This window comes from Clostridium sp. AF12-41 (genome assembly GCF_003461685.1).
In the GTDB taxonomy this organism is placed as follows: Bacteria; Bacillota; Clostridia; order Lachnospirales; family Lachnospiraceae; genus Otoolea; species Otoolea fessa.
This window is the reverse complement of sequence record NZ_QTXO01000001.1, coordinates 753,500-809,804: the sequence shown is the minus strand read 5'-3', so window position 1 is coordinate 809,804 and position 56,305 is coordinate 753,500. Positions and strand designations below refer to the sequence as shown.

The window sequence follows — 56,305 nt, the reverse complement described above, 5'->3', positions numbered from 1 at the left end:
CCGCCAGATTTCAGATGCTCTGGTAACTTAGTTACCGAGTAGTTCACACGCAGCGGATTTATAACCGGCTGGATGGTATGATTTTTAGCGCCCTTTCTAAAATCGGAAAAGCAAGTGGTGCACTGGAAAAGCCACCGAAGCATAAACTATCAGTAAGTAAGCTTCAGGGTGGCTTTTTCTTTGCATACATTTCCAAAGCCTTTGACACCTGGAGAGGAACGGTCCTGTCTGGAACGCATGAAAGAGGGAGACCATGAGGCACGCAATACTCTGATAGAGCGAAATTTACGGCTGGTGGCGCATGTGACCAGAAAATATCAGGGTACAGATTATGAAATGGAAGATCTCCTGTCGATCGGCACCATCGGGCTCATTAAAGCGGTCAATACGTTTCATCCGGAGCGGGGATCGCGGTTGGCGACGTATGCGGCGAAATGTATCGAGAATGAGATTCTGATGACCTTCCGTGCTGGTAAAAAATATGCAAAGGATATCTCGTTATATGACCCGATCGGGGTAGATAAAGACGGAGAAACCGTCAGCCGGATGGATGTGCTGGAGGCAGAAGGAAAAGAAGTTCTGGAAACCATTATTTTAAAGCAGGAAATTGAACAGCTTTACCGCGCCTATGAAGCGTGTTTAAAAGAAACAGAGAAAATCGTCTTACGCAGCCGGTACGGGCTGTTTGGCGGAAAGGAACAGACGCAGCGGGAGATTGCCGCCAGACTTGGGATTTCGCGTTCTTATGTGAGCCGGATCGAGAAGCGGGCGCTGGAAAAAATGCGGCGGGGATTTGCGGAACACAAATAAAGAACAGAAAAAGCGGCTGGCAGATGTTAGGATGGACATCTGTCAGCCGCTTTTGTCATGTAATAGGAAATTTTCTGGAATTCCCTATTACACAAAAAGGCACTAACGTGCCAATGATGCGCACTCGCGCGAAGCAGAAACATGTCGCAAGCGACCGCGCTCGGCGCGAGAATGTGCCAAGCACATTCTTTTTCATCTCTTAGTCCTCAGCGTCCCGATATCCGTTCGGGTTCATCGACTGCCATTTCCAGGAGTCAGCGCACATCTCCTCAATGCCGTACTGAGCTTCCCAGCCGAGTTCATTTTTCGCTTTGGTAGCATCGGAGTAGCAGGTTGCGATATCGCCGGCGCGGCGTGGCTTGATTTCATAAGGAATTGTTTTGCCGCAGGCTTTTTCGTAAGCCTTGACAACATCGAGTACGCTGTAGCCTTTGCCGGTGCCGAGGTTGTAGATATATACGTCTGGCTTATCGTTAAATTTTTGGAGTGCTTTTACATGACCGACTGCAAGGTCAACTACGTGGATGTAATCGCGCACACCGGTTCCGTCCGGAGTCGGGTAATCATTGCCGAAGACACCGAGGCATTTCAGCTTGCCGACAGCAACCTGTGCGATATAAGGAACCAGGTTGTTCGGGATTCCCTTCGGATCCTCGCCGATCAGACCGCTCTTGTGTGCACCGATTGGGTTGAAGTAGCGGAGCAGAACGACATTCCATTCCGGATCTGCCACGTGCAGGTCAGTTAAAATCTGCTCAAGCATTCCCTTTGTCTGACCGTAAGGGTTTGTGATTTTGCCTTTCGGGCATTCTTCGGTGATCGGGACGAATGCCGGATCTCCGTATACGGTAGCGGAGGAACTGAAAATGATTTTCTTGACGCCATGATTGCGCATTACGTCGCAGAGAATCAAGGTTCCGGTGATATTGTTGTGGTAATATTCCAGTGGCTTCGCAACGGATTCTCCGACTGCCTTTAAGCCTGCAAAATGAATGACCGAATCGATGGATTCTTTCTCAAAAATCTCATTGACTGCCTCGCGATCCAGCATATCTGCCTTGTAAAAGGTTACATGCTTGCCGGTGATTTTCTCCACGCGGCGCAGCGCTTCCTCACTGGCATTGTAAAGGTTGTCCATGACAACGACCTCATATCCGGCGTTTAAAAGTTCGATGCAGGTATGACTGCCGATGTAACCGGCGCCTCCAGTAACTAAAATAGCCATTGTAAACTCCTCCTTCATCCTACCTATAAGAATAATTCATTTTATACCTTCAATCTTTCTTTATTATAAACGCGGCTTGCGAGGAAAACAATCGGAAATATTGTCATGTGTTATCGAAATTATATTTTAAGAGGAAGTTTAACAACGCTTTGCGTAGAATTGGAAAGACTCGGATACAGTGTGCGTGATGATAGAATGTGCGTTCGAAAAACAGCTTGCATTTAAAAAGAGGGTGTGATATGATAAATACAGAACGGATGTTCGAGAAACGGGAGGAGGCAGAACCTCATGCTGATACAGGAAAATCTTTCAATCGAAGAAAAGTTAAGTATTTTATCGGATGCGGCGAAGTATGACGCCGCCTGCACATCCAGCGGCGTGGGTAGAAAGGGAAAGGAAGGCTTTCTTGGAAACAGCCGGGTGGACGGCATCTGCCACAGTTTTGCCTCGGATGGGCGCTGTATCTCCCTGCTGAAAATTTTATTTACGAACCAGTGCATCTATGACTGTCATTACTGTGTCAACCGTCGGAGCAATGACACGGTCCGTACCTCCTTTACGCCGGAGGAGGTCTGCCGTCTGACGATGGAATTTTACCGGCGCAACTATATAGAGGGATTGTTTTTAAGTTCCGGTGTGCTGGAGACACCGGATCACACGATGGAACTGCTGTATCAGACCTTGTACCGCCTTCGGCGCGTCCATCGATTTAACGGTTACATCCATGTGAAAGCAATTCCGGGGGCAGATCCGGAGCTGATTGAGAGAGTGGGCTTTCTGGCGGACCGGATGAGTGTGAATCTGGAGCTTCCGACGGCTGATGGTCTGGCGCGCCTGGCACCGGGAAAGACGCGGGACAAGATACTGCGCCCGATGCGCCAGATCCAGACTGGGATCGCGAGACAGCTGGAGCAGGAAGGGCGTCTGGAGAGCAGAGGGGCATGGCTTCCGCAGAAAGAGCGCGGAGAAATTCAGATTCCGGGAGACGGGAGAAATGGAATTGGTGGTAAAGCGATAGGAAAAGGGGAAAGGGAATGTCTGCAGGCTGACAAGGGAATTCTGAGTCCGAATCAGACAGAGACAAAGATGGATTGGGGGCGGAATGGAGACAAGGTAAAAGGATTTATGAGGTCGAAAGAGCCGGGGAAAATGGATGAAAGGGTTGGAAGGACACATACACCGGAGATCCCCCGTGTCATCCCAGGACGATCGATCTATGGCAGTTTCGGACTGGGAAATATCTCAAACCGCAAGAATTATTTCGTCCCCGGCGGTCAGAGCACACAGCTCATTGTCGGGGCGACTCCGGAGAGTGATTATCAGATGGTTGCGGTCGCGGAAGCGCTGTATCGGAATTTTGGATTAAAGAGGGTCTTTTATTCGGCGTTTATCAAGGTGAATGAGGACAGCCTGCTTCCGGATCTTCCGGACGGACCGCCGCTTCTGCGGGAACACCGTCTGTACCAGGCGGACTGGCTGATGCGCTACTACGGCTTCCGGGCATCGGAACTTCTGAGTGAAAAGCACCCTAATTTTAATGTGTTTCTGGATCCGAAGTGCGACTGGGCGCTGCAGAATCTGGGTGAGTTTCCGGTGGAGATAAACCGGGCACCGTATGAGACACTTCTGCGTGTTCCGGGCATCGGGGTAAAGTCTGCGATGCGGATTGTCGCAACGAGAAAACAGGTGGCGCTTCGGTTTGAAGATTTGAAGAAGATGGGAGTTGTGCTGAAGCGGGCAGTATACTTCATTACCTGTTCAGGGCGGATGATGTACCCGGTGCAGATCCATGAGGATGCGATCGCGGCACAGCTAATCAGTGAAGAGAAGCGGAAGCAGTGGCAGTTGTCACAGAGCGGGCTGTACCGCCAGATGTCGCTGTTTGATGATTTTCATATGGCGCAGGCATGAAGCAGACGGAGGAGAGAAAAATGGTTGTATTTGTATGCGAAGACAGTCCAGAAGGTATATTCACAGGAGTATATGATGCCTGGAACAGCCGCTTAGGGCATGAGAACGTGCGGCTGGAAGTACAGGGCGAATATAATTACAGCCTGTTTTCGGAGTACCGAGAGGTGGCGGTGGATCGGCTCAAGGCACAGAAAGTCGTGCGCTCGGTGCGTCGATCCCTGTCAGAACTGGCGTACAGCTGGATTTACCGCACGGCGCTGAGTGAGCGGGAGGATCGGGCAGAGGCGGTCTACCGCTTTCTGGTCTGTGGGTTTAGCGCAGGGGCAGCAGGGAGACGTATCACGGAAAATTTACAGATACCGGCGGTGCAGACAGTCTTTCAGATCAACCGTGCGGTTGCCAATGAAGCGCATTTGCAGACAGAATTTCTGCGGTTTGCAGAATATTCCGATCATGTACTATTTTCTGAGATTGGTCCGAAAAACCGGGTGACGGCATTGCTGATGCCGTATTTTACAGATCGCCTGCCCTCGGAACCATTTATTATCTATGATAAAAATCACCAGGAAGCGGGAGTCTGGACAGGAAAGGGGCGGTGGTATATGATGCGTGGGGCTGAGACAGAACCCCTGCAGGCGCTTTCCGGGAGAACCGATCAGAGCGAATATGCGGCGCTCTGGAGTGCATTTTTTCATCAGATAGGAATTAAGGAGCGGGAAAATCCAGCCTGTCAGCGGATGCATCTGCCGCTTCGCTACCGGAAATATATGACGGAATTTCAGTTCGGTTCCAACCGTTCAAATTTGGCTAAATTGTGAACAAATCGTAAACACAAAATCGAGAACCTTGTTCATAAAGAAACGAAAAAAGAATAAAAATAAGCCGGAAATCGGGAAAAAACAGCATTGAAACGAGAAAACTGCTGCATATATATTAAGATTTAAAGACCTTAAAAAATAATGTAAAGTCAACAGAAACAAGGACTTTTCTTACGAAAACTTTCGATTTTTGTAAGAAATACGGGATTTATTTAGTGAATGTTAATTATCTATTCATATTTTGGACATAATTTGTTTTTATTATAGGTCACGTACCGATGAGGTACAAGAAAACATAAATCGTATGTTTTAAAGAGGAGAGAATAATTATGAGAAAGAATCTTACAAAAACAGCAGCAATCTTAGTTATGAGTGCAATGGTAGCAGCATCTGCTCTGACCGCTTGCGGCAGCAAAGCAGAGGAGACAACTGCAGCAGCAGAGGAGACTGTAGAGGCAGAAGAGACTGAGGCAGCTGAGGAGACCGAGGCTGAAACAGAAGAGACTGAGGAAGTTTCCGAGGAAGAGACCGAAGAGGCATCTGAGGAAGAGACTGAGGCAGCTGAGGAGACTGAGGCTGAAGCAGAAGAGACTGAGGCAGCTGAGGAGACACAGGCTCAGTAATCAATCTTTGATTGCAGAAGTTTGTTTCTATTCGGATATAACCGAAAAGGTTGTTAAGAAAATCGTAAGAGGGCAGTCGGTTGACAATCGGCTGCCCTTTTTGTATACTATAACTGTATTAAATGAACTAATACACTTATGATTTTTGATACAGGGCAGAATGGAGGAAAGGAGAATGTGAGCGTGATTCTGATTGATTATAAAGATCGACGACCTCTCTATGAGCAGATTGTTGAGAAGCTGTCGGATCTGATGGTCCGGGGGATTTTGGAGCAGGACAGTCAGCTTCCATCCGTGCGGAGTCTGGCAACGGAGCTGTCGATGAATCCGAATACGATCCAGCGGGCGTATGCAGAGCTGGAACGCCAGGGATATATTTATTCGGTTAAGGGCAGGGGCAGTTTTGTGGCGGATAACCGGCAGATTCGGGAGAGGAAGCGGCAGGAGATCTGGGATCAGCTGGAACTTCTGATCCGGGATGCAAAAGGAACCGGCATCACGATGCTGGAGTTCCAGGAGCAGGTCATCCAGAGCTATGGAAGTGAGGAAGGAGGAAACAGGAATGATAAAGGCTGAGAATCTGACGAAGCGTTTTTATGATACAGTGGCAGTCGATCATATCCATGCGGAGATTCACAATGGAAGTGTCTTTGGTCTGATCGGAACTAACGGCGCCGGAAAAAGTACCTTTTTGCGGATGGCAGCCGGTATTTTAAAGCCGGACGAAGGGAGCATTACGGTTGATGATGAGACAGTATTTGAGAATACAAAGGTAAAGGCACGATGCTTTTATATCCCGGATGAGCCGTATTTCTTAAGCAATGGAACGGCGGAAGACATGAAAGTATTTTATCAGGGGATTTACCCGAAGTTTGATGCAGCCCGGTTTGATAAACTGCTAAAGAATTTTGAACTGGAAAGCCGGCGGAAGGTGCAGACCTTTTCGAAGGGTATGAAAAAACAGCTCGCCGTGCTGCTGGGCATCTGCGCGGGAACCGATTATCTGTTCTGCGACGAGACGTTTGACGGGCTGGATCCGGTCATGCGGCAGACGGTCAAGAGTCTTTTTGCCAATGATATCGAGGAGCGGAACCTCACGCCGGTCATCGCCTCCCATAATCTGCGGGAGCTGGAAGATATCTGCGACCATGTAGGTCTGCTTCACAAGGGAGGAATGCTTCTCTCAAAGGATCTGGACGATATGAAGTTAAATATTCACAAGATTCAGTGTGTGCTTCCGGCGGGAGTGGGGAGCAGCGATTTGCAGGGAATCGATATTATAAAGACGGAACAGAGGGGAAGTCTCCTGACGCTTACTGTGCGCGGAAAACGGGAAGAGATTCAGACAATTTTACAGGCGTATCATCCGGTGTTTTTTGAAATGATACCGCTTTCCCTGGAAGAGATCTTTATCAGTGAAACGGAGGTGGCTGGTTATGACATCAAAAGGCTTGTTTTTTAAATATATGAGAGAAAATACGAAGCAGCGTCTCTGGAGCGTGGCGCTTACCGCACTTTTGTGCTTCTTTCTGTTTCCAGTCCTGACAGCGCTGGAAACCAGCATAATGCTGCGTCCGGATAACTTGTCTAAAGATCTGAGCGTCGAAGCGGCGTTAGCAGAAGCAAAATTAAAGCTGACCAATGAGATGCTGCATATGTATTCGATCCAGAATGCAATGCTGGTATTTATCCTGATTGTGACGGCGGTGGTGCTGGCAGCGTCCGGTTTTTCGTATCTCCATTCGAAAAAGAAAACGGATTTTTTTCACAGCCTTCCGATCAGCCGTGAAATGCTTTATACTGTGACCTGCCTGGACGGTATCCTGTATCTGGCAGTCCCGTATCTGGTATTTCTGCTGGCGGCAGGAGTGATGCTGCAGGTAAAGGGCGCACCATTTTCATGGGGAACCCTGCTGATTGGGTATATACAGCATATGTGCTTTTTTACACTGGTGTACATGACGGTTGTGCTGGCAGTGATTCTGACAGGCAATCTGATCGTGGGTTTACTGGGAACCGGCGTGTTTTTTAGCTGGGGACCGGGTGTGGCTGCAGTGGTATCGACGTATTTTTCCGAATACTTCATGACGTTTTATGACAATGGCAATTTTCTGCTGCGCTGGTGCGAGCGAACCTCACCGGTTTTCTGGTACGGCACGGCAACTGGTTCGGATCATCCCACCCGGATGGCAGTCATTGCATTGGCAGTGGCAGCCCTGCTCTTTGGCCTGGGAATGTTCCTGTACCGGAAACGCCCGTCTGAGGCGGCTGGAAGAGCGATGGCATTTAAGGTAAGTGAGCCGGTGATCCGTTTCCTTCTGGTTGTGCCGATCACACTGTTTTCCGGAATGATTTTCCGGTCAATCCTGAATGATGATATCTGGACCGTGTTTGGCTTGATCTGCGGACTGCTCATCACCAGCTGCCTGATCGAAATTATCTATCATTTCGATTTTAAGAGCTTGTTTGCACATAAGAGACAGCTTGTCATCAGTGCGGTGGCAGTGGCAGCCATTTTCTTAGGGTTCCGCCTGGATGTGGCAGGATATGACAGCTATCTGCCGGATGCTGACAAGGTTGCATACGCGGGTATTTACTGTGATGCGCTGGACAACAATGCGGCAGGGGCTTACCATGTGACTCCGAGAATGTATAGGGATGGCTACAGTGTTAGAATGGAATGGGCGTCCCAGGGAGATGTGGCAGATAAAATGCAGATCTCGGATGAGGATGGAATCCGTGTCCTGCGGGAAATTGGCGCGCAGGGCATCGAGACAGCTTCCAGACAGCGGAAGCATTTGAACGGCGGACAGGATTGGATGAGTGAGGCGGATCTGGATTCACGCTATGATTCGATCGTGCTGTCCTGGCATCTGAACAATGGAAAAACCGTTTACCGTAATTACCGCACGATCAATGTATCGGAGCTGCGGGAACAGCTAGATTCCATTTATGAAAATCAGAGCTATAAACTGGGAATGTACCCGGTGCTGTCCCTACAGGCAGACGATGCCGCAGGCATCAATTACAAAGAGGAAGAGGACTGCAGCCATGTGAAGCTTCCGGATGAGCAGACGAAGGCGGCACTTCTTGCTGCATACCAGAAAGAGCTGATGGCTCTGACGCCGGATATGCGCCGGGAGGAGATGCCGATCGCGGAGATTCAGTTTAAGACAAATGAGATGCAGGCGATGATTGATGTGATTCGTAAAAATGGCGGCTATTATGACACATTTAACCAGTTTGATTATTACCCGATTTATCCGTCCTTCCAGGAGACGATCGCGATTCTGAAACAGTGTGGTACCGAGGTCGGCAGCAAGGTGACGCCGGAAAATACAGAAAAAATCGTGCTTCAGTATCAGGGCGGCAAGATTCCGGAGGATCAGCTGGCACCGGCAGATACAGAGCTTGGAAAACGCCAGCGGGAGTATCTTCAGAATAACAGCAGACGCGAGGTGACGATTACAGATCCGGAACAGATTGCAGAAATTCTTGCAAACTCCGCTTCGGATGATATGGTGCAGATCAATCAAATGGCGGAGGCATATCAGGGGATCAATATTGCAGTATATGTGTCCGGTACAGAGGACACAGGGGCAGTTTCAGAGGATGATTTGAGGGATTCGGTAAATTCAATGGAGGAAAATGAGATAGGTCAGACATATACGGTGGATGCCGGTCAGAATGTCCTGTATGATGGGGAATATGCGGCGGACTATGAAATGGATGAATCGGGTCAGTATGGCATCTACCAGCGCTCGTTCCGCTATGGCAAGGTTCCGGAGTTTGTGAAATCGACCTTTGGCCTGACACCGGAATTGATGCGGCTGAACCGGGTGTTTGCGTATTAAAAAAGCTGCCTGGAGTTGATTCAGGGATGCAAAAGATTGACTTTCTCCCCTGTAGGGGCTAAAATAGGGGGAAACGTAGCGGTTCAGCCGGTTTATGTATTTGATGCAAAAACCGGCTGAATCGTTATGAGAAAATATCAGATGCCTTGGTTTTGCATGAACCTGCCGTTGCATTTAGAACAGCGATGCGCTGTCCCATCAGGCAGAACGAAATTTGAGGCGTACATATCCCGCAGAGGAGGAAGAAATATGGCATTTTTCGATGAGCTTGGAAAGGTGATCAGCGATAAGAGCAAGGAAGCTGCTAACCGGGTAAAGGACATTACAGGCGTATTACAGCTGAAATCGAAGTTGTCCGCCGAGAAAGATAAGATTAATAAGGCATATATCACACTGGGAAAAGCATACTATGACAGACATGAGGGCGAGCTGGAAGGGAAATTTGCAGATGAGTTCCACGCTATCCAGGCTGGGCTTGTGAAGATTGCGTCCCTGGAGGATGAGATTGCCGAGTTAGAGGGCACAAGAGTCTGCGCGGAGTGCGGCGCAAAGGTGGAGAAAAATGCGGCATTCTGCAGCCGGTGCGGTGCGCCGATGGATTCGACGACATCTGCAGATGTGCATGAGCCGGAAGAACCGGAGGAGATGCAGGAGACTATCTTTGAAGAGAAGGATGAAGCCGCAGCAGATAAGGCGGTTGACAACGCAGAAACAGAAGGCACGGCTGGCCCAGACGCGGATTCCGCGGATGCTTCGGACTTTGTTTCGGAGAACACCACCGATACTGCGGCACAGAATGAAAATAACAGCGGGGAGCAGGCATAATTTATGGATTCACTGGTACAATGGTTTACAGCTAATTTATCCGGAGTCATATCGAAGGAGGCAATTATCTTCATTATCTCGATGATTCCGATTCTGGAACTTCGAGGAGGGCTTCTGGCTGCGTCACCGGCACTCTTAAACGTGCCGATCCTGCGGGCGATCCCGATCTGTATCGTGGGAAATATCCTGCCGATCCCGTTTATCCTGCTTCTGATCCGCCATGTGCTGGAGTGGATGAAGAAGGTTCCGTGTTTCCGTGGTATTGCGCTGTGGCTGGAACGCAAAGCGATGAGCAAAAAAGGGCAGATCGAGAAATATGAGTTCTGGGGGCTGATGCTCTTTGTCGGCATCCCGCTTCCGGGAACCGGCGCATGGACAGGCGCGCTGGTGGCATCCCTGCTCCACATGAAATTTGGCAAGGCATTTGGCGCGATTTTAGTCGGTATCGCGCTGGCGACGGTGATTATGTCGATTCTGTCCTACGGCGTGCTGGGCGTGCTGTTTGGATGATGCGCAGATAAAAATGGAATAATGTCTATGCCCGCAAAAGGGCGGCATGGATGCGAATGTATAAAAGACTCTGTAAGGGGAAATTCTCCGGACAGAGTCTTTTTGCGTCCATTATTATTTTGTTGAGAAAAAGAGATCATAAATGAAATTGGGGTTGACATATACCCTATGGGGGTATATTATAAAGGCAGTTAAGAGATAGGAGGAGACCATGAAGCAATATACAGTAACCGGCATGAGCTGCGCGGCATGCAGCAGCCGGGTTGAAAAGGCAGTATCGAAAGTGCCGGGTGTCACGGCATGCTCGGTCAGCCTGCTGACAAATTCGATGGGCGTCGAGGGCGATGTGCCCCCGGAGACCGTGATTCATGCGGTGGAAGATGCCGGATATGGCGCATCCCTGAAAGGACAGGGCACTGCAGCGCAGGCGCAGAGCGCGTCGGAGGCAGAGGACGCCTTAAAAGATCGGGAGACGCCGGTCTTAAAACACCGTCTGATCGCATCGCTGGGATTCTTAGCAGTCCTTATGTATATGTCGATGGGACATATGATGTGGGGCTGGCCGCTGCCGCACTTTATGGATGGCAACCATGTGGCGATGGGACTTTTGCAGCTCCTTTTGGCCGGAATTATCATGGTGATTAACCAGAAATTCTTTATCAGCGGTTTCAAGGGACTTTTACACCGCGCCCCGAACATGGACACGTTGGTAGCACTTGGTTCCGGCGCGTCGTTTATCTACAGCACATATGCGTTGTTTGCGATGACGGACGCCCAGTTAAAGGGCAACGACACGGCAGTTATGTCCTACATGCATGAATTTTACTTTGAGTCGGCGGCAATGATTCTGGCGCTGATCACAGTCGGAAAAATGCTGGAGGCGCGTTCCAAGGGAAAAACGACGGATGCCTTAAAGGGACTGATGAAACTGGCACCGAAGACAGCTGTTATCATCCGGGATGGAGTGGAAACAAAGGTTCCGATTGACGAGGTAAAGAAGGGTAATGTATTTGTTGTACGCCCAGGTGAAAATATCCCGGTGGACGGTGTGGTCCTGGAAGGAACAAGCGCGGTCAACGAGGCAGCACTGACCGGCGAGAGTATTCCGGTGGATAAGGCACAGGGTGACCCGGTTTCGGCGGCAACGGTCAACCAGTCTGGTTATCTGCGCTGTGAGGCGACCAGAGTCGGTGAAGATACCTCCCTGTCGCAGATCATCCGCATGGTCAGCGACGCGGCGGCGACGAAAGCGCCGATCGCCAAGATTGCAGATCGGGTTTCCGGCGTGTTTGTCCCGGCGGTTATCACGATCGCAGTGGTGACAACGATTATCTGGCTGTTGGCAGGACAGACGTTTGGATTCGCACTGGCGCGAGGTATTTCCGTACTGGTTATCAGCTGCCCGTGTGCACTGGGACTGGCTACGCCGGTTGCGATTATGGTCGGCAACGGCATGGGCGCGAAAAACGGAATCTTGTTCAAGACAGCTGTTTCGCTGGAAGAAACCGGAAAAATGGACATTGTAGCGCTTGATAAGACGGGTACGATCACCAGCGGCGAGCCGCGTGTGACCGACGTCATCCCGTCTGGAGGTGTGACTGAGAAGGAGCTGGTAAGCCTGGCGCTTTCCCTGGAAAAGAAGAGTGAGCACCCATTGGCGAAAGCTGTTCTTCTCTATGCAAAAGAACAGCAGATTGATGCGCCGGAGGCGGCTGATTTCCAGGCGCTGCCGGGTAATGGACTTTCCGGTACGTTAGACGGCGCTTCACTGGCAGGCGGAAGTTTTTCCTATATCAGCGGACATACGACGGTGTCCGCACAGGAACAGGCATCCTTTGAGCGTCTGGCATCGGAAGGAAAGACGCCGCTGTGCTTTATGAAAAATGGTCGTCTGGCTGGTATGATTGCCGTGGCAGATGTCATCAAGGAAGACAGCCCGCAGGCGGTCAAGGAACTACAGAACATGGGAATCCGTGTGGTTATGCTGACCGGAGATAATGAGCGGACCGCCCGTGCGATTGGGGCACAGGCTGGTGTGGATGAAGTCATTGCCGGAGTACTTCCGGATGGGAAAGAGAGTGTCATCCGCAGCCTGAAAGAACAGGGTAAGGTGGCAATGGTCGGTGATGGTATCAATGATGCTCCGGCGCTCACGCGTGCCGATATAGGTATCGCGATCGGAGCCGGTACAGATATCGCGATTGATGCCGCGGATGTGGTGTTGATGAAGAGCCGTTTGAGTGATGTTCCGGCGGCAATCCGTCTAAGCCGTGCGACGCTTCGAAATATTCACGAAAACCTGTTCTGGGCATTCTTTTACAATGTTGTGGGTATTCCACTTGCAGCCGGTTTGTGGTATCCTATCTTTGGATGGAAATTAAATCCGATGTTCGGCGCTGCAGCGATGAGCTTATCCAGCTTCTGCGTAGTGACGAACGCGCTGCGGCTGAATCTGTTTAAGATGCACGATGCATCGAAGGATCATCCGATGCGGAAGAGGGCTGAGAAGGCTGCTAATAAAGGCGGAGATAAAGCAGAAAACGCAGGTGCAGTTAGGACGGAGGCAGAAGACACCCGGTCAATTGGGCAAACAGCAAATGAAAATGAAACTGTTTCAAAAGAATTGCAAAAAAGTGAGAATCAAAAAAATCATATAAATATGGAGGGAATAACGATGACAAAGACAATGAATATCGAAGGAATGATGTGTGGACACTGTGAGGCACGCGTAAAGAAGGCGTTGGAGGCACTGGCAGGCGTGGAGAGCGCAGAGGTCAGCCATGAGAAAGGAACCGCGGTCGTAAGCATGAGTGCGGATGTGGCGGACGATACGTTGAAAGAGGCGGTTGAGGCACAGGATTATAAGGTGGACTCGATTCAGTAGGATGAAAAAAGCTGCGAAATGGTGGAATTAATATGCCATTTCGCAGCATTTTGATAAAAGATAGGAGAAAAGCATGGGCTGTTGTAAATGTGAATCACAAGCGCAGGTCTGTCAGGGAGGAGAGACGGAACGCCACAAACACAGAAACCTGACCGAAGAAAAAGATCTGCTGAAACGTTTAAACCGGATCGAGGGACAGGTGCGCGGTGTGAAGGCGATGGTGGAAGACGAGCGATACTGCGTCGATATATTAAACCAGGTATCAGCGGTTCAGGCGGCGCTGAACAGTTTTTCCAAAGTCCTGCTGTCCAACCATATCAAAACCTGTGTGGTCGATGATATAGAGGCGGGAAATGGGGAAGAAGCGGTTGAGGAGCTGTGCAAGACGATTCAGAAGCTGATGAAGTAAATATAAATTTATTGAATTGAGCAAACACAAGCAACTATAGCGAAATATTAAACATAATAAATATTTTTAAAAATTCTTCAAAAAAGGTGTTGACATTTTCCTGGATTTATATTATACTACGTCATGTAATCGAGGCGTGGCTCAGTTTGGTAGAGCGCTGCGTTCGGGACGCAGAGGTCGCGTGTTCGAATCACGTCGCCTCGATTCTATTATAAAACATACGGCCTGTTGGTCAAGCGGTCAAGACGACGCCCTCTCACGGCATAAACCCGGGTTCGATTCCCGGACAGGTCATCGAAAGTTGCTTTGGGTTTTCCAGAGCATTTTTCAAATTAAAATGCTTCCTTGGCTCAGTTGGTAGAGCGACGCATTCGTAATGCGTAGGTCGCCGGTTCAAGTCCGGCAGGGAGCTGATGAGTGGAACCCCTCTTGATTATCAAGAGGGGTTTCTTGTATAATTGGAAATACCTTGGATTTTGCCGATGCTTCACTTTTTAAATTGGCAAAATCTGCAATCAGAACTGTGTCGTACGGAAATTTCAGTTCAGAAAATCCCTATCTGTGAACAGTAACGGTACAGCCTTTATTCTATATAACCACTTGCACGATCTCCGCAAATGATATAAAATAATAACATACAAAAGACAAGGCGGCAGACGGCAGAGTTCGTACTGCCGTTTCCGTTTGCCAGGAAAGGATATTTCATGCCATGAGACAAGAAGAATGGACGGTAGAAGCGGCAGATGCATATCTGAATGAGATACCGAAATTTACCAGTGAAAAACATACGGCGGAGGGGCTTCGCAGGATGCTTTCATACCTGAATGCATTGCCGCAGGAGGAAAGAATCGTACATGTGGCCGGAACAAATGGAAAAGGGTCGGTCTGCTCGTTTCTCGATGCGGTTTTGCAGAAAGCCGGGAAGCGGACGGCGCGGTTTACGTCTCCTCATCTGGTGCGCGTGACGGAGCGTTTTTCCTTTGATGGACAGGAAGCAGACGATGCACTGTTCCTGGAGGCATTTGAGGCGGTTAAGGCATCATATGTTCATTTTGAGCAGGAAGGACTGGGGCGTCCGACGTATTTTGAATATCTGTTTTTGATGTTCATGTGGATGGTGCGCCGGAAAAAGCCGGAGTATGTCATTCTGGAAACGGGGCTTGGCGGACGGCTGGATGCAACGAACTGCATCGAGCATCCAGCGCTTACGGTTATCACTTCGATCAGCCTTGACCATATGGAATACCTGGGCGGCACGGTGACACAGATCGCGGGCGAAAAGGCGGGAATCCTGAAAAAAAATGTGCCGGTGGTGTACGATGATACGGATGCGGAGGCTTCAGCAGTTATCAGAAATCGGGCGTCGCAACTTTCCTGTCCGGCATATCCGATCAGCCCGCAAGTGTATACGGATCTTCGGCGGGGACATGGCGGGATGAGCCTGATGATAAAAGAGAAAAGCCAGCGTCTGTTTATTCCCTTCGAAGCGGAATATCAGGCGGTCAACGCCTGCATCGCTTACCAGGCGGCACGGCTTCTTGCAGTGGACGGGGAGACAGCGGCAGCGGGCATCCGGAATGCAGTATGGCACGGACGCATGGAGGAGATCCAGGACGGAGTTTATCTGGATGGCGCTCACAATGAGGGCGGAATCCGTGCGTTTGTGGGCGCGGCGGCAGAGGTGGCAGCGCGCAGAAGAGAAGAGTCCGGGAAAGATGGTCGGATTTTTCTGCTGTTTGCAGCCGTTTCAGATAAAAATTATGAATCGATGCTGGAAACACTGATGCGGAAACTGAAGCCGGATCGATTGGTGCTGACTCATTTATATACATCGCGGGCACTTTCGATGGAGGCGATGGAAAAAGCAGCACACCGGGTGGCAGATGGCTGTGAGGTTCAAAGTATACCAGATGTAAAAACAGCTTATCAGACACTGGTTCAGGAAAAACGTCCGGAGGATACCTGCTTCTGTGTGGGTTCTTTGTATTTAATCGGAGAGCTGGAGAAAAAGATTTCCCGAACTGGATTTGACAGCACCGCCAGAATGGTGTAAGATTAGCGGGAATGTATATCCATGTAATAAAGGAAGAAACTCTGGAGGAAAAACATGAGTGGCGAAGGAATGACAATCAATTTCGAAGAAGAAATCGAACATTTTAAACCGAGTCTGGAGGTCGAGGAGGTCGGCGAGGCGATCGTGAAGAGTGACCTGACAGATATGTCGGATATTATGATGGAACTTTTAAAACATATGAAGGAATAGGCGGACATGATGGATCGAACAAGAAAAATTCGCCTGATTTCCAACAGCTTTTACAATGCCGGGCTGGAACGGGCAAAGAGACGGGATTTAACAGGGGCGGTCGAGTATCTGAAAAAATGCCTGAACCTGAACAAGTATCATATTGATGCCAGAAATCTTCTCGGACTTATCTATTATGAGATGGGTGAGGTGTCGGAGGCGCTGGTGCAGTGGGTTATCAGCATGAACTTTAAGGAGCAGGATAACCGGGCTGATTATTATTTAGACCAGATTCAGCGCAAGCAGGATCGTCTGGATCAGGCGAGCGCGACGATTCAGAAATATAATCAGGCGCTTCTGCAGGCGCAGACCGGAAGCGACGATCTGGCGACCTTACAGCTTACAAGAGTTGTAGAAGCTAATCCGAGATTTGTAAAAGCGCATCTTCTATTGGCTCTTTTGCATATTAGTCATGAGGATTATACGAAAGCGGGCAAATCCCTGTATAAGGTACTCAAGATTGATAAAAACAATCCCAAGGCGAACTGGTATATGGAGATTGTTAAGGAACATACCGGCAAGGCGGATATCGAGCGGAGAAAGCTGAAAAATGCATTTTCCCACCGCCAGATGCAGGATGATGATGTCATTATGCCGCCGACGTACAAGGAGAATACGGGACTGCAGTCGGTGCTCAATATCGGCGCGGGACTGCTTTTGGGCGCGGCAGTTATCTTTTTCCTGGTGATGCCAGCCAAGATTAAGCAGGCAAATAATGCACATACGCAGGAAATGCTCCAGTACAACGAGCAGCTCAATCAGAAAAATGAAGAGATTGACAGTTTAAATGAGAGCATTGAGACCTCGAAAAAGGACAAAGAAGAGGCGGAGAACAAGCTGGATACGATGCTCAACAGCAATGACAGCGTTCTGAACCAGTATGCGAAGCTCGTCAAAATGCTGCAGGCATACCGCAACAATAACCTGGCAGAGGCGGTTACCTATTATGAGGGCTTTGATCCGTCGTTATTTACGGACGAGACGGTCGTTTCCATTGCCAACGGGGTAAAGCAGGACATCGAGACAAATGGCTACCAGACGCTGGAGGATCTGGCATACACGATGTGGTCGGCAGGCCGTATGGCGGAAGCACTGGCAGATTACCAGACCTGTCTGGCGATCCGTCCGGCAAACCCGAAGGTTATCTTCAGCATGGGTATGATTTACCGGGCACAGGGCGAGACAGACAAGGCGGTCGAAATGTTTACGCAGATTGTGACCCAGTATGCGGATTCCGAGCAGGCGGACAAGGCAAGACAGCAGCTCGCCGAGCTTGCGCCGGATAACCAGCAGGCTGCAGTTCCAGGTCAGTCCATCATCAGTCAGGGAGAGACTGCGGCGGATGAAACGGCAGCAGGCAGCGGAGTGGAGACGCAAGCGGCGCAGTAAGTACAAATATAATACGGCAGATAATTAAGAAGAAAAGCACTGTAAAGATAAAAACTTTACGGTGCTTTTTTGTTTCATAGGAAATTACGTCCTATGAAACAAAAAACGCTCCGCGAGGATGCGCACTTGCGCGAAGCAGAAACATGTCGCAAGCGACCGCGCGAGACGCCCGAATGTGCCAAAGCACATTCTTTTTAGGTATATAGGAAAAGGCTGCATAAAAAATCGAAAAAGGGGGAATCCTGATATGGAACGAAATATGTTTACATACGAAGCGATCGATTCGGCGCTGGTGATTCATCTGCCGAAGGAGGTAGATCATCATAACTGCCTGACACTCAAATATGAAACAGACCTGCTTCTGGCGGAAAATTATATTAACCGGATTATTTTTGATTTTTCAGGGACGGAATTTATGGATAGTTCCGGGATCGGTGTAATTCTCAACCGGTATAAGCAGATGGAGGGTAGCAGCGGCACGGTGGCGGTGTACGGGGCAGGCGAGCGGATGCGCCGGATTTTGCGGATCGGCGGCGTGTATCGTTTGGTGCAGTCGTACCGGACGAGAGAGGAGGCACTGGATGGGAGACATTAAAGGAGAGATGAATATGTATGCGGATGATATATCTGTATCAGAAACGGAAGTGAAAGGAAAACTTAAAAAAATAAAAAATTCAGAAGAATACAGAAAATTTGAACAGAATGAACAGAGACAAGCAGAGAAGAATGGCACGTGGATGCACCTGGAGATAGACAGCCATTCATCGAACGAGGAGTTTGCCCGTGTCACAGCGGCAGTCTTCATGAGTCGGATGAATCCGACGATGGAGGAGCTGGAGGATGTGAAAACGGCGGTCTCGGAGGCGGTGACAAATGCGGTGATTCATGGGTATAGCGATGAAATCGGAATTATTTACATAGAAGCGCGGATTGAGGGAGAAGAACTGATAATTTCGGTCCGGGATGAGGGAAAAGGAATCCTGAATGTGGAAAAGGCGATGGAGCCGATGTATACGACAGACACGACCGGCGAGCGCTCAGGGATGGGCTTTTCGTTTATGGAAGCGTTTATGGATGAGGTCGAGGTGGAGTCCAAGGTGGGCTGCGGAACGTGTGTGACGATGAAAAAGCAAATTGGAAGGGGATATATGAATAAAGAGCAGGAAGAAAAAGAAACGGCAGAGTCCTATGGATAAAACCATCGAGCAGATCAAACGGGCACACCAGGGCGATAAGACGGCGCGGGAGGCGCTGGTAAAAGACAATCTGGGGCTTGTATGGAGCATCGTCCGCCGCTTTGCGGGGCGGGGGTGTGAGACGGAGGACTTATTTCAGATCGGAAGTATCGGGCTGTTGAAGGCGATTGATAAGTTTGACCTATCATATGAGGTGCGTTTTTCGACGTATGCGGTGCCGATGATTGCGGGGGAGATCAAACGTTTTCTCCGGGATGACGGGATCATCAAGGTCAGCCGTTCCATCAAAGAGCAAAACCAGCGGCTCCGGGCAGCGCGGGAAGCGCTCTGCACGGCGCTTGGGCGGGAGCCGACGCTGGAAGAGCTGGCGGCGCAGATTGGAGTGAGCTGTGAGGAAGCTGCCGCATCGATGGCGGCGGACAGTCCGGTTGAATCGCTCTTTGCACCAGCCAGCGCCGGGGAAGAAACTGGTCTTCTGCTTCAGGACCGGATTGCTGGGGAGACAGCGGAGAATGAGGTCCTGCTTGACCGGATGCTTTTGGGAGATTTGCTGAAAATGCTCAATGGACAGCAGCGGGAGATCATTGTGCGGCACTATTTTTATGATCAGACACAGACTCAGATCGCGGCGCAGCTCGGCATTTCACAAGTACAGGTGTCGCGGATCGAGCGGAAAATATTAGGGCAGATGCGCGCAAAGCTGGAAGAAACATGAGAAAAAAAGACAGGCTCATAATTCAGAATATATGAATGTGCATACTCCATTGAAAGACAGCCATACTACTGGATGCAGGAACTTTTAGAGTTTCCAGAATACACAGGAAGGATGGAAAAAAATGACGGGAAATGTGAAAGTGACAATGAAAAAAAAGATGGGAATCTGTATCTGGGTCGGATGCATGATTCTGATTGTGGCAGCGCTCTGTCTCTGTCTGATGGCAGTGGGGCGGGACAGCGTCTACATTGACGGAACCTTCGTACAGCATTCCGGGGACAGCGCGGAGGCATTTTTGAGACCGGAGGCACAGACGGAGAAGGCAGCATTATGACACAGACGGTCTATCTGAAACTCAGCCAGATCACGCAGGTACATGAGAAAAATGTACCGCTTGCAAGCCTGGGAGAAGTTTATTGCAGTGAAAAAAGCGTGGAAAGCCGCTGCCGTGCGATGATCGTGAAGAGGATCCGCGGCGGCGGGAAACAGCGCGAAAGCCGTTTGGTTGGAAACGTCATGGAGATTATCCAGCAGATTGAACGGGAAATTCCGGGGACATCGGTGCAGAATCTGGGGGAGACGGACTATGTCATTCATTATCAGCCGCCGCGCCGTCAGGCGCTTGTCTGGCAGTGGTGCAAGACGCTGTTCGTCTGCCTGATTTGCTTTTTCGGGGCGGCATTTGCGATCATGACATTCAACAACGATGCAAACGTGCTGGATGTATTCAGGAAAATATATGAGATCACGACGGGGCAGGCGTCGGACGGAACAACGGCGTTGGAGGTCGGTTATTCGATCGGGCTTCCGGTGGGGATTTTGCTGTTTTTTAACCATTTTACTTCGTGGAAATTCAGTCTCGATCCGACGCCGCTGGAGGTAGAAATGCGCCTGTATGAGGAAAATGTCAATAAAACGCTGATTCAGAACGAGGAGCGGAAGGAGGATGACATCGATGTTTCTTAAAGAAGCGCTGCTTTTGCTGGCGGGGCTGGCGGCGGGAAGCACGGTGGCAGCAGGAGTCTACGCCTTTCTGGTGGTCATCGGCGTTTATCCGCGCCTGATTGGAAAGACGGCGACGGCGTCGAAGGGGAAAATCTTCTTGTATGAGACGATTATCGCGCTGGGAGGATTGTTTGGAAATGTGGTGGATTTATTTACAGAGAAAGTGAAACAGCTGACCGGGAGTTTTCTGAGAATAGCGTGGCCAGCGGCAATGCCGGAGGCAGAGTTGTGGCAGAAGGCAGCAGAAGGCGGTGGCAGAACGGGAGCTGGTGCTGGATTTCTGGTGATGCTTGGAAATGTCTCCGGACAGCTGCTTCTAGCGGCTGCGGGACTTTCCTGTGGTATTTTTGTGGGCTGCCTCGTCATGTCGCTGGCAGAGACATTGAAAGCCCTGCCGGTGCTGAGCCGCCGCCTGCGTCTGGCAGTGGGGCTGCCATATCTGCTTCTCGCGATTGCGGCGGGGAAATGTGCGGGTTCGCTGTATTATTTCTTACATGGAATTGGAAAACAGTAGAAGAGAGGAGAAACCATGGAAGCCAGAAAAGATCAATATGAAGCATATGTCAAATCGGTTACGCCCGTCCACAGTACATGGAAAAATGTGTTGATGGCGGGCATTTCCGGCGGGCTGATCTGCCTGGCGGCGCAGATCAGCACAAATTGTCTGGTTCAGACAGGCATGGAGGAGAAAACGGCGGCGCTCTGGACGATGCTGGGACTGATTCTGCTCAGCGTTATCCTGACAGGGGCAAATGTATTCCAGAAGCTGGCGCGCGTTTTTGGGGCTGGTGTGCTGGTTCCGATCACCGGATTCGCCAATTCAGTTGCATCCCCGGCGCTGGAATACAAGGCGGAAGGGCAGGTATTTGGTGTCGGATGCAAAATATTTACAATCGCGGGTCCGGTGATCCTGTATGGGATTCTGAGTTCGTGGGGATTAGGGGTTGTGTATTGGGGGTGGATGATGCTGACTCAATAATAAACGAGAAAAAGTCTCAATAATATAATAAGAATCTTTCTTGTTTTGTGAAAAATGAGGGTTTACAATCCGGAAATAAATACCTATAATAGCCATAGGGTAATCTGGCTGTCTGAACAGTCAGATTTATTATAGAAAAAAGGAACCAGAGAGATGGACGTTTGCTAAGAGGGATAACCGCTTTCGTGACGAGGCGGCTGTCACAGATCAGACAGACCGAGCATGAATGTCTCAGCCGGTCCCGGAAATGGAGTGCTTTATGGCAGAAAAAGTGTTAGAAGTAAATCAGATAAAAGCAAATATAGAAGAAAAAGAGATCCTGCACGGCGTTGATTTGAGCGTCGGCGCAGGAGAGGTACATGTCCTGATGGGACCGAACGGCGCGGGCAAATCGACGCTCGGAAACGTCCTGATGGGAAACCCGCGATATCAGATCACGGGCGGTCAGATCTTATTTAAGGGTGAGGATATCACACATGAGTCCACGGACAAGCGTTCCAAAGCCGGTATGTTCCTGTCTTTCCAGGAGCCGCTGGAGGTACCGGGACTTTCGCTGGAAAGTTTCTTGCGGAGCGCGATGCGCCAGCAGACTGGCAAGAACTTAAAGATCTGGGAATTTCATAAACAGCTCAAAAAGGCGATGGACATTCTCCAGATGGATGAATCGTATGCACAGAGAAGCTTAAACGTGGGCTTTTCCGGCGGTGAGAAGAAAAAATCTGAGATTTTACAGCTGATGCTCTTAAATCCGAGTCTGGCAATCCTCGATGAGACAGACTCTGGTCTGGATGTTGATGCAGTCCGTCTGGTTTCTAAGGGTGTGGAAGAGTACCAGAAGAACCAGAACGGCGCGCTTCTTATTATCACGCACAGCACCCGGATTCTCGATGCACTGCATGTTGACTATACGCACATCATGGTAGATGGAAAGATCGTGGCAACCGGTGACGGCTCTCTGGTTGATAAGATCAACCAGGAAGGCTACGAATCCTTTATCCGTGAGGCTGGTGTGGCAGACGCCCGGAACTAATCGTTACTGTTCGCAGGCAGGCATTTTTGGAATCGAAAGTGCTGCAGGATAATGCGACAGTAATAACGAATCAGCACGGGTAATATGGAGGCATCAAACATGAAAGAAAAAACGTATGTAGATGACATTGATCGCAGCGTCTACGATATAAAAGACAAAGAAAATGACGCATATAAAGTAAAAGCGGGTCTGACCCCGGAGATCGTTGAGAAGATTTCTAAGGAGAAAAATGACCCGGCATGGATGCAGCAGTTCCGTCTGCAGTCCTTACAGATTTACAATTCCCTGCAGGTTCCGAACTGGGGACCGGATATCGAGGATCTGGACATGGATAACATCGTAACCTATGTCCGTCCGAAATCCAAGATGAGCGCTAAATGGTCGGAGGTTCCGAGGGACATCAAAGATACCTTTGAGCGTCTGGGAATCCCGCAGGCGGAGCAGAAATCACTGGCAGGCGTGGGCGCCCAGTATGACTCGGAGTTAGTATATCATAACGTGCGTGCGGAGGTAGCGGCGCAGGGCGTTGTCTACACCGATCTGGAGAGCGCAATGCACGGCGAATATGCGGAAATGATCCGGACGCATTTTATGCATCTGGTCAAACCGCAGGAACATAAATTTGCAGCGCTGCACGGGGCGGTCTGGTCCGGCGGATCTTTTGTGTACGTGCCAAAGGGCGTGTCGGTTACGATCCCGCTTCAGTCCTATTTTCGTCTCAATGCGCCGGGAGCCGGACAGTTTGAACATACTCTGATCATCGTTGATGAGGGGGCATATCTGCATTTCATCGAGGGCTGTTCTGCGCCGAAATATAACGTAGCAAACCTGCATGCGGGCTGTGTCGAGCTGTACGTCGGCAAAAATGCGAAACTCCGCTATTCGACGATCGAGAACTGGTCGAAAAATATGTACAATTTGAACACCAAGCGCGCGATTGTGGAAGAGGGCGGCACGATCGAGTGGGTATCGGGTTCCTTTGGTTCCCATGTATCGTATCTGTACCCGATGAGTATCTTAAAGGGCGATGATTCAAGAATGGAATTTACCGGCATTACTTTTGCCGGAGAAGGTCAGAACCTCGATACCGGTGCGAAGGTAGTCCACACGGGCAAACGGACTTCTTCCTATATTAATACGAAATCTATTTCCAAGGACGGCGGTATCAGTACGTTCCGAAGCAGCGTGCAGATTGGAAAACAGGCATCTGGTTCTAAGGCATCGGTTTCCTGCCAGTCCCTGATGCTGGATGATATTTCACGTTCCGATACGGTCCCGGCGATGGATATCCGGACCCGCGACGCGAACGTCGGCCATGAGGCAAAGATCGGACGGATCAGCGACGAGGCTGTTTTCTATCTGATGTCACGCGGCATCAGCGAGGAGGACGCGCGCGCAATGATCGTCAGCGGATTTGCGGATGATGTATCGAAGGAGCTGCCGCTTGAGTACGCGGTTGAGATGAACAACCTGATTCAGCTTGAGATGAAGGGCAGTATCGGATAATAGATGGTTACTGTTTGCAGCGGGGATTTTGAAATAACAGATTCTGCTGCGGGTCATGCAAGTGCATGAATGGTAACGACAGGAGGAAACAATGGGACAGAAAGAAATGACAGTAAACATTCTTCCGACCCGAACCTGGAACCGGCTGGGAATGAACGAAAGCCAGATACAGATTGAGTGGCCGGAGGAAAGTGTTTTGATAAAACCGGAGCGCCTGGCAGCAGGTGTGACCTGGGAAAAAGAAATCTCCGGAAAAGAGTGGGACGAGATCCAGACCGGCATGGGACGCGAGTACGATGCGATGGCGGCGGAATGCGGAACGGCTGGCGCAAATAGAACGGACACTGTAAATGGAACGGCTGTTGCAGAAGAAAATGCCGGTGCGGGAAGTATCTACCGGCTGACAGCGGAAGCGGCAGCTGTGCTGCAGAATGAAAATACAGAATGGACGGTTGTCTGCGTCGATTACAAAAACGGCAGTTACCAGAACCGCCTCTGCCTGGATGCAAAGGAAAACAGCCGCTTAAACGTGCTGATCGTATTCCGCTCCGGGGAGGACGCACAGGGAACAGCCTCGTTCCAGGTAAAGGTCCATGCGGAAAAGAATGCAAAGGTACAGCTTCAGGAAGTGCAGCTTCTCGGCGCCGGATATACCTGCCTGAATGATATCGGTGTGTCCTGCGGGGAAAATGCCACATTTGAGCTTTTGAAACTGGAGCTGGGCGCAGGCAAGGTCTACGCGGGCTGCCTGACCGAGCTGGAAGGAAAAAAGAGCGCATTTGACGCGAAGATCGGCTATTACACCAGTGTAAACCAGAAGCTGGATATGAACTATACAGTACGCCACCGCGGCAAAAAGACAGAGAGTATGATGGAAGTCTCTGGCGTTTTGCAGGACGGTTCCTCCAAGCTGTTCCGCGGAACGATCGATTTCGTGCCGGGATGCGCCGGGGCAAAGGGAACTGAGCGCGAGGATGTGTTGCTGCTCGGCGATGACATCGTAAACCAGACAATTCCGCTGATTCTGTGTGCGGAAGAAGATGTCGAAGGAAATCACGGCGCTTCGATGGGCGATCTGGACGATGCAACGCTGTTTTATCTGTGCTCCCGCGGACTGTCGAGAGAGGAAGCTGAGCGCATGGTAGCGCGGGCGAGAATCGACGCGCTGAATGAGCTGGTAGCAGACGAGGCAGTACAGAAGCAGGTTCAGGAGTTCATGAACCAGAAGCGATAATAAAATGAAAAAACTGTAAGTTGGCTGCGGTTTGTTTTTGCAGCAAGTATACAAACAAATATATAAGAAGGAACAGAACATGACAGATTACAAGAAAGATTTTCCCCTGCTTGCGGGTTCGGATATCGCATATCTGGACAATGCGGCGACGGCACAGCGCCCGGAGGTGGTATTAAAGGCAGTGGAAGATTTCTATACAAAGAAAAATGCCAATCCGCTCCGCGGGCTCTATGAGCTGGGAATCGAGGCGACGGAGGCATATGAAGCGGCAAGAGAGCGCGTGCGGGAATTTATCAATGCTGGAAAGACGAGCGAGGTCGTGTTTACACGCAACAGCACCGAGAGCCTGAATTTGATCGCGTACAGCTATGGTTTAACCAGTCTGAAAGCAGGCGATGAGATCTTAATCAGCATTGATAACCACCACAGCAATATCCTGCCGTGGCAGATGGTATCCAGACAGACAGGCGCGAAGCTCGTTTATCTGGAATGTCAGCCGGATGGTTCCTACCGGGATGAGGATATGGAAGCTCTGGTGACAGAAAAGACAAAGATCGCAGCGATGCCGCAGATTTCCAATGTCCTTGGCCGCAGAAATCCGGTAGAGAAGCTGACGAAACTGGTGCATGAAAAAGGCGGTGTCATCGTCATCGATGCGGCACAGAGCGCCCCGCATATTCCGGTGGATGTGCAGGCACTGGATGCAGATTTCCTTGTATTTTCCGGTCACAAGCTGATGGCACCGATGGGAATCGGCGTCCTGTACGGAAAAGAGACCCTTCTGGATGCGATGCCGCCGTTCCTGACGGGCGGCGAGATGATCGATTCGGTCAGCCGGGAATCCGCAGTCTTTGCCGAACTGCCGCACAAATTCGAAGCCGGTACCGTCAATGGCGGCGGTGCGGTCGGCTTACAGGCAGCGATCGATTATCTGATGAACGTCGGATTTGACGAGGTGCGGAAGCGTGAGGAGCTGCTGACAACACGGGCAATGACGGCGATGCAGCAGATTCCGGGCGTTCATATCCAGGGAAGCGATAAGCCGGAAGAGCACAACGGAATTATCAGCTTTACCGTGGACGGCGTACATCCGCACGATATCGCGTCGATTCTGGATGCCGCAAATGTCAATGTGCGCGCAGGCCACCATTGCGCCCAGCCGCTTTTAAAACATCTGGGTGTGTTTGCAACAGCGCGTGCCAGCTTTGCGTTCTACAATACGGAGGAGGACATCGACCGTTTTGTCCAGAACCTGAAAGAAATCCGGAGGAAAATGGGATATGGAGAATAGAACCTTTTACAATGAAATACTGACGGATCACAATCTGCATCCGTTACATAAAGAAAAGCTGCCGGATGCCAATCTGGTATTAGAGGGCGTCAATCCGAGCTGTGGAGATGACATCATTCTTCAGCTGAAGGTCGAAGATGGACAGGTGGTAGACGGTGCTTTTGAGGGAAGCGGCTGCGCAATCTCCCAGGCATCCGCTGATATCATGCTGGATCTGATCATCGGAAAATCCGAAGAGGAAGCACGCCATCTGGCGGATCTGTTCCTGCGGATGATCAAGGGCGAGGCAGGCGAGAACGAGATCGAAGAACTCGAGGAAGCCGGTGCCCTGGTCGATGTTTCCCATATGCCGGCGCGTGTCAAATGCGCGGTGCTAGGATGGCATACGATGGAAGAGATGCTGGATAAGGAAAACGAGAAATAAGAGAGAAGATAAAAAGAAACGGGAGCTATTCTTTTGGGAGTGTCAGGGCGGGACGTACCATTTCCGCTCTGATGATCTATATACCTGAAATAGTCTGGAAAAGAAAGAAAAGTCAGATGTGTTGGTGAAAATATATACAAAAATAGATTGGCAAAAACAAAACACGTATAGAGAAAATAGCAAAAAAAGCCGATCTAGATGCGTGTTTCGTATAAAATATCCAAAAGATTGACGGCATATTTACAAAAACAAACAAAGATGTTAAAATAATGATAAAAAGGATGCAGATGGCGATGTACATACGGATGGCGTACAGCTGAATCCTGTGGCTGGAGGTATGAGAGATGCCAAATTTTTCATATAAAGCGCTGGGACGGGATGGAAAAGAAGTCCGGGGAGTGCTCCAGGCTGAGAGTGAAGCGGCAGCCGCTTCCAGAATCCGGGAAAACTATCCGATTCTTCTGAGCATCAGTCAGAAGAAAGAGAAGAAAAGACCTGATGACGGCAGTTTCCTGGAGATGGAGATCGGAAGCAGGCGGATCAAGACGAAGAAGCTGGCGATCCTGTGTTCACAGTTTGCGATCACGCTTCATTCGGGCATGACAGTGGCACGCGCGATGCGTATGCTGGCAGATCAGAATGAGGACAAGCGGATCCGGAAGATCATGGGGGCTGCGGCAGAGGAAGTAGCTGCCGGAAGTACCGTTGCGTCGGCGCTGGAAAAGTATAGCGACCGTTTTCCGCTCACGTTTATCGAGACGATCCGGGCAGGCGAGCAGTCTGGTACGCTGGAACGATCCTTTGACCGGCTTCAGAAGTTTTATGAGAAATCCTACAAGACGACGGAGAAGATCAAGGGAGCGATGACGTATCCTTTGTTTGTCGTTGCGGTTGCGGTGGTTGTCCTGATTATCGTCATGGCGAAGGTTATCCCGACACTGGCAGATGTATTTACTGATCTGGGCGGTACGCTGCCGCTGATGACGCGGATGCTGATCGCGACTTCCCATTTCTTCGCGAAGTGGTGGCTGCTGATGCTGGCGGTGCTGGCGTTTTTGAAGATTAGTTCGCAGGTCTACGGCAATACGCCGCAGGGACGGATTGAGAAAGCAAAGATCATGTTATCCCTTCCACTTGTGGGCGCGATCAACCAGATGAACGGCGCAGCGCAGTTTGCCAATACAATGTCGGTGCTTCTGGCAGCGGGTATCACGATCAATCAGGCGGTTGACACGACGGCGAAGGTCATGGACAATGCACTTCTGAGCGAGGATGTTCGCTCCATGCGCGAAGGAATCGAGCGGGGACGCAGTCTGGTGGAATGTCTGCAGGGAAAGAAATATTTCCCGCCGACGATGGTCGATATGTGTTCCGTCGGAGAAGAAACCGGTGAGCTCGAGGAGACACTGGACAATGTTGCCGATTATTACGCCAATGAGGCGGATTATCGAATTCAGCGGCTTCTGGCACTGCTGGAACCGACGATGCTGGTGGTGCTTGCGATTTTTGCGGGTATCATTGTAGTGTCGATTTATCTGCCTATCTTTACGATGTACGATCTGATGTAAGAGTGATTGACTGCACACATGTGAAATGTGATACGGCAGAGGCTGGATGGCGCAGAGGAAATTCTCTGTTCATTAATAAAATACTATACAATAAGGAGATTGATTTTATGAAGGGCTTAATCAAGAAAGTTCGTGAGAACAAAAAAGGTTTCACACTGGCTGAGCTGCTGGTGGTTGTTGCGATCGTGGGTATCCTGGTTGCAATCTCGATTCCGGTATTTACGGCACAGCTGAGCAAGGCTAGAAAGGCTACAAATCAGGCAAACTTGAGAGCTGCGAAGGCGGCAGCGGTTGCGGAGTATTTAACTGATGATAAGGATACTTTTGCAAAAGCTACATATGATTATGATATTAGTACAGGTGTAGCAACAAAGCTTGGTGAGAATGCCACAAAAGCAGCAAGTTATGAAGTGGAGAATATGGACGCTGCGGTATCCTCAAAAAATAAATATGAGAAAATCAGTGTTGAAATTGAACCAACAAGTGGCACAAATAGTGATGACACCTTGAGCGGAGCAACAGTTAAATTATTTGCTGATAAGGAAAAAGGTTGATGAAGAATAAAACCACATACGTGGCAAAATGGATGGGGTTTTCCCATCCATTTTTGCTAAAAATATAAAAAGGTGTATTACTAAGGGGCAAGATAGCAGATGAAAAAGAAACAAGGCGGTTTCACACTGGCAGAACTTCTGGTAGTGGTAGCCATCGTAGGGATTCTGGTGGCGATCAGTATTCCGATTTTTACGGCACAGCGGAAAAAAGCGGTCATCGCAGCCAATCAGGCGAATGTCCGTGCGGCGAAGGCAGCGGCCGTGGCGATGCTGTATGGAAGCAAGGAAAGCCTGGAACGTTACGAGAACCAGCCGCGGAAGCAATACCGCTATTACCGGTACAATGTAAAAGAAGGAAAAATTGTCTGTCAGGCAGAGGGAGAGAACGCGCACATTGAGTATGCACAGGGAAGTGGAACAAAGAAGGTAAATGACCTGGGGCAGGAATACCGGAAGACGGCGATGGAAGCCAAGACACCGTGTACAGATATTCTGGTGTACATCGGAAATCCGGCGGCTAATCCATATGCGAATACGTCTCCGCTTCAGACCGCTCCTTTCTATGAGGGAAATGAAGTTGGGGGAACCGACCAGAATCCATTTGGTCCGAAGCCGGGATTTGGTGCCAAGTAAAAGAAATGAAAGTGGGCGTTTTAAGATAAAGATAGCGTTTTACATATCTTGGAAGATATAAAACATTGGGGATTTACAAACAGACAGAACATGGATACGGACAGGAGATATTCCATTGATGCTGCATCAAACCACATTTTTAACGATTTACATATTAACCATAACATTTATCCTCGGCTGTGCGCTCGGAAGTTTTACTGACTGTCTGGCAGGGCGGATGTTAAACGGAACGTCCGTTTTGAAAGGGAGATCCCACTGCGATGCCTGCGGTCATGTGCTGGGAGTGCTGGATTTGGTACCGCTTTTTTCATGGCTGTGCCTGCGGGGCAGGTGCCGTTACTGCGGGGCGAAGATCCCGGCGGAGGCATTCTGGACGGAACTTGTCTCAGGAATTGCATGCTGCCTGATTATGTACCGGTACGATGTCTCGGTGCTGGCACTGCGGGGAATTCTGCTCTGGATGGTGCTTTTATGTCTGACACTCACAGATCTGCACGCGTGGATCATACCGGACCGGCTTCAGATAGCCGTAATCCTGATCTTTTTCGGCACGGCGCTGGGCTTACCGGAACCGGGAAGACAGATGCTGAGGGGAGTTCTGACCGGTGCCGGACTGGCTGTCAGTATGCTGGCACTTTCCCTGCTGTTTGACCGCCTGACCGGAAAAGAAAGCCTGGGGGGCGGCGATGTAAAACTTTTTTTTGTGACAGGACTGTATATGCGTTCCGCCTGGGAGGTGTTATTTTTCCTGATTCTCAGCTGTGTGCTGGGAATTGCAGGTTCTGTCATCGGTCGGAGGGAAAAAATTCCGTTCGGACCGGCGATTGCGGCGGCATGTTTTTGTATGCTGCTGTATGGAGATATATGGACACAATGGTATACAGGGCTCTTTTAAAGGGAGTGCAGAGATGAAGAATTGTTTAGGAATTGAGATTGGACATTACCGTATCAAGATTGCATATGCGGAAAAAGGCGAGCTTCGCGAATTTATCAGCGAACGGGTCGAGGGGATCGACCGGAACGATATGCGTCAATATGCGGATTTAATAAAGGATTTGCTGAAGGAGTATGCGATCCGCTGCCGGAACGTCGTGTTTGTCATCCGGCAGGAGGATGCGTATGTGCGGCGCTTTGAGCTGCCGCTGATGACGGAGGAACAGCTCCGGCTGAATCTTCCATATGAGTTCCATGATTATATCGGAAACGAGATGGATAAGTACGTCTTTGATTATGCGATGATCCATGCGGATAAGGAAAAAATGGATTTGATTGGTGCGGCGTGTACGAAAGGGCTGTCGCAGCAATTTGAAAAACTGGCCAAGATGGCACACTTGAAATTGGTCGGTCTGGTTCCGGCCGTGCTGGGACTGGAATGGATTCTGGAATATGCAGAAGAGAGAATGGCGGATGAGAAGAATGCTTTGGAGACAAAGCTGAATGCAGAACCTCATAAAAAGGAAGAAAAAGAGAACGCAGAGGGGGCAGAAAAAACGGAAACTGTGAAAGACTATGCGATTCTCGATCTGGGAACCAAAGCATTGCGAATCCATTTCTTTCGCCAGGGGATCTATGATATTACCCGTACCATGGAGCCGGGCTGTGAGGAGATCGAGCAGATCCGTTCGGGAGATAAGAACAAGATGCAGGAACTGGGAATTGAGGCGGAGGAAGAAAACCGCGAGGAGACCGACAAAGAAAAGATGGCGGCTGTGCTGGAGGAGCAGTACCGGACCCGCGCCGTCCAGGTCATGCGAGTTTTGAACTTTTATAGCTTCAACAATGTGAATAATACGATCGACAGCCTCTATTATTGCGGCGGAGGCGCACGATACGGGGAATTGATTGATGCGCTGAAAGAAACGCTGGATCTGCCGGTGCGGAGTGTGGCGGAGCTTCTGCCGGAGGTCTCTTTGGATGAGGAAGACGAGTGGATCGACAGCCCACAGGCATACGGTGTATTACTTGCATAAGGAGGAAGAGCGGTGGCTGATTTAAAATCAATCGCGAATATGCAGATTGGCGGTCCGAAGTATCCGAAAAAACGGCGCATCAATCTGTATCAGAAGCAGACTAAAAAAGGGAAAATAGCGGCGGAGCTGGGCGCGTTTGCCGTTTTTATGGTTTTTGTCTACGGATTTTCGAGATTTGGCGTAATGCTTCCCCTGCAGGAGGCAGACCGGGCAGAGGCGGTTTATGCGGCGACAGAGAAGGAGCTTCGTACATTGGAGAAATCCAACGAGGTGTACGGTGAGGTCCTGGCAGAGTACGCGCATTATGGAAATGGGTATCTGAATGAGGAAGAGAGTAAGCTTCCGGACCGCCGGATGATGCTGGATTCCCTGAAATCACAGATTTTCCCGCTGACGGCAGTTTCGAGTGTTTCGATCACCTCGGATCAGATGTCATTGGAAGGAACCATTCCCAATGGTACACTCTTTTCGCAGCTGGTCCGTGATGCACAGGCGGATCCGAATGCGCGCTATGTGACCGCTTCGCTGGAGGAAACAGTGAAGAAAGATGGCGAAGAGAGAGCTCTGGCATCCTTGAAGCAGGTGGGAGTGTCAATGGCTGTATTTTTTAACGAACCAGAAGAGGGCAAAGAAAAATGAATTCGTTAGGGAAATATGTATTAACAAAAACACAGAAAATAGTGCTGCTGGTTGTAGTCTTTGCCCTGATCGCGGGCGGCTACTATGCCGGATTTTACCTGCCGGTGCAGAGGCGGATTGAGGCGGCGGACACGGCGGAGCTGGATGCCCAGATTCAGCTGGAGCAGATGAAAGCGATGCAGATCCGGCAGATGGAGGAAGAGATCGAGGAAAACAAGACATCGAATGCGCCGATGGTTCCGGCCTACAATCATTTCAAGACGGAGACGGAGGAGCTGAACCGTATTTTTGCGAATGCGTATGATTTTACTTTCCAGTATTCAGAGCCGCAGGTGGACGGAATGGAGATCCGCCGCGCGATGAATATTTCTTTTACGGCAGATTCGTTTGATCACGCTGTTTCGATGCTTCATGAGGTAGTGGAAGGATCATACCGCTGCCTGATCGAGGATCTGAGCATTCAGGATGATGAAGATCTGGAAGATGAAGAGTTAAAGGATATCCGCATCCACCCGGTAGCAGTGACGTTCCAGCTGACTTATTTTGAGACCCGATACGATGCGGAATCAGAAGAAGGTCTGGATCTGGAACCGGAGGAAACGCAGGCACCGTCGGGACTGGCGAATGCGGATGTGTCGAACCTGCAGCGTTCGGACCTTGAGACAGCGGCAGAGGCGGCGCTGGGAGAATAAAGCATGAAAAAAGCAGAGAACAGTGAAAAACACCCGGAAATCTGGAAGCGGGTTTTCAGCTGTATGAAAAATCAGGATGGCGCCAGCTTGATGGCGGCGCTCCTGTTTTTTGTGTTTTGCGGGGTGGGCGCGTCGATCATTCTGGCGTCCGCCTCTGCATCGGCTGGTAAGATCCGGAATCTTCCGGGAGAAGATCAGAAGCGGTATGCGGTGGACTCGGCGGCGGTATTTCTGCGGGATGAACTGCAGAAGACGGAAAATATAGTCAAGATCAAGGAAGTGATCGTGCATGACAGCCGGGAAGACGAGGAAAACGATAAGGATGATTTTTACTGCTACTACGTCGGCAGCTGGAAAAACACGGATAATGAGGCGTCGTGGCAGAAGTTCTATGGAACGGATTCGGGTTTGTCAAGCCCAGAGAGTGGGAATAGCGCGATTCTCGATTCACTGATCGTGGATATTTATAGAAATAATGAGTATCGGAAGCTGGCAGACGGGGACGATGCGTCGGAGGAAGAAATGGCGTACAAAGATTTTACCCTGTCAGTGAAGAAAGACGGAACGACCGGGGACACGATTGACCCGTTAAAGACCAGTGTACGTCTGTGGATGGCGGATGATTATAAAATCAAGGCGGTTATCTCAGATACAGTAACGGCGGATGACAGGAAGGAAGAGCGGTGCGAGAAACGGCTGGAGCTGGAAGCAGCACATAGCTCCGAGCATAAGACGGTCACAGTACGGGGCGATGACGACGAATCGGACGACGACGATTCCTACACGATCACGACGACGACCATCATTACGACGATCCGCTGGCAGAACGGAACAATAGAGAAGGAGCTGCTGCAGAATGATAAGTAGAATGAAATGGGCAGCTGGAAGAAAGCTGCGTGCCAATACGGGCGAGACACTGACAGAGGTACTGATATCGGTTCTTGTGATTGCACTGGGAATGACGATGTTTCTGAGTGCATTTCTGGCGTCCGGCAGGATGCTGCGGCAGGGCGAAGAGCAGATGGCGAGCTATTATGACAGCCGCAATCAGCTGGAGAACAACCGGACAGCGAAACAGGCGTCGGGCAGATATGTTCTGGAGCTGGAGGCATCTGGAACCGGCGGCATGAAGAAAAGCCTGGCGTCAAATGCCTACCAGACAGGCACACAGACGAATTACCGGACGGGACAGTATCCCATCGTGCTGTATGTGAGCCAGGCTGATTCGGATGCAGAAGAGGAAGAGGTAAACTTACAAGAGCTGCTTTACAGATACCGATAGAGGAGACAGAGATGGGACAGGAGAGATGTGAATGCCGCAGATGCAGAAATAGGCATTGCAGGCAGCAGAAACAGACGGCATCCAAGGGTCACCGGAAGCTCTTTTCAGTATGTCAGAAAAAACTCCGGTCACAGAACGGTATGACGCTGACGGAGCTTCTGGCGGCGATTGTGATTCTCGGTATGATCGGCACGGTGCTTGGAGGCGGCGTGATGATGGTAAAAAATGTTTACCAGAGGACGCAGGAACAGGCAGATGCAGAGCAGGCGCTGTCGCTCACGGCGCAGCTGATGACCGATGAATTTGCGAATGCGCTGGAAGTGAAAAATTCTGCCGGGACTTCCGCAACAGGAGAATTGGTAACACCTCTTTTGCGGAGTGGAAACAGCCACCTGTGGCTGCACTTCAGTGCGACAGACTGGTCTGGCACGGGCATTGAAAAATGGTATGGGGATTATACTTACGATGATGCGTATAATAAGATATCCTTGCTGACGCAGGCGGCGATTTCGGATGAATACTATACGGCATTTGACGGCTATACCTATTCGGAGGAGACAGCATGCTTTACGGTTCAAAATCTGGCGATCTACCGGAAAAAAGATACGATGGGAACTTCCCGGAAAGCGGTGGTAAAGCCGATTAACCTGACCGTGCGTGCAGTCAATCTGGATCAGAAATAAAATAAAAACTAACTGTTCAGCAGGTCTGCGCGTGACTGTGAAGGTACTGAACAGTTACAATAAAAAGAGGAACGAGGACAGATGGAGCAGAAGAGACAGAACAAACAGAAGAGAAGGGCGGCGTTTACACTGGCGGAATTTTTGACGGTGATTGCGATTGTCGGTATTCTTGCCAGTCTTTCTTTTGTTGCGGTGATTCATTACCAAAGAAAGCTCCGCCGTCTGGAGATGGATCAGACGGCGAAGGAGATCTTTCTGGCGGCGCAGAATCATCTGACACTGGAGGTCTCCAGTGGGACGATTCCGCGTCTGCTCCATATGGAGGCACAGGGGGAATTTTCAGACGATCAAAAGCAGGCAAAGCTGGGAATTTCGGTAGATAATACAGTGCTGGCGGAGGAGAAAGAGGGAAATATCTACGGGGTTCTCTATGTGCCGGAAAAACAGGCAGGGCAGCCTGAATCGGAACAAGAAGAGTCTGGCGGTGAGATGGCGCTGGCATCTGCGAATGTGACCGAGGAGATCCGGCAGCGCCTTCTTCCGTTTGGATCGATTGATGAGACCGTCCGTGGAGACGGGAGCTATCTTATTTTCTATGATCCGGAGGCAGGACTGGTCCGCGAGGTGTGGTATTCGGATCGTTATCAGTTTGTGCAGACGGATATCGGAAGCGAGGCACTTCTGGCGGCGGCGTCTGATGCCGGAAAACGGGAGCGGTTTACGGGAGCTAACTCCAATTATAAGGATCAGAAACTGCCGATCGGATATTACGCATCAGGAAATCTGGAAGTCCCGGAACTGCCGGTGGAGGAATTCGAGGCGCCGACAGTGAAACTGGTGAATGATGATATTTTATATGCAAAAATCGAGGATCCGAATAAAAATGAACATTCACTGAGTCTGTTTGTAAAGGGAGAAAAGAGCGGTACAACCGGATACATCGAGATCAATCCCCCGGAAACCAGCCGCTCGGCGCGTGTGGCGAAGGTGTCCGGAGCTTCGGGCAATTCGGATGGAACGTATCAGGTCATTCTGGATGACATAGCGGCGCCAGCCGGCACGGGCACAAGTACAGGATTCAAATTTATGGATTTCAACCAGCCGGCACAGACGGATATGATATTTCAGCAGGATGAAAGAGGTTTTGCCTCCTTTATTCCGGGCGAAAATATCTTTGTGTACGCGCAGGTTTTCAACAATGAAGCGCTTTCGCAGGTTAAAACGAGCAATATAGAATCCGGCAGCAGCCTCTTTGCATCGATCAGTACGGACCGAAGCGCGGAGATTGGCAGCTTCCGCCATCTGGAAAATCTGGATGAGCGGGTTTCAGGCTGGGATTCGGATCAGCTGTACACTGGGGCGGTGACTACATCCAAAACGGTTACGGCGATGCAGAATAGTGATCTGATCTGGAAAGCGGGAGAAAACACTGCGGACGAGAGCGGTTACTGCGGACATGTGGCGAAGCTGCATACGGCATTTGGCTCGAATTTTTTGAATCAGAATGCGGAAACCATCTCGATTGCCTACCGGGTGACGGATCAAACGAATGCAGATCGGACGAACCCGACGGCACAGACATATACCACGGAGGCGGGAAGCTATCTTCCGCTTAGCCTGCCGTATCCACTGGACTATCAGGGAAATACATACCGGATCGATGGTCTGCAGGTAGGAAAAACGGCGGGAAGTTCAATCACAGCAGTAGATGGGACGGGTGGACTGTTTGGAACGGTAACACAGGATATGAGTGTTAAAAACCTGCTGATCTGCCAGCCGGTGGTCCGGACGAAGGCGAGTGCAGGCGCTTTGATTGGTGCGGTGACGCCGGGAACGGATTCCCGGGGAACTACGAATCTGGCAACGGTGAAAATTAAAAATGTGCAGATTGAATATCCGCAGGTACAGGCAGAGCAGACCGGCGCTTCTGCCGGTGCGTTGGTGGGCACATTTGAGGGCGTCACTCTGACCGTCCAGGATGCACTGGCGGAGAATCATTTCCGTGATAAGCTGGGAAGCAGCACAGAAAAAGCGGCAGATCTGAAGCAGGAGGAAGAAAGCAAATACCGGATCCGCGCTTTAAAGGGAACGGCGGGCGGCCTGATCGGCACGGCAAAGGGGGAAATTTCTCTGACCGACAGCGCAGCGGCACTCTATGTGGAAGGCATGTACGCCGGCGGTCTGGTCGGAACTGTTGAGAAAGCATCAACTGCAGCCGCTGCAAGCGGTCCCACGGTGCAGATTCAGAGCTGTTATGTCGGCGGTCATACAGCAAACAAGAAGTTTGACACATCCCAGAAACCGGGGAATGGGGCAAATGCCAATGCAGCCTTTGAGAATCTTACCGGACGTTATAATGTAGCGGCATATACCGGCGGATTCGCAGGAGGTCTCGCCGCACAGCTTCCGGCAGACAGTCAGATAGCGAATACATATGTGTCGGCGTCGGTGTATTCGCCGACGGCTGAGGAAAAATCGGATGAAACGGAGGATGGAAGCGGTACGGCGGCGGATGAAACAGAGGATCTGGCGATGAAAGCACCTGCGTTTGTTGCGTTCTATGATTATGCAAGTAGAACGGATGGAATACTTCCATCGGAGACGAGTGGTACGGGGACGAACAAAAAATCAGTTTATCCGGGGTGCTATGTGTGCAGTAAGGTGAATGAGAAGTATGTGCTTGCATATGACGAGGCTCTTGCAAGTCTGTTTGGTGTAAAGGATCCGAATGCAGATAGCAGTGAGGAAGAAAATAAAGATACGGAGGAAAAGCGGAATACATATCCGTATGATCCGGAATTAAAGAAGGCAGAAATACCGATTTATCCGATGCCGACGATCCAGAAAGTAGCGGAAAAACTTGCTGCGCAGAACGCTTCAAAGGGATTTTCCTGGTTTCTGAATAACCATGTCGGGGACTGGGACAAGGAAGAGAACGAAGAGGCGCTGCATACTGGAAACAGGCTGTATATCGATTATGTCTCTCCGTCTCCGCTTGAAGAAAATCAGAGAATACATCTGATATTTTCGATTACCGGCGAATTGAGCGGTAAAACGATGTGGTATGTTCTCCAAGTCAATACGGGTGATTTGCAGGAAAATACTCTGAGAATGGGATCAAAATTTTGCTTTGTAGATACGGAAGAGAAAGCTGCCAGCTGTGTAAAAAATGAGGCAAATGGCAGTTGGACGAGATTTGCCGACAAAAACAGGGTAAATCGTTTTGAAATAGGCATAACGGAAGAGAAAAAGTTGAAATTGCGTTTCTATCTGGATGATTTATCACGTGAGGGTGGAAATTTCTGTAGTCTGGGTACCTGGGGAGGTTATCAGCCGGGCGGTTACATAAATGGAGAAAATGTTATCGTAAAATTGAGCGAGGATGGTTATCCGCCGACAGAAAATACAAAGCTCTCATACAAGTTCAACAGCTGCTTTGCCGATGTAATTGAACGAAATGGTGATGGAACGGATACCTATACGGTTAAGGTCGCCAATGGACGTCATCTGCAGAATCTGAATTTCTGCGGAGAAGGCTATGGTGGTTTAAAGATCACACGGGTCATCCAGACCGATAATATTCTCTGGCAGGAGGATGATTCGATTACCTCACAGACGGAAGCGTATTGCAAAGAGGTGAAAGATGCATACGGAGAGATGACGATCTACAGTCCGGGAAATTCCAAGTATGAAGGTGGAAGTTTCTGGCCGATTAACAACCCGGATATTATCTCTTATGATGCGGAGGTGGATGAGAAAGAAAAAGAAAAACTGGGTGAATGTTATACGATTGCAGGCTTAAAGATAACTCCTGTTGCCTGGAATGGTGCGGCTTTATTTCAGAAGACGGATCATCTGACGATATCAAACTTGAATCTGAAGGATCCGGACATTTCCTGTCAGGGGCAGAATACAGCAGGGCTGGTGGCACAGGCAGGCACTTCGGCGGACAGCTATCTAACGATTAAAAATATTCATATATATGGAGAAAAATCCCGGATTTCTGGAACGCTGGCAACAGGCGCTGTGGTTGGAAGCACGAATAGTGGCCGTCTGACACTCGACCATGTAGTTGTAGATGCACCGACGCTGCAAATAAGTGGAGGAAAAACCGGAGGCTTGATCGGGGAAGCAAAAGTAAGTGATTTAGTGATGAATCACGTATATGTTTCAGGAAAAAATGCACGGATACAGGGAACCGATGCTAGCGGAGGTCTGGTCGGCTTTGCCGAGAGCTCTGGTCAGATGAAGTTGGAAAACAGCTTCTTCTCTGGGTATGTGGATACAACTGGAACCGCCGGAGGTTTGTATGGATACCTGAAAAACAACCAGAATGGCGGAACTGCCGGGAAAGAATTCAGCATTGAAAACAGTTATGTCGGCGGACGGAACCGCTCTTACGGTTATACGGAAAGTGGTGCGGAAGTGCTGTCAGATAGAAAGAATGTGTCAGGCGGCTGGTGTGCCGGAGGCCTCGTGGGGTGGATGGATGGTCCGATTTCGGTAATACAGAGTTTCAGTGCAGCGGATGTGTGTGGAAAAACATATAATGCCATCGCAGGTGGTTTATTTGGAAAATATGATTCTGCAAAACTGGTTCTTTCGAACTGCTATACAACAGGAAGTGTGAAAGCGGCTGGAACCTCAATGTTCCTTGGACACTATATTGGCCTGTTGAACGATATCTGGTGGTGGTGGCCGGACGCCCACATTCTTTCGGTCCCGGAAGAATGCTGGTATCTGCCAAAGCTAAGCGACGCAATCATCGGTGTACCTTATGTGGACGGCAGCTCTGTAAAGGGCAGCTATTCCAGTATTACTAGGACGAGTGCCGCTGACCTGTCCTCCAAAACAGGCACAAATGGCGTTGATCAGACGATTGTAATAGATGATTCTCTGCAAGGAAAAGCATATCCATATCCAATTTGGACGATCTATGAACCAACAGTTTGGCAGACTGGCACACGCCTGTATGTGGGCGACTGGGATTAGGAAATTAAGAAAAATTAGAAAACGATTGAAAACTGGAAACAGGCGCTATTTTACATACCGGGCGGAACCATCAAATTTTTGCCCGGCAGGCAGGATAGCGCTTGTTTTTATCTCAGTCGAGAAGACTCCCACCTCTTCAGGTGGTGAGTAATAGCAAATTTGTCTCAGTGGGAGTTGGGTCTCCGACTGAGATAAACGCTCCGCGAGGATGCGCAGTGATTCTGCACAGAATAAGTGTTTTACTTGCATATAGGAATTTTCTGAACTGAAAATTCCGTACGATACAGCTCTGGCAGCAGATTTTGCCGATTTGGAATGCGAAGCATCGGCAAAATCCCGTTGCTGAGAACAGTATAAGTGAACAGCAACGAATATGTCAGCTTCTCTGACCAGAATCACGCGCCAAGTCTCACGGACGTTCGACTTGAAAAAAATGCCGGATGGGCAATCAGCGAAATTCTCCAATTCCCTGATGTAAATGCTGACAAAATATGGTATGATATAAGGTACGAGATTTCGAACCGACGGAACTGTGGGAAGACGAAGCAGTTACCGGGACAGGATAATGAAACGGCAGGTGATAGGAATGAAAGAGAGAATTAACCGGCTGGCGAAGGGAATCATCGATTCGGAACAGCCGAAGATGACCTGGTCGCCTGAAAAGATAGACGAGACGCTGCGGATGAATACCCTGATGCAGAGAAATTTATGGATCGGGAGCGAGAATGGATTAAGTGTGAAGGGATTTGTGTATTCCTCGAACCTGCGGGTGCGGATTCCAGGGGATAACAATTCCTTTGGCGGACTTCGGTGCCGGATCGTATATGAAGTGGACACTTCGTTCCTGACGGCAGGCGACACGATCACGGGTTCTTTTTATCTGGTGACAAACTGCGGGGAAGAGGAGATTCCGTATGAGTTTCACGTTGAGGTGGCAGACGCCGGGAAGACTTTAGGTGATCTGAAAACGGCGGAAGATTTTCTGCACGTCGCGGAAAATGATATGGAGACGGCGCTCCGGCTTTTGGAGTACCCGGATTTTGTGGAAGTGCCGTTTATGCAGGATTTGCATGTGCGGGCACTCTATGACGGCCTGAAAGGACACGGCAGCCGGGCGAATTTTATGGAAGAATTTCTAGTTGGACTGGGCGTGAAAAAGCCGGTCAGTCTGACGATCCCGGGCAAGGCGCGCATATATACCGATCTGGCTGAAAGCGTTGAGGACACCATCGAGATCCGGATGGATAACTGGGGCAGTGTGTACCTGGAGGTAACGGCGGACGGCGAGTTCCTCCATCTGCCGAAGAAGAGTGCGACGCAGGCGGATTTTGAAGATGGTCTGCTCCGTCTTCCGGTACGGATTCTGGCGGAGCGGCTGCATGCCGGAAAGAATTTCGGCGCCGTCCTGATTCACACTGCCAGAGAAACAGTGCGGATTCCGATCGAGGCGTCGGCTGCCGATGCGGGCGGATGCGACCGGGCACATATGTCATTCCAGAAAGAGCTTGGAAATTATCTGACTGCCCGTCTGGCGTATGAAAATGGGATCGGCGGCACGGAGGCGGTTCACCAGATGCAGCGGGAGCTGGATCTGATGAAAATGACGCACTATGACGCGGGACTGCGGCTTTTGCAGGCGGAATTATACCTTTTGACTGATCGGCGCGAGAAAGCGCAGACGATTTTAAAGGAGCTGCAGGATTCAGCGGCGCTTAAAATATCGGGCGACCGGAAGCTTAACTGCCTGTACCGCTATCTGTACGTGACGCTGACCGGCAATGCCGAGCAGAAGGACACTTTGATCCGCCTGCTGCAGCAGTATGCGTCGGAGGAGACGGGCAGCAGCCTGTTTTATTATCTGATGCTTCTGCGTCTGGATGAGGAACTGCAGAAAAATCCGGTTACGGTGCTGATCAGCATGGAGCAGGAGTTTAAGGATGGCTGTCACAGCCCATTCCTCTATGCGGCGGGACTGAAACTTCTGGAGAGTGATCCGATCCTTTTAGACAATGCGGGCAATTTTGAGCTTCATGCCCTGTACTATGGGGCACGCCGGAAAATCATCAGCCGCGAGCTGGCACTGGCGGCGGTCCGGGTAGTGCGTGCGTCCCGTTCGTACCGGGAGTTTTACAGACGTCTTTTGACGGAACTTTACGGGCTGTATCCGGAGACGGAGATTCTGGAGGCGCTCTGTGCAATGCTGATCCGGGGAGACTGCCGGGAGACAGCCTGTTTTGAATGGTATAGCCGGGCGCTGGAGGCAGATTTGAGTCTGACGCGCCTGTATGAATATTATTTATATGCGATGCCGGAGAATTATGACCGCCTGATGTCGCGTGAGGTATTTTTATACTTTTCGTATTCGGCAAATTTGGATGCGGGGTCACTGGCGAAGCTTTATGCGAACCTTCTTACATATGGAACGCCGGATTCGGATATTTACCGGATGTACGAGCGGGCGATGGAAGAGTTTGCGGTGGATCAGCTTTTCAAGGAACGGATAGACGGTGCCCTGGCGGTCCTGTACCGGAAATTGATCTATCCGGAACTGATCGATACGCAGATGGCGCGTGTCCTGCCGGGGATTTTGAAATCCTGCCGGGTAGAATGCCGGGAACCGGCGATGAAATACGTGGTGGTGCGCCATGAGGAGCAGATGACGGAGGACGCGTATGTGCTGAACGAGGGCACGGCGTATGTGCCGCTGTTTTCGGAGCGCGATCTGGTTCTATTCCAGGATGAAAATGAGACGCGGTATGCGCGGGTAAATTGCGCCATCCAGCCGGTATTTACGGATATGGAGGAACTTTTACAGACCTGTTTTGAAATGAATCCGATGCATCCGTTCCTCTTTATGAATGCGTGTGCAAAAGCCTGCCGCAAGGAGGTGCTGACCGGGGACGATGCGATTCTTTTGGAGCACGCGGATCAGAAGATGGAGCTGCACCCGCTGTTTAGGGCAAAGGTGCTGTCAGCGATCGTGCGGTATTATAAGAGGATGGCGGATGGGATTGAGGATGAGAAAAAGGATGGAAGTGTTTCATACCTTCTGAGTCTTGATAAGGATCAGCTGACGCGGGATGAGAGAAACGGCGTCTGCGGGACGCTGATCCGGTGCGGGCATTTCAGCGAGGCGTATGAGATGGTGTGCCGGTATGGTCTGGAAGGTCTGCCGGTCAATCTGCTGCTGCGGCTTTGCGGGAGAATGCTGCTTCAAAATCTCTTTGACCGGGATGACCACCTGCTTTATCTGACCTGGTATGTCTTTGAACACGAGAAGCCGGACAGTGTGATTCTCGATTATCTCTGCGAACATTTCAACGGTACGGTGGATCAGATGTACCGCGTCCTGATGCAGGGGCTGCGGCTCCGGGTGGAGACGTACGATCTGGAGGAACGGCTGGTGGCGCAGATGCTCTTTACCGGCAATACAGCAAAGTTAGACCGGGTGTTCGAGCTTTATGCGTCACGCAAGAAAACAGGGGAAAATATCGTGCGCGCGTATTTCACGGTCAAGAGCGTGGAATATTTTCTGGAAAACCGTCCGACGGACGACAAGGTGTTCGCATTTTTGGAGGGTGCTGTGCAGGGAAGCTCTGATCGGGAGCGGATCCCGGATATTTATCTGCTGGCGCTGACAAAGTATTATGCGACGCTGCCGGAGCTTTCGGAGGAACAGCGGCGCCTGTGCCAGTCGGTGGTGGATGTGCTTTTAGATGCGGGTATGATTTTTGCCTATTTTAAGGATCTGGCGCGGTTTATCCATATCCCGGGCAATATTTTAGATAAAGAAATCATCGAGTATCACGGAAACCGGGCGGTGCGCCCGTATCTGCGACTGCGGATTCTGCCGCAGGAGGAAGAGTTCCACTATGAGGAAATGCGTCTCGTTTACCGGGATATTTACATCCGTGAAAAGGTGATTTTTGAGGGCGAGACGCTGGAATATCAGATCGAAGAGGAAGAGGACGGCGTCCGGAAGACGAAAGAAAAGGGAGAGATTTCCTGCCGGGAGATTCCGGGACGCAGCCGGGAAAGCCGGTTTGCGGCGCTCAATGAGATGAGTCTTTCTTTAAAAGTAAATAACGAGACGGCGCTTCGGGAAAAGATGCGGGAGTACCAGAAGAGAGATGCGGCGGTAAGCGCACTTTTCCCGATCGCCTGAGGAAAGGGACAGACGGACAAACGATAGATGAATGGACTTATAATTGGCATGGATCTGTGTGATTCATGCACACATATATCCTGTCAGGGTCAGGAGACGATCTGGTCGGTTCCGACCCGGATCGGAAAAGAACCGGATTCGGACGTCTGGCGGGTGGCGGAGGAGAGTGCCGGGGGCGCGTTAGAGGGCATGGTAGTGGAAGATAAGCTACTTTCCCTGGCGATGAAGGACGGCACCGCCACGATCGACGGCGTCTGCTACGAGGGCTTATATCTGCTGAAAATGTTCCTGAAGCAGGTGCTTGCGATTCCCAGACAGGCGTCCGGAAAAGAAGAGATAGAAAACCTGGTGATCACGGTGCCAAAGCTTGAGGTAAAGCTGCTGGACTGCCTGATGTACTGTGCCGATTTTCTGGAAATCGACCGGAGCCGGGTGCATGTGATCAGTCACGCGGAGAGCTTTGTATATTACGTGATGAGCCAGAAACGGGAAGTCTGGAGCAACCAGGTGGGAATGTTTGAACTTTCGGAGAATGGTCTTCATTATTATGAATTGAGAGTGCAGCGCGGGCTGCGCCAGATGCAGGTGGTCGCGGATCAGGAGGAACTGGAGGAGTCATTCCACTTAAATGTGCTGGACAGCGACGCGGGCATCCAGATGGCAGACCGGATTCTTTCCTCCTGTGCGGAACGGCTGCTGCAGAAGCGCCTGTTTTCAGCGATCATCCTGACCGGCAGGGGATTTGCACAGACGGACTGGGCGGCAGATTTTATGCAGCAGATCTGCAAACGGCGCCGGGTGTTTGCGGAGATGGATGTATTTACCCGAGGGGCGCTGATCCGCTCGGAAGATCTCTGTGAAACGCAGAGTGCGTACCATTTTACCTGTATCTGTGAGGGGCGGCTGAAAACAACGGTTTCCCTAAAGATTCAGGAGCGTGAAAAAGAGGGACAGCTGGTGCTGGCATCCGCCGGGGACAGCTGGTATGAGACGAAAATGACGGCGGAATTTATCGTGTCGGGCACGCCGGAGGTAGAATTTTCACTCCAGCCGCTGGAACCGCGCAAAAAGAAGACGGTGAAGATTCCGCTCGAGGGATTCCCGAAACGCCCGGACCGGACGACCCGGATCGAGATGGCATTTGGATTTACAGGGGAAGACACGATGATCGTCATGATACGTGATTTGGGATTTGGAGAATTGTTTCCGGCGACAAACCGGATGATTAAACAAGAGGTTTCATTATGAGTCTGATACTTTGCCGGCAGGAGCCGGTTCGACATCCTTTTTACATAGAACGGCTGGGCGTCCATATCGCATCGTCGCAGGAGCTGTGTTATGTCATTTATCAGAATCCGCTTCTGGTGCTGGATGGATTTGTGGATGACCGCCTGATTGAGTTTATCCGTTCGGAGCTGGGACTTTCGTTTCTGGCCGGCAAACTGGAGGCATGGCAGCGGAGCGGCGAGAGCCAGGACGAGCTGCCGATCGTGATTCTGCAGGAGTGCTGTTATTATACGGCAAAGGAGATTGCGGCATACCGCCAGAAATTGGCGGCATTTCGCAAAATGAATGCGGCGGAGTTCCGGAAGGAGACGGCGGATTACTATTTCCGCCTGCGGCAGTTTGGGACGGCGATCTATTACTACAACCGGATTCTGGAGGACTGGCGGGTCAAATCGCTGACGGACGAATTTACCGCGAAGATCTGGAACAATATCGGGGCGGCGTATGCCGGGATTTTCTGGTTTGAGAAAGCGTTTACCGCTTATGAAATGGCGTACAATTTCGACAAGAGCCCGGAGATGCTGAAGCACCTGTACCAGCTTGCCTTGATTGACCCGAAGCTGGAGCTTAAGGAGCGGCATGCGGCTGCGATGACGCCGGAACAGAAAGAGATCTGGAGACGGGAACTCGACGAGGCGAACCAGACTGCGGAGAAGTGCGGGAATGTCCGCATGGTCGAGACGATGTTTGACCGCAATCCGGTCCGGCGGATGGAGAGTGCGGGAGAACTTTTAAATGGGTGGAAGCAGGAGTATCGGAAGATGCTCTAATTTTGCCCGCGCCCAGATACATCCCTTGGTCATGAGCACCGCGCTTTTTGGTTTTGTACCATTTCTTTACGAAAGGAGTTTTCCTATGCGCCTTCTGATTGTCCGCCATGCGGATCCTGATTACTCAATTGATTCCCTGACCCCAGCTGGCTGGGAGGAAGCAAAGCTTCTGGCAGACCGTCTGGCGCCGATTCCGGTGGCGGCTTATTATGTATCGCCGCTGGGGCGTGCGAAGGACACGGCATCCCTGACCTTAAAAAAAGCCTGCCGCACGGCAGAAACCTGCAGCTGGCTGCGTGAATTTGCCCCGCAGGCGGTACATCCGGGAAAGGATTCCGGGCACTGTGTCTGGGACTGGCTGCCGGATGCGTGGATGGCGGAGCCGAAGTATTTTGATAAGGATCACTGGCATGAAACAGAAGTCTTTCAGAACGCCCATGTAAAAGAAGAGTACGACTGGGTGACTGGAGAGCTTGACCGGCTGCTCAGACGGCACGGATATGTGAGAAATGGATTGTTTTACCAGGCCGTGGCACCGAATGAGGACACGATTGTTTTATTCTGTCATTTTGGCGTCGAGTGCGTCCTGCTTTCCCATCTTTTAAATATCTCTCCGATGCAGCTCTGGCACGGAACCTGTGCGGCACCGTCGTCGGTGACGGTGCTCTATACAGAAGAGCGCCGCTCCGGCGTTGCATCCTTCCGCATGAGCCGTTTTGGGGATGTTTCTCATCTGTATGCGGGTGGACGCGAGCCGTCGTTTGCGGCGCGGTTCTGTGAGGTGTATACACGGTTTGATCAACGGCATGACTGATGGATGTTTCTGTTATTATGTATCGCAATCGTTTGAATCAGCCGATAAATAAATTTTGTGTGAGATGCTATTTACTGCTCAGCATCCCAATATTTTTAATCAACACCGAGATTGTCCCGTCCATGTTGGTGATAAACTCCACATGGTCGGGATTTCTGTATTCTTCCATCGGGATCGTGATCTCGATGCCGGTGTCAGTGTACAGCTTCTGTTTCTGGAATTTCTTGATCGTCTGCTCATTTTTCGGCGCGACCGTCTCGTAGGAGAGGTTGTAGCGGTCGAGTTTTTCATCCAGCTCCTCGAGCATCTCCGGGCTGCCGGGAAATACTTTTTCGCGCAGTTCGGACACCTTGATTTCGCCCTGTTCCTCTAATTCATTACAGATAATGTCTTTGATTTCCATCTTTTTCTGTGCATCCTCGTCGCCGTAATATTTTTTGGCAACCTGATCGACGGCGCGGGTGACGATGTCGAGCTTGGATTTCTGGGAGAGCGGGGCGCGGCATTCGAGGAAGAGCTCGGAGAAATAGAAGCATTTTTCGCCGTTGACCTCATATTTTTTCTCAGCCAGAATCAGGGAGCCGTCGGAGAGATCGAGGACAAACGCCTCGGAGAGGCGCTGTCCCTGTCCCGGAAGCAGTGCGCGCTGTAAAATGATCTCGTTGCTGTTGCCGCCGTCCGTTTCCCTGGTCTGATGTGTGTAGGAGGTCTTGTAGTTCATCTTTAAGAATGCCAGATAATCCTTGCCCTTGCAGCCGAACACGGTCATCGCCACATCGGCGGCTGGAATGTCAATATTCGCATTCATGATGTCGTAGAGGCGCTCGGCGAGCTGTTTGCTCGTCTCGACGAAATTATCCGGGGTGCAGTTTTGCAGCAGCTCTTTGACCTCGGATCCTTCTGCAAATGTACAGTGCTTGACATCGTCACTTTCCGTTATTTTCTCGATATGCGCTTTCAGGAAGTCGGAGAAATCGGGTCCGACCTCCATGCTCTGGTCGGAGAGAACCGGGATTCCCACCGAAGAATCGAGGATGTGCACGATGGCTGCCTTTAAAATCATATCTTCACTTTTCAATGTTATCTTACCTCCAGGTTATAACTTCTTTTGTAGAACCATTCTCGACGCACTCAAAGGAAACGGAGTCGCCTGCCTGCACGAACGGAAGCCGCTCGGAAACGGTGATCGCAGCGGTGTAGACGCTGTCGGTGCGGTCATCGGTCAGCGTGAAATAGTAGTAGGTGTTACCGGAAACGACGACATTCTCGATCGCCTCGACCGTGCCGGAGACAGTTTCGCTTGCCGCCGGTTCCTTGGCAGTCGGATCTTCGATTTCCTCCTGTCCCAGCGTCTCACGGTAATTGCGCTTCGCCTCATCGATCGTCTGTCCGGTGCCGACGATCTGGTACTGCGCGACATCGACGAACGCATACATTTTCACAAGCCCTGCAGCATCTTTCAGGGAAATGAAATATGCCGGTCGTCCGGAAATATTTAAGAGAAGCGGGAAGGTCGCACTGTAATTTAAGTGCTGCACCTGTCCGCGCGCGGAATCCATTGCGGCGAGCTCGGTGGCGCCCGGAACGGTGTAAAATTTCGTTTCTTTCGTCCGCAGGTTGACGAGGACGAAGCCAATGTTCGACTCATCTGAGGTTACAGAGCTCATGCCGGTGTACAGCCACACATCGTCGTCGATGGCGAGATAGTTGTAGCCGTAGGTCGTCCGACGCACGCCGCGCTGACCGAAGATAGAGTTTAAATAACCATTCTGGAATCTGCCGTTGTCGTCGAGCTGTTCCATGATGAGGTTCGAATCATAGAGCTGGTCGATCCACTGCGGGACATCCGCCTTGGCGTACCACTTAGATTCGCCGGTCTCAGCATTGACGAGGATCGCGCCGTCGATGTCCTTGCCGTTCCACCAGCCGATCCGGTAGGCGATGGTCGGCGCCACCCAGTATGGGTTTCCATCGTCGTCGATCTCGAAGGAGACCGTCTCAAACATCCGTGTTGGGTAGCAGAAACGGATGTAGCGGTTGATATTGCGGAAGAAATATTCACTGGTGGAATACTTCATGCCGGAGGACAGCCAGACGAGATCGGTATTCTGATCGACCATATTGACAGCAATGTATGCCGGAAGTCCCTTCTTCTGGTTGTACAGCCACTTGATCGGGTCGGCATAGCGCAAAGGCGTCACGCGGTACGGTGTCCCCTTGTAGTTGATCTGTGTGTAATTTTCCTGAATCTCAAACTGGGAGACCAGGTCGGTCATCTCACCGAGCTTTTTGCTTCCGAGCCGGGAGGCGGTATCCTTATCAACGACCGGGATCTGCGACATGCCAAGCTCTGCGACATCTGAGGCAAAATCGCCCTCGGTAACGGTGATCAGATCGCGGTAGCGGGACGCATTAAAAAGCTGGACGCCCGCCGCCGAGGCGATCAGGGAAAAGAAAATCAGGACAGCGATTGCGATTGTGCCATATTTGCACGGGCGTCCCATCGCCTTAAAACCGGCAAACGGACTGCCGGAGGCGTCGGCGTACTTGCGCCGCAGAACCATCCGTCCGGTCACAGGATCGCGCACGATCTCAACGCCGCGGTTTTGCTGCACTGTTTTCAGGAATATGAGAATGCTTTCCATAAAGTTGACTGCCAGTACAATCAGAATGCAGATAATCAGGAATACGATGAAATCCTGATCGTGCAGATTGATGGCTGGCATCATGGTGTAGAACACCAGAAAAATAAGGACGGCAGAGAGAAACAGACGCCCAAACGCCGAAGTGAATTTTTTCAAAATAGAACCCTCCTGACTCGTTTTATGATAAAAAATAGCTGTTCCCATGAAAAAAGGATTTCGCTGATTGTAAATGTGATAGAACTCTATTGTATCGCATGACGAGAGATAAAATCAAGCCCGGTAACGGAATTTGCCGTGGCTTCGCATTTAAATACGGCAAATTCCCAGGTTGAAGTCGGGAAAAAAACAGTTGTCCTTCCGCCGAAAATATGCTATGATTACTATGTTTATTCAGGAGGTGCGAAGATGATCAAGACGATCCTTACGATCATATTTATTATTATCTGTGTATTCCTGTCGGCGGTAATCCTACTGCAGGAGGGCAAATCGGCAGGTCTGTCCGGTTCCATCGGCGGTATGGCTGACAGCTACTGGGGCAGAAATAAAAGCCGTTCTATGGAAGGAAAGCTGGAGAAGCTGACCAAATATGCTGCAATTCTGTGGCTGATCCTTGCATTAGTTTTGAATTTGAAATTCCTGTAAGGAACCTTTAAGAGGCTGTCGCGTGGCAGCGGGATCTGTTTCCTGAATCTGATATTTGCCGGTGGTTTCCGAGCAGATGCAGGGGTGAGAGGCAGAGAGCGCTGGACGTGGCAGCTTTTTTTCATAGGAAATGGTGCGAGAATGTGAATTAAGAAAGAGAAGTGAGATAGATTTGAACATATTTGATAAAATCATGGGAAAAATAAAGAGAAGCGAGGCTCAGAAATACGCAAAACAGAAGAAGCGCCAGGCGCAGATGCAGAGTGCGGCAGCTTCACAGAAAGAGGAAGGACAGAAAATGCCGGAAAATCGCAGGAGAGAAAGAGAGGCGTTTGAAAAACGTCAGCAGACGGAGATGAAGCTCTCGGATGAGATGCTGGAGACGATCCGGAAAAATGCAGAACAGCGGTTTGCGATGCGGAAAGAAGAAGCGCGGGAAGAGAAAATGTCCGGAGAAAGCCGGGAGAGCAGCGTACAGCGCCAGATTGACGGGGATGGGCTGATCGGAGAGTGGGAAGAGAGGTACGGAAAAAAGAAGAAAAAGTCGGAGCGTGCGAAAGGTCCGAAAGAGGAATCGGTGCGCCGGAAAAAGGATAAAGCGGGAAAGAAAGACCGTGATCGGAAGCTTGAACGTGAGATGGATAAGAAGCGCGAAAAGCGCGGTGAGAAGAAGTGTGAGGATGCTGGCGCTTCCGAGGAGGAGTTTACCCGCCGCTGCAAGATGATTCAGGATGTCATGAATGAACCGGCATACGTGCCGATGAAGCTGAAGGAGCTGGCACTTCTTTTAAATATTCCGAAGGAACAGCGCCGGGAGCTGCAGCGGGTTATCGATCATCTGCTGGAAGAGGGAAAAATCAGCATGTCCCGCAAGGGCAAGCTGGGTCGCCCGGAGACGTTTTCAGAGGCAGGTATTTATTCGGGACACCCGAAGGGCTTCGGTTTCGTGACAATCGAGGGACGTGAGCAGGATGTGTTCGTTCCGCGTGAAAAAACAAAGGGCGCGATGCACGGCGATAAGGTGCTGGTTGTGATTGAGCAGGAGAGCAACGGCGGACACAGGGCTGAGGGAAGTATCGTGCGGATCCTGGAGCACGCCAATCAGGAGCTGGTCGGTCTGTATGAGAAAAACGGCGGTTTCGGCTTTGTGATCCCGGACAATCCACGGATTTCACGCGACATTTTCATCCCCCAGGGGTGTGACGCGGGTGCGGTGACCGGTCATAAGGTTATCGTGAAGATCAAGGATTACGGAAACAGCCCGGATAAGAAGCCGGAGGGCGTGATCACCAGCATTCTCGGACATATGAACGATCCGGGAGTCGATATTTTATCGATCGTGAAAGCATACGGTCTGCCGGAAGAATTTCCGCCGGAGGTCATGGCGCAGCTTGAAGAGATCCCGGATGCCGTCCGCGAGGAGGACAAGGCGGGACGCAAGGATCTGCGCGATCTGCCGACAGTCACGATTGATGGTGAGGAAGCGAAAGATCTCGACGATGCGATCACGCTGGAGAAGACGGAGCAGGGTTACCGGCTCGGTGTACACATCGCGGATGTGACCCATTATGTCCGCGAGGGCAGCCCGCTTGATCGCGAGGCATTAAAGCGCGGAACGAGCGTGTATCTGACCGACCGCGTCATTCCGATGCTGCCGCATAAACTCTCAAACGGTATCTGTTCCCTGAATCAGGGCGAGGATCGCCTGGCGCTGAGCTGTATCATGGAGATCAATGACAAAGGCGTCGTGCTCGGACATGAGATTGCAGAGACATTGATCCGCGTCGATCGCCGGATGACGTATACGGCGGTCAATGCGATCATCACGGATGATGATGCAGAGACAAAGGAGAAATATAAGGAATTTGTGGATTTATTCCTGCAAATGAAAGAACTTTCGCAGCTTCTTTGCAAGAGACGCCAGGAGCGCGGTGCGATCGACTTCGACTTTCCAGAGAGCAAGATTTTACTCGACGCCAAAGGACGCCCGATCGAGATCAAGCCGTATGAGCGCAACGCGGCGACGAAGCTTATCGAGGATTTCATGCTGATGGCAAATGATACGGTAGCCGAGGACTATTATTGGCAGGAAATTCCGTTCCTCTACCGAATCCATGAGAAACCGGATGAGGAGAAGATGGCGAAACTAGGCACGTTCATCAACAACTTCGGATATACATTGCGGATGCCGGGCGGCGAAGTCCATCCGAAAGAGCTGCAAAAGCTGCTTGAAAAGATAGAGGGCACGCCGGAGGAGGCATTGCTCAGCCGTCTGACGCTGCGCTCCATGAAACAGGCGAAATATTCGACCTTGAACTCCGGTCATTTTGGATTGGCGGCGAAATACTATACCCATTTCACCTCCCCGATCCGCCGTTATCCGGATCTGCAGATCCACCGGATCATCAAAGAATGCCTCCACGGCAATATGGATGCGCGAAAAACCGCCCATTTTGAGAAAATCCTGCCGGAAGTGGCAGTCCAGACCTCGGCCCTGGAGCGCCGCGCTGACGAAGCCGAGCGCGAAACCGATAAGATGAAGAAAGTCCAGTACATGGAACATTACATCGGAGAAGAATTCGAGGGAGTCATTTCCGGTGTCACCAACTGGGGCTTCTATGTCGAGCTGCCGAACACGGTTGAAGGATTAGTTCATGTCAATGAACTGCGCGGCGACTATTTCGTATTTGACGAAGCACACTATGAGCTGGTCGGAGAGATGACGAGAAAGACGTACAAACTCGGTCAGACCATCCGCGTCCGCGTGACTGCGTGCGACCGGTATGCGAGGACGATTGATTTTATGCCGGCAGTGTACTGGAAGTAGGAGATTGTAAAATAAGATGTAAAAAGTAGAGAGGAAAAGAGGGATTAAAATGGGAGCAGGAATCAAGATGGTGGCGAACAATAAGAAAGCCTACCATGATTATTTTATTGATGATAAATTCGAAGCCGGGATTGAGTTGTTCGGTACCGAGGTTAAATCGATCCGCATGGGTAAATGCAGCATCAAGGAAGCATTTATCAAGATCGAGAGCGACGGTCAGGTGTATGTATTCGGCATGCATATCAGTCCATATGAGAAGGGAAATATCTTTAATAAAGATCCGCTGCGTGTGCGGAAACTCCTTCTTCACAAACTGGAGATCCGCCGCCTGATGTCGATGATCAAAGAAAAAGGATACACGCTGGTACCGCTGCAGGTGTATTTTAAAGGAAGTCTCGTAAAAGTGGAGATTGGTCTGGCACGTGGTAAGAAGCTGTATGATAAGAGAGACGATCTGGCGAAAAAGGACGCGAAGCGGGAGATTGACCGGGCGTTTAAGGCGAGACAGAAATAAAAGAAAAGATTCCATCTATGTACCGACTTCCAAATGTTAGACCTAAAAATCTAACGATTGGAGGTCGGTATTTTTGCGGCTAAATATTCTTTTGAACTTAAATTTCTGTTTCGTTGTAAAAACAACTGAATTTCTGCCGGTATTTTTTTATAATACGCTTGTAAAGCTAAGAAAGACAAAAAGCCGGAAGCCTGGAAGTGCGCGAATGTGTTCTTGAACGTGAGGGTGCCGCAGGTTAGAAATAATGGCAGTTGATTGCAGAACAACGAAAAGGAGTTATAAAGTATGGAGCGGAAAATGTTTTGTTACCAGTGTGAGCAGACGGCAGGCTGTACGGCCTGTACCGGCAATGCCGGTGTGTGCGGCAAGAGAGCGGACACCGCCAGGCTGCAGGATAAGCTGACGGGTGCGCTGATTGGTCTTGCAAGAGCGACGGAAGGCAATGAATACCTGATTACCGGGGATACCAGCAGACTTGTATTGGAAGGATTGTTTACCACGGTAACAAATGTGAATTTTAACAATGACACCATCACTGAATTGATCCGTCGGGTTGAAAAAGAGAGAGAACGCCTGGTGCCTGATTGTTTCGTGTGCACGGTCTCCTGCGGCAAAAATAACAATTATGATATGAATAATCTCTGGGAGGCAGACGAGGATGTCCGTTCTCTGAAATCGCTGATTTTGTTCGGAATCCGCGGCGTTGCGGCGTATGCTTACCACGCGGCCGTTCTGGGATATACCGATGACACGATCAATCGCTTCTTTTTTAAGGCGCTCTTTGCGATCGGCATGGATGACTGGGGCATGGACGAGCTGCTTCCGATTGTCCTGGAAGTGGGTGAAATCAACCTCAAGTGCATGGCGCTTCTGGATCGAGCCAACACCGAGACTTATGGAAATCCTGTTCCGACGCAGGTGTCTCTGACCGTGGAGAAAGGCCCGTTTATCGTTATCAGCGGCCATGATTTATACGATTTAAAACAGCTCCTTGAGCAGACGAAAGATAAGGGCATCAACATCTACACTCACGGTGAAATGCTTCCGGCGCACGCTTATCCGGAACTGAAAAAGTATCTTCACCTGAAGGGCAATTTCGGCACGGCATGGCAGAACCAGCAGAAGGAATTTGCAGATATTCCGGCTCCGGTTCTCTTTACGACGAACTGCCTGATGCCTCCGAAAAAGAGCTATGCCGACCGGGTGTTTACGACGGAAGTCGTGTCCTATCCGGAAATGGTACACATCGGCAAAGAGAGAGATTTTACGCCGGTTATTGAAAAGGCACTTTCACTGGGCGGTTATCCTGAGGATATGCATTTTACAGGCATAAACGGCGGCAAAACAGTCATGACTGGATTTTCCCACCATGCGGTTCTTTCAGTGGCGGATACGGTCATCGATGCCGTTAAATCGGGAGCCATCAAACATTTCTTCCTGGTCGGCGGATGTGACGGTGCCAAGCCGGGACGCAATTATTATACCGAATTTGTAAAGCAGACACCGGCAGACAGCATTGTTCTGACCCTTGCCTGCGGCAAATACCGGTTCAATGATCTGGATCTGGGTACGATTGGCGGTCTTCCGAGAATAATGGATATGGGACAGTGCAACGACGCTTACAGCGCCATCAAGGTTGCGGTGGCACTGGCAGAAGCATTTGACTGCGGTGTCAACGATCTGCCGCTTTCCATGGTGCTCTCCTGGTATGAGCAGAAAGCAGTGTGTATCCTGCTGACACTGCTTCATCTGGGGATCAAAAATATTCTCCTCGGACCGTCCCTTCCGGCATTTATCTCTCCGAATGTGCTGCAGTATCTGGTGGAAAATTATAACATTGCACCGATCAGCACACCGGAGGAGGATCTGCACAGATGATATTGGGCGCGAGTGCAAAAGCCCCGATCGAGGGGATAATTGTACGTCTCTATTCTTTTGTAACGTGCAGCTATGAATTTGACAATGCTCGGACGATTCTGTATGCGTATGAGACAACGGAATAATTAAGCGGATATTCGATGAAAAAGGAAATAGATAAAAAGAAGTCGTGATAATATAATAAGGACGCAGAACCGCCGCAAAAAAGTATAAATAAAAAGGCAGCTATAAAACAGATAAAGAAATTCAAAGAAATATCTGTTTTACAGCTGCTTTTTATTTACAGGCTTGTGCGATATATTTTAAACTGCCTCCTGTTTTTGCAGTTTCGTCAATTTCCGCCAGATGGTAAAGAGCATCGTTCCAAAGCAGGCAATTCCGCCGATAAAGTTGGAAATTGGTTCGGCGGCGAATACGCCGTTGGTTCCCATTCCGAACATACCTGGCAGCAGGAGAGTCAGCGGAACAACGATAATTACTTTTCGGAAAATAGAGAAAAAGATCGCTTTTTTGGATTCGCCCAGACCGACGAAAATCGACTGTCCGGAGAATTGGAGCGACATCATAAAGAATCCGAAAAAGTATAAGCGGATCGCCGGAATACCTGCCGCAATGAGTTCTGCATCCTGATTAAAAATGCGGATAAAGAATGCTGGGAAACCATCGACGATCAGCCAGATACCGGTCGTATATAAAATTGCAATAAAAGAGGTAAAGACGATTGCCTTTTTAACGCGGCCGTATTCTTTTGCCCCATAATTGAAACCGAGCACCGGCTGAGCGCTGTGGGTAACGCCGGTTACCGGAAGA

Annotated in this window: 50 protein-coding genes and 3 tRNA genes (1 of these 53 only partly in view); 49 read left to right on the top strand and 4 right to left on the bottom strand. The window is 50.4% G+C overall.

The window, feature by feature from the left end; translation table 11 throughout:
• Nucleotides 1-180: 180 nt before the first annotated feature.
• Nucleotides 181-810: an RNA polymerase sporulation sigma factor SigK gene (sigK, locus tag DWV73_RS03515; protein ID WP_022358454.1), complete on the top strand. Its 630-nt coding sequence runs from the start codon at nt 181-183 to the stop codon at nt 808-810.
• A gap of 199 nt (nt 811-1,009) precedes the next feature.
• Here sigK and galE read toward each other — a convergent pair whose 3' ends face one another.
• A complete protein-coding gene (gene galE, locus DWV73_RS03510; RefSeq protein WP_117795725.1) occupies nt 1,010-2,035 on the bottom strand; it encodes a UDP-glucose 4-epimerase GalE in 1,026 nt (341 codons plus the stop codon).
• Between the two features lie 288 nt (nt 2,036-2,323).
• On the opposite strand from galE, the gene DWV73_RS03505 reads away from it, so the two are divergent.
• The 43 genes from DWV73_RS03505 (at nt 2,324) to DWV73_RS03290 (ending at nt 46,989) form a co-directional block, all read left to right on the top strand.
• On the top strand, nt 2,324-3,946 hold the full coding sequence (locus DWV73_RS03505) for a putative DNA modification/repair radical SAM protein (RefSeq protein ID WP_117795723.1): 1,623 nt from the start codon (nt 2,324-2,326) through the stop codon (nt 3,944-3,946).
• Nucleotides 3,947-3,966: 20 nt separating this feature from the next.
• On the top strand, nt 3,967-4,764 hold the full coding sequence (locus tag DWV73_RS03500; RefSeq protein ID WP_107000433.1) for a TIGR03915 family putative DNA repair protein: 798 nt from the start codon (nt 3,967-3,969) through the stop codon (nt 4,762-4,764).
• 329 nt (nt 4,765-5,093) lie between these two features.
• Entirely contained in the window at nt 5,094-5,387 is a 294-nt protein-coding gene (locus DWV73_RS03495; protein ID WP_107000077.1) for a hypothetical protein, read from the top strand.
• Between the two features lie 183 nt (nt 5,388-5,570).
• Complete coding sequence (locus tag DWV73_RS03490; RefSeq protein WP_107000076.1) at nt 5,571-5,963, top strand: GntR family transcriptional regulator; 393 nt, start codon at nt 5,571-5,573, stop codon at nt 5,961-5,963.
• Entirely contained in the window at nt 5,950-6,849 is a 900-nt protein-coding gene (locus tag DWV73_RS03485) for an ABC transporter ATP-binding protein (protein ID WP_117795722.1), read from the top strand. The genes DWV73_RS03490 and DWV73_RS03485 overlap by 14 nt, the downstream gene beginning before the upstream one ends.
• A 4-nt stretch (nt 6,850-6,853) precedes the next feature.
• On the top strand, nt 6,854-9,241 hold the full coding sequence (locus DWV73_RS03480; RefSeq protein WP_207661036.1) for a DUF6449 domain-containing protein: 2,388 nt from the start codon (nt 6,854-6,856) through the stop codon (nt 9,239-9,241).
• Between the two features lie 249 nt (nt 9,242-9,490).
• The gene (locus DWV73_RS03475; protein ID WP_117795718.1) at nt 9,491-10,066 is read left to right on the top strand and encodes a zinc ribbon domain-containing protein; all 576 of its coding nucleotides are present in this window, start codon (nt 9,491-9,493) and stop codon (nt 10,064-10,066) included.
• Between the two features lie 3 nt (nt 10,067-10,069).
• The gene (locus DWV73_RS03470) at nt 10,070-10,576 is read left to right on the top strand and encodes a small multi-drug export protein (RefSeq protein ID WP_022358562.1); all 507 of its coding nucleotides are present in this window, start codon (nt 10,070-10,072) and stop codon (nt 10,574-10,576) included.
• A 211-nt stretch (nt 10,577-10,787) separates the two neighbouring features.
• A complete protein-coding gene (locus DWV73_RS03465) occupies nt 10,788-13,460 on the top strand; it encodes a heavy metal translocating P-type ATPase (protein WP_117795716.1) in 2,673 nt (890 codons plus the stop codon).
• A 73-nt stretch (nt 13,461-13,533) separates the two neighbouring features.
• Complete coding sequence (locus DWV73_RS03460) at nt 13,534-13,869, top strand: metal-sensing transcriptional repressor (protein WP_022358560.1); 336 nt, start codon at nt 13,534-13,536, stop codon at nt 13,867-13,869.
• A gap of 130 nt (nt 13,870-13,999) precedes the next feature.
• A tRNA-Pro gene (locus tag DWV73_RS03455) sits at nt 14,000-14,073 on the top strand.
• Nucleotides 14,074-14,091: 18 nt separating this feature from the next.
• Nucleotides 14,092-14,163, top strand: a tRNA-Glu gene (locus tag DWV73_RS03450).
• 45 nt (nt 14,164-14,208) lie between these two features.
• Nucleotides 14,209-14,281 (top strand) — tRNA-Thr (locus DWV73_RS03445).
• Between the two features lie 297 nt (nt 14,282-14,578).
• Complete coding sequence (locus DWV73_RS03440; RefSeq protein ID WP_117795714.1) at nt 14,579-15,922, top strand: Mur ligase family protein; 1,344 nt, start codon at nt 14,579-14,581, stop codon at nt 15,920-15,922.
• A gap of 54 nt (nt 15,923-15,976) precedes the next feature.
• A complete protein-coding gene (locus DWV73_RS12710; RefSeq protein ID WP_022358683.1) occupies nt 15,977-16,132 on the top strand; it encodes a hypothetical protein in 156 nt (51 codons plus the stop codon).
• Nucleotides 16,133-16,138: 6 nt separating this feature from the next.
• Nucleotides 16,139-17,560, top strand: coding sequence for a tetratricopeptide repeat protein (locus tag DWV73_RS03435; RefSeq protein ID WP_242995719.1), 1,422 nt, complete (start codon nt 16,139-16,141; stop codon nt 17,558-17,560).
• A gap of 247 nt (nt 17,561-17,807) precedes the next feature.
• A complete protein-coding gene (locus tag DWV73_RS03430) occupies nt 17,808-18,155 on the top strand; it encodes an anti-sigma factor antagonist (protein WP_022358681.1) in 348 nt (115 codons plus the stop codon).
• A gap of 142 nt (nt 18,156-18,297) precedes the next feature.
• The gene (gene spoIIAB / locus DWV73_RS03425) at nt 18,298-18,756 is read left to right on the top strand and encodes an anti-sigma F factor (protein ID WP_233430193.1); all 459 of its coding nucleotides are present in this window, start codon (nt 18,298-18,300) and stop codon (nt 18,754-18,756) included.
• Nucleotides 18,749-19,471, top strand: coding sequence for a SigB/SigF/SigG family RNA polymerase sigma factor (locus tag DWV73_RS03420; RefSeq protein WP_117795712.1), 723 nt, complete (start codon nt 18,749-18,751; stop codon nt 19,469-19,471). The genes spoIIAB and DWV73_RS03420 overlap by 8 nt, the downstream gene beginning before the upstream one ends.
• Before the next feature lie 145 nt (nt 19,472-19,616).
• The gene (locus tag DWV73_RS03415; RefSeq protein ID WP_147353615.1) at nt 19,617-19,805 is read left to right on the top strand and encodes a hypothetical protein; all 189 of its coding nucleotides are present in this window, start codon (nt 19,617-19,619) and stop codon (nt 19,803-19,805) included.
• Nucleotides 19,802-20,437 (top strand): stage V sporulation protein AA, encoded by a 636-nt coding sequence (locus DWV73_RS03410; protein ID WP_117795710.1) that lies wholly within the window; start codon nt 19,802-19,804, stop codon nt 20,435-20,437. The genes DWV73_RS03415 and DWV73_RS03410 overlap by 4 nt, the downstream gene beginning before the upstream one ends.
• Entirely contained in the window at nt 20,427-20,990 is a 564-nt protein-coding gene (locus DWV73_RS12935) for a stage V sporulation protein AB (protein WP_242995718.1), read from the top strand. The genes DWV73_RS03410 and DWV73_RS12935 overlap by 11 nt, the downstream gene beginning before the upstream one ends.
• Nucleotides 20,991-21,005: 15 nt before the next feature.
• On the top strand, nt 21,006-21,455 hold the full coding sequence (locus tag DWV73_RS03395; protein ID WP_117795708.1) for a SpoVA/SpoVAEb family sporulation membrane protein: 450 nt from the start codon (nt 21,006-21,008) through the stop codon (nt 21,453-21,455).
• Nucleotides 21,456-21,714: 259 nt separating this feature from the next.
• A complete protein-coding gene (sufC, locus tag DWV73_RS03390; protein WP_107000429.1) occupies nt 21,715-22,485 on the top strand; it encodes a Fe-S cluster assembly ATPase SufC in 771 nt (256 codons plus the stop codon).
• A gap of 99 nt (nt 22,486-22,584) precedes the next feature.
• On the top strand, nt 22,585-23,991 hold the full coding sequence (gene sufB, locus DWV73_RS03385) for a Fe-S cluster assembly protein SufB (protein WP_117795706.1): 1,407 nt from the start codon (nt 22,585-22,587) through the stop codon (nt 23,989-23,991).
• A 91-nt stretch (nt 23,992-24,082) separates the two neighbouring features.
• Nucleotides 24,083-25,225: a SufD family Fe-S cluster assembly protein gene (locus DWV73_RS03380; RefSeq protein ID WP_117795704.1), complete on the top strand. Its 1,143-nt coding sequence runs from the start codon at nt 24,083-24,085 to the stop codon at nt 25,223-25,225.
• A 79-nt stretch (nt 25,226-25,304) separates the two neighbouring features.
• A complete protein-coding gene (locus DWV73_RS03375) occupies nt 25,305-26,516 on the top strand; it encodes a SufS family cysteine desulfurase (protein WP_117795702.1) in 1,212 nt (403 codons plus the stop codon).
• A complete protein-coding gene (sufU, locus tag DWV73_RS03370) occupies nt 26,506-26,940 on the top strand; it encodes a Fe-S cluster assembly sulfur transfer protein SufU (RefSeq protein ID WP_107000051.1) in 435 nt (144 codons plus the stop codon). The genes DWV73_RS03375 and sufU overlap by 11 nt, the downstream gene beginning before the upstream one ends.
• A 344-nt stretch (nt 26,941-27,284) precedes the next feature.
• Entirely contained in the window at nt 27,285-28,508 is a 1,224-nt protein-coding gene (locus tag DWV73_RS03365) for a type II secretion system F family protein (RefSeq protein ID WP_117795700.1), read from the top strand.
• A gap of 107 nt (nt 28,509-28,615) precedes the next feature.
• Entirely contained in the window at nt 28,616-29,062 is a 447-nt protein-coding gene (locus DWV73_RS03360; RefSeq protein WP_117795698.1) for a prepilin-type N-terminal cleavage/methylation domain-containing protein, read from the top strand.
• 99 nt (nt 29,063-29,161) lie between these two features.
• Complete coding sequence (locus DWV73_RS03355; RefSeq protein ID WP_117795696.1) at nt 29,162-29,695, top strand: type II secretion system protein; 534 nt, start codon at nt 29,162-29,164, stop codon at nt 29,693-29,695.
• A 118-nt stretch (nt 29,696-29,813) separates the two neighbouring features.
• Nucleotides 29,814-30,590 (top strand): A24 family peptidase, encoded by a 777-nt coding sequence (locus DWV73_RS03350; protein ID WP_117795694.1) that lies wholly within the window; start codon nt 29,814-29,816, stop codon nt 30,588-30,590.
• A 13-nt stretch (nt 30,591-30,603) separates the two neighbouring features.
• Nucleotides 30,604-31,665, top strand: a complete 1,062-nt coding sequence (locus tag DWV73_RS03345) for a pilus assembly protein PilM (RefSeq protein WP_181986199.1) — start codon at nt 30,604-30,606, stop codon at nt 31,663-31,665.
• Between the two features lie 12 nt (nt 31,666-31,677).
• The gene (locus tag DWV73_RS03340) at nt 31,678-32,304 is read left to right on the top strand and encodes a hypothetical protein (protein WP_107000045.1); all 627 of its coding nucleotides are present in this window, start codon (nt 31,678-31,680) and stop codon (nt 32,302-32,304) included.
• Nucleotides 32,301-32,996: a hypothetical protein gene (locus DWV73_RS03335; RefSeq protein WP_117795691.1), complete on the top strand. Its 696-nt coding sequence runs from the start codon at nt 32,301-32,303 to the stop codon at nt 32,994-32,996. Before DWV73_RS03340 ends, DWV73_RS03335 begins: the two co-directional genes overlap by 4 nt.
• Nucleotides 32,997-32,999: 3 nt before the next feature.
• On the top strand, nt 33,000-33,863 hold the full coding sequence (locus DWV73_RS03330; RefSeq protein ID WP_117795689.1) for a hypothetical protein: 864 nt from the start codon (nt 33,000-33,002) through the stop codon (nt 33,861-33,863).
• The gene (locus tag DWV73_RS03325) at nt 33,853-34,278 is read left to right on the top strand and encodes a hypothetical protein (protein WP_147341923.1); all 426 of its coding nucleotides are present in this window, start codon (nt 33,853-33,855) and stop codon (nt 34,276-34,278) included. Before DWV73_RS03330 ends, DWV73_RS03325 begins: the two co-directional genes overlap by 11 nt.
• 11 nt (nt 34,279-34,289) lie before the next feature.
• Nucleotides 34,290-34,961, top strand: coding sequence for a type II secretion system protein (locus DWV73_RS03320; RefSeq protein WP_117795685.1), 672 nt, complete (start codon nt 34,290-34,292; stop codon nt 34,959-34,961).
• An 81-nt stretch (nt 34,962-35,042) separates the two neighbouring features.
• A complete protein-coding gene (locus DWV73_RS03315; protein WP_117795683.1) occupies nt 35,043-39,953 on the top strand; it encodes a prepilin-type N-terminal cleavage/methylation domain-containing protein in 4,911 nt (1,636 codons plus the stop codon).
• 586 nt (nt 39,954-40,539) lie between these two features.
• The gene (locus DWV73_RS03305) at nt 40,540-44,118 is read left to right on the top strand and encodes a DUF5717 family protein (protein WP_117795679.1); all 3,579 of its coding nucleotides are present in this window, start codon (nt 40,540-40,542) and stop codon (nt 44,116-44,118) included.
• A gap of 27 nt (nt 44,119-44,145) precedes the next feature.
• A complete protein-coding gene (locus DWV73_RS03300) occupies nt 44,146-45,366 on the top strand; it encodes a DUF5716 family protein (protein ID WP_117795677.1) in 1,221 nt (406 codons plus the stop codon).
• Complete coding sequence (locus DWV73_RS03295) at nt 45,363-46,175, top strand: hypothetical protein (protein WP_117795675.1); 813 nt, start codon at nt 45,363-45,365, stop codon at nt 46,173-46,175. Before DWV73_RS03300 ends, DWV73_RS03295 begins: the two co-directional genes overlap by 4 nt.
• Nucleotides 46,176-46,260: 85 nt before the next feature.
• On the top strand, nt 46,261-46,989 hold the full coding sequence (locus tag DWV73_RS03290; protein ID WP_117795673.1) for a histidine phosphatase family protein: 729 nt from the start codon (nt 46,261-46,263) through the stop codon (nt 46,987-46,989).
• 67 nt (nt 46,990-47,056) lie between these two features.
• Here the strand turns inward: DWV73_RS03290 and DWV73_RS03285 are convergent, their stop codons facing one another.
• Entirely contained in the window at nt 47,057-48,067 is a 1,011-nt protein-coding gene (locus DWV73_RS03285; protein WP_117795671.1) for a nucleoid-associated protein, read from the bottom strand.
• Between the two features lie 7 nt (nt 48,068-48,074).
• Nucleotides 48,075-49,790: a hypothetical protein gene (locus tag DWV73_RS03280; protein WP_022358765.1), complete on the bottom strand. Its 1,716-nt coding sequence runs from the start codon at nt 49,788-49,790 to the stop codon at nt 48,075-48,077.
• A 249-nt stretch (nt 49,791-50,039) separates the two neighbouring features.
• Between DWV73_RS03280 and secG the strand changes: the two genes are divergently transcribed.
• From secG to DWV73_RS13070, 5 genes are all read left to right on the top strand, one after another.
• Nucleotides 50,040-50,276 carry a preprotein translocase subunit SecG gene (secG, locus tag DWV73_RS03275; RefSeq protein ID WP_107000428.1) on the top strand — a complete coding sequence of 79 codons (237 nt, stop codon included), beginning with the start codon at nt 50,040-50,042 and terminating at the stop codon, nt 50,274-50,276.
• 721 nt (nt 50,277-50,997) lie between these two features.
• Nucleotides 50,998-53,103 carry a ribonuclease R gene (gene rnr / locus DWV73_RS03270; RefSeq protein WP_117795822.1) on the top strand — a complete coding sequence of 702 codons (2,106 nt, stop codon included), beginning with the start codon at nt 50,998-51,000 and terminating at the stop codon, nt 53,101-53,103.
• A gap of 49 nt (nt 53,104-53,152) precedes the next feature.
• Nucleotides 53,153-53,617 carry an SsrA-binding protein SmpB gene (smpB, locus tag DWV73_RS03265; protein ID WP_107000032.1) on the top strand — a complete coding sequence of 155 codons (465 nt, stop codon included), beginning with the start codon at nt 53,153-53,155 and terminating at the stop codon, nt 53,615-53,617.
• A 285-nt stretch (nt 53,618-53,902) separates the two neighbouring features.
• The gene (gene hcp / locus DWV73_RS03260; RefSeq protein WP_181986198.1) at nt 53,903-55,495 is read left to right on the top strand and encodes a hydroxylamine reductase; all 1,593 of its coding nucleotides are present in this window, start codon (nt 53,903-53,905) and stop codon (nt 55,493-55,495) included.
• Nucleotides 55,492-55,620 (top strand): hypothetical protein, encoded by a 129-nt coding sequence (locus tag DWV73_RS13070; protein WP_270523488.1) that lies wholly within the window; start codon nt 55,492-55,494, stop codon nt 55,618-55,620. The genes hcp and DWV73_RS13070 overlap by 4 nt, the downstream gene beginning before the upstream one ends.
• A 177-nt stretch (nt 55,621-55,797) precedes the next feature.
• Here the strand turns inward: DWV73_RS13070 and DWV73_RS03250 are convergent, their stop codons facing one another.
• Nucleotides 55,798-56,305, bottom strand: partial view of an MATE family efflux transporter gene (locus DWV73_RS03250; protein WP_117795667.1) — the final stretch only. 872 nt of this gene lie beyond the right edge of the window; 508 of the gene's 1,380 nt are visible here — the last part of the coding sequence; its start codon lies off the right edge, out of view; its stop codon occupies nt 55,798-55,800.

Coding starts and splice junctions, on each gene's coding strand:
- hcp (WP_181986198.1), top strand. CDS start 53,903: ATGGAGCGGAAAATGTTTTGTTACCAGTGTGAGCAGACGGCAGGCTGT.
- DWV73_RS03505 (WP_117795723.1), top strand. CDS start 2,324: ATGCTGATACAGGAAAATCTTTCAATCGAAGAAAAGTTAAGTATTTTA.
- DWV73_RS03440 (WP_117795714.1), top strand. CDS start 14,579: ATGAGACAAGAAGAATGGACGGTAGAAGCGGCAGATGCATATCTGAAT.
- DWV73_RS03435 (WP_242995719.1), top strand. CDS start 16,139: ATGATGGATCGAACAAGAAAAATTCGCCTGATTTCCAACAGCTTTTAC.
- DWV73_RS03465 (WP_117795716.1), top strand. CDS start 10,788: ATGAAGCAATATACAGTAACCGGCATGAGCTGCGCGGCATGCAGCAGC.
- sufB (WP_117795706.1), top strand. CDS start 22,585: ATGAAAGAAAAAACGTATGTAGATGACATTGATCGCAGCGTCTACGAT.
- DWV73_RS03335 (WP_117795691.1), top strand. CDS start 32,301: ATGAATTCGTTAGGGAAATATGTATTAACAAAAACACAGAAAATAGTG.
- DWV73_RS03485 (WP_117795722.1), top strand. CDS start 5,950: ATGATAAAGGCTGAGAATCTGACGAAGCGTTTTTATGATACAGTGGCA.
- DWV73_RS03480 (WP_207661036.1), top strand. CDS start 6,854: ATGAGAGAAAATACGAAGCAGCGTCTCTGGAGCGTGGCGCTTACCGCA.
- DWV73_RS03320 (WP_117795685.1), top strand. CDS start 34,290: ATGGGACAGGAGAGATGTGAATGCCGCAGATGCAGAAATAGGCATTGC.
- DWV73_RS03315 (WP_117795683.1), top strand. CDS start 35,043: ATGGAGCAGAAGAGACAGAACAAACAGAAGAGAAGGGCGGCGTTTACA.
- DWV73_RS03395 (WP_117795708.1), top strand. CDS start 21,006: ATGGAAGCCAGAAAAGATCAATATGAAGCATATGTCAAATCGGTTACG.
- galE (WP_117795725.1), bottom strand. CDS start 2,035: ATGGCTATTTTAGTTACTGGAGGCGCCGGTTACATCGGCAGTCATACC.
- DWV73_RS03300 (WP_117795677.1), top strand. CDS start 44,146: ATGAATGGACTTATAATTGGCATGGATCTGTGTGATTCATGCACACAT.
- DWV73_RS03345 (WP_181986199.1), top strand. CDS start 30,604: ATGAAGAATTGTTTAGGAATTGAGATTGGACATTACCGTATCAAGATT.
- DWV73_RS03380 (WP_117795704.1), top strand. CDS start 24,083: ATGGGACAGAAAGAAATGACAGTAAACATTCTTCCGACCCGAACCTGG.
- DWV73_RS03500 (WP_107000433.1), top strand. CDS start 3,967: ATGGTTGTATTTGTATGCGAAGACAGTCCAGAAGGTATATTCACAGGA.
- DWV73_RS12710 (WP_022358683.1), top strand. CDS start 15,977: ATGAGTGGCGAAGGAATGACAATCAATTTCGAAGAAGAAATCGAACAT.
- DWV73_RS03360 (WP_117795698.1), top strand. CDS start 28,616: ATGAAGGGCTTAATCAAGAAAGTTCGTGAGAACAAAAAAGGTTTCACA.
- DWV73_RS03460 (WP_022358560.1), top strand. CDS start 13,534: ATGGGCTGTTGTAAATGTGAATCACAAGCGCAGGTCTGTCAGGGAGGA.
- DWV73_RS03305 (WP_117795679.1), top strand. CDS start 40,540: ATGAAAGAGAGAATTAACCGGCTGGCGAAGGGAATCATCGATTCGGAA.
- DWV73_RS03325 (WP_147341923.1), top strand. CDS start 33,853: ATGATAAGTAGAATGAAATGGGCAGCTGGAAGAAAGCTGCGTGCCAAT.
- smpB (WP_107000032.1), top strand. CDS start 53,153: ATGGGAGCAGGAATCAAGATGGTGGCGAACAATAAGAAAGCCTACCAT.
- DWV73_RS03330 (WP_117795689.1), top strand. CDS start 33,000: ATGAAAAAAGCAGAGAACAGTGAAAAACACCCGGAAATCTGGAAGCGG.
- DWV73_RS12935 (WP_242995718.1), top strand. CDS start 20,427: ATGTTTCTTAAAGAAGCGCTGCTTTTGCTGGCGGGGCTGGCGGCGGGA.
- sufC (WP_107000429.1), top strand. CDS start 21,715: ATGGCAGAAAAAGTGTTAGAAGTAAATCAGATAAAAGCAAATATAGAA.
- rnr (WP_117795822.1), top strand. CDS start 50,998: ATGATTCAGGATGTCATGAATGAACCGGCATACGTGCCGATGAAGCTG.
- spoIIAB (WP_233430193.1), top strand. CDS start 18,298: ATGCACCTGGAGATAGACAGCCATTCATCGAACGAGGAGTTTGCCCGT.
- DWV73_RS03375 (WP_117795702.1), top strand. CDS start 25,305: ATGACAGATTACAAGAAAGATTTTCCCCTGCTTGCGGGTTCGGATATC.
- DWV73_RS03420 (WP_117795712.1), top strand. CDS start 18,749: ATGGATAAAACCATCGAGCAGATCAAACGGGCACACCAGGGCGATAAG.
- DWV73_RS03355 (WP_117795696.1), top strand. CDS start 29,162: ATGAAAAAGAAACAAGGCGGTTTCACACTGGCAGAACTTCTGGTAGTG.
- sufU (WP_107000051.1), top strand. CDS start 26,506: ATGGAGAATAGAACCTTTTACAATGAAATACTGACGGATCACAATCTG.
- DWV73_RS03430 (WP_022358681.1), top strand. CDS start 17,808: ATGGAACGAAATATGTTTACATACGAAGCGATCGATTCGGCGCTGGTG.
- DWV73_RS03415 (WP_147353615.1), top strand. CDS start 19,617: ATGAAAAAAAAGATGGGAATCTGTATCTGGGTCGGATGCATGATTCTG.
- DWV73_RS03495 (WP_107000077.1), top strand. CDS start 5,094: ATGAGAAAGAATCTTACAAAAACAGCAGCAATCTTAGTTATGAGTGCA.
- DWV73_RS13070 (WP_270523488.1), top strand. CDS start 55,492: ATGATATTGGGCGCGAGTGCAAAAGCCCCGATCGAGGGGATAATTGTA.
- DWV73_RS03295 (WP_117795675.1), top strand. CDS start 45,363: ATGAGTCTGATACTTTGCCGGCAGGAGCCGGTTCGACATCCTTTTTAC.
- DWV73_RS03290 (WP_117795673.1), top strand. CDS start 46,261: ATGCGCCTTCTGATTGTCCGCCATGCGGATCCTGATTACTCAATTGAT.
- DWV73_RS03410 (WP_117795710.1), top strand. CDS start 19,802: ATGACACAGACGGTCTATCTGAAACTCAGCCAGATCACGCAGGTACAT.
- DWV73_RS03365 (WP_117795700.1), top strand. CDS start 27,285: ATGCCAAATTTTTCATATAAAGCGCTGGGACGGGATGGAAAAGAAGTC.
- DWV73_RS03350 (WP_117795694.1), top strand. CDS start 29,814: ATGCTGCATCAAACCACATTTTTAACGATTTACATATTAACCATAACA.
- DWV73_RS03475 (WP_117795718.1), top strand. CDS start 9,491: ATGGCATTTTTCGATGAGCTTGGAAAGGTGATCAGCGATAAGAGCAAG.
- DWV73_RS03470 (WP_022358562.1), top strand. CDS start 10,070: ATGGATTCACTGGTACAATGGTTTACAGCTAATTTATCCGGAGTCATA.
- secG (WP_107000428.1), top strand. CDS start 50,040: ATGATCAAGACGATCCTTACGATCATATTTATTATTATCTGTGTATTC.